This is a genomic window from Arthrobacter sp. NPDC056886 (genome assembly GCF_042788715.1).
Classification (GTDB): Bacteria; Actinomycetota; Actinomycetes; order Actinomycetales; family Micrococcaceae; genus Arthrobacter.
In genome coordinates this window covers 230687-286274 of record NZ_JBHUBT010000005.1, presented here as the reverse complement: position 1 = coordinate 286274, position 55588 = coordinate 230687, and the positions used below count along the sequence as shown (strand labels likewise).

General features: G+C 67.1%; 52 protein-coding genes, 3 tRNA genes and 2 riboswitches (2 of these 57 cut by a window edge). Of the genes, 19 read left to right on the top strand and 36 right to left on the bottom strand.

The window, feature by feature from the left end; genetic code table 11:
* A protein-coding gene (pdhA, locus tag ACFRJ8_RS11095; protein ID WP_377986188.1) for a pyruvate dehydrogenase (acetyl-transferring) E1 component subunit alpha crosses the window boundary here: on the bottom strand, positions 1 to 378 show its start. Its footprint begins 801 nt before the window's first position; only the first 378 of its 1179 coding nucleotides appear in the window; its start codon is at positions 376 to 378; the stop codon falls past the left edge of the window.
* A gap of 195 nt (positions 379 to 573) precedes the next feature.
* On the opposite strand from pdhA, the gene ACFRJ8_RS11090 reads away from it, so the two are divergent.
* A complete protein-coding gene (locus ACFRJ8_RS11090) occupies positions 574 to 1047 on the top strand; it encodes an Lrp/AsnC family transcriptional regulator (RefSeq protein ID WP_277526072.1) in 474 nt (157 codons plus the stop codon).
* A 148-nt stretch (positions 1048 to 1195) separates the two neighbouring features.
* On the top strand, positions 1196 to 1999 hold the full coding sequence (locus ACFRJ8_RS11085) for a hypothetical protein (RefSeq protein ID WP_377986186.1): 804 nt from the start codon (positions 1196 to 1198) through the stop codon (positions 1997 to 1999).
* 104 nt (positions 2000 to 2103) lie between these two features.
* Here ACFRJ8_RS11085 and ACFRJ8_RS11080 read toward each other — a convergent pair whose 3' ends face one another.
* Together ACFRJ8_RS11080 and ACFRJ8_RS11075 are read right to left on the bottom strand one after the other, a co-directional pair.
* On the bottom strand, positions 2104 to 3720 hold the full coding sequence (locus ACFRJ8_RS11080; protein WP_377986184.1) for a cation acetate symporter: 1617 nt from the start codon (positions 3718 to 3720) through the stop codon (positions 2104 to 2106).
* Complete coding sequence (locus ACFRJ8_RS11075) at positions 3717 to 4097, bottom strand: DUF485 domain-containing protein (RefSeq protein ID WP_277526075.1); 381 nt, start codon at positions 4095 to 4097, stop codon at positions 3717 to 3719. Before ACFRJ8_RS11075 ends, ACFRJ8_RS11080 begins: the two co-directional genes overlap by 4 nt.
* A gap of 216 nt (positions 4098 to 4313) precedes the next feature.
* Here ACFRJ8_RS11075 and ACFRJ8_RS11070 point away from each other — a divergent pair, with 216 nt between their 5' ends.
* The 4 genes from ACFRJ8_RS11070 (at position 4314) to ACFRJ8_RS11055 (ending at position 8269) form a co-directional block, all read left to right on the top strand.
* Positions 4314 to 5531: a sensor histidine kinase gene (locus tag ACFRJ8_RS11070; protein WP_377986182.1), complete on the top strand. Its 1218-nt coding sequence runs from the start codon at positions 4314 to 4316 to the stop codon at positions 5529 to 5531.
* Between the two features lie 98 nt (positions 5532 to 5629).
* The gene (locus tag ACFRJ8_RS11065; protein ID WP_377986180.1) at positions 5630 to 6349 is read left to right on the top strand and encodes a LytR/AlgR family response regulator transcription factor; all 720 of its coding nucleotides are present in this window, start codon (positions 5630 to 5632) and stop codon (positions 6347 to 6349) included.
* Positions 6346 to 6753, top strand: coding sequence for a hypothetical protein (locus tag ACFRJ8_RS11060; protein WP_377986178.1), 408 nt, complete (start codon positions 6346 to 6348; stop codon positions 6751 to 6753). Before ACFRJ8_RS11065 ends, ACFRJ8_RS11060 begins: the two co-directional genes overlap by 4 nt.
* Before the next feature lie 40 nt (positions 6754 to 6793).
* Entirely contained in the window at positions 6794 to 8269 is a 1476-nt protein-coding gene (locus tag ACFRJ8_RS11055) for a cation acetate symporter (RefSeq protein WP_377986176.1), read from the top strand.
* Positions 8270 to 8332: 63 nt separating this feature from the next.
* Here ACFRJ8_RS11055 and ACFRJ8_RS11050 read toward each other — a convergent pair whose 3' ends face one another.
* The 6 genes from ACFRJ8_RS11050 to rpsB form a co-directional block, all read right to left on the bottom strand.
* On the bottom strand, positions 8333 to 8959 hold the full coding sequence (locus ACFRJ8_RS11050; RefSeq protein ID WP_377986174.1) for a DivIVA domain-containing protein: 627 nt from the start codon (positions 8957 to 8959) through the stop codon (positions 8333 to 8335).
* A gap of 31 nt (positions 8960 to 8990) precedes the next feature.
* On the bottom strand, positions 8991 to 9911 hold the full coding sequence (locus ACFRJ8_RS11045) for a phosphatidate cytidylyltransferase (protein WP_377986172.1): 921 nt from the start codon (positions 9909 to 9911) through the stop codon (positions 8991 to 8993).
* Complete coding sequence (gene frr / locus ACFRJ8_RS11040) at positions 9911 to 10468, bottom strand: ribosome recycling factor (protein WP_377986170.1); 558 nt, start codon at positions 10466 to 10468, stop codon at positions 9911 to 9913. Before frr ends, ACFRJ8_RS11045 begins: the two co-directional genes overlap by 1 nt.
* 112 nt (positions 10469 to 10580) lie before the next feature.
* Positions 10581 to 11318: a UMP kinase gene (gene pyrH / locus ACFRJ8_RS11035; RefSeq protein ID WP_377986168.1), complete on the bottom strand. Its 738-nt coding sequence runs from the start codon at positions 11316 to 11318 to the stop codon at positions 10581 to 10583.
* A gap of 175 nt (positions 11319 to 11493) precedes the next feature.
* Complete coding sequence (gene tsf, locus ACFRJ8_RS11030; protein ID WP_277526084.1) at positions 11494 to 12330, bottom strand: translation elongation factor Ts; 837 nt, start codon at positions 12328 to 12330, stop codon at positions 11494 to 11496.
* 133 nt (positions 12331 to 12463) lie between these two features.
* On the bottom strand, positions 12464 to 13381 hold the full coding sequence (gene rpsB, locus ACFRJ8_RS11025; protein ID WP_277526085.1) for a 30S ribosomal protein S2: 918 nt from the start codon (positions 13379 to 13381) through the stop codon (positions 12464 to 12466).
* Positions 13382 to 14042: 661 nt separating this feature from the next.
* Between rpsB and ACFRJ8_RS11020 the strand changes: the two genes are divergently transcribed.
* Complete coding sequence (locus tag ACFRJ8_RS11020) at positions 14043 to 14729, top strand: M23 family metallopeptidase (protein ID WP_377986165.1); 687 nt, start codon at positions 14043 to 14045, stop codon at positions 14727 to 14729.
* A 156-nt stretch (positions 14730 to 14885) separates the two neighbouring features.
* On the opposite strand, the gene ACFRJ8_RS11015 is transcribed toward ACFRJ8_RS11020, so the two are convergent.
* The 6 genes from ACFRJ8_RS11015 to ACFRJ8_RS10990 all read right to left on the bottom strand — a co-directional run bounded on the left by ACFRJ8_RS11015 (position 14886) and on the right by ACFRJ8_RS10990 (position 20286).
* A complete protein-coding gene (locus tag ACFRJ8_RS11015) occupies positions 14886 to 16076 on the bottom strand; it encodes an acyl-CoA dehydrogenase family protein (protein WP_377986164.1) in 1191 nt (396 codons plus the stop codon).
* Positions 16077 to 16277: 201 nt separating this feature from the next.
* A tRNA-Ile gene (locus ACFRJ8_RS11010) sits at positions 16278 to 16351 on the bottom strand.
* Positions 16352 to 16525: 174 nt separating this feature from the next.
* Positions 16526 to 17722, bottom strand: coding sequence for a glycosyltransferase (locus ACFRJ8_RS11005; protein ID WP_377986162.1), 1197 nt, complete (start codon positions 17720 to 17722; stop codon positions 16526 to 16528).
* 105 nt (positions 17723 to 17827) lie between these two features.
* On the bottom strand, positions 17828 to 18730 hold the full coding sequence (locus ACFRJ8_RS11000; protein ID WP_377986160.1) for a DMT family transporter: 903 nt from the start codon (positions 18728 to 18730) through the stop codon (positions 17828 to 17830).
* Complete coding sequence (locus tag ACFRJ8_RS10995; RefSeq protein WP_377986158.1) at positions 18730 to 19353, bottom strand: CDP-alcohol phosphatidyltransferase family protein; 624 nt, start codon at positions 19351 to 19353, stop codon at positions 18730 to 18732. Before ACFRJ8_RS10995 ends, ACFRJ8_RS11000 begins: the two co-directional genes overlap by 1 nt.
* A 54-nt stretch (positions 19354 to 19407) precedes the next feature.
* Positions 19408 to 20286 carry a phage holin family protein gene (locus ACFRJ8_RS10990; RefSeq protein WP_377986157.1) on the bottom strand — a complete coding sequence of 293 codons (879 nt, stop codon included), beginning with the start codon at positions 20284 to 20286 and terminating at the stop codon, positions 19408 to 19410.
* A gap of 184 nt (positions 20287 to 20470) precedes the next feature.
* Here ACFRJ8_RS10990 and ACFRJ8_RS10985 point away from each other — a divergent pair, with 184 nt between their 5' ends.
* A complete protein-coding gene (locus ACFRJ8_RS10985; RefSeq protein WP_377986155.1) occupies positions 20471 to 21694 on the top strand; it encodes a multidrug effflux MFS transporter in 1224 nt (407 codons plus the stop codon).
* 779 nt (positions 21695 to 22473) lie between these two features.
* On the top strand, positions 22474 to 22881 hold the full coding sequence (locus tag ACFRJ8_RS10980; RefSeq protein WP_377986153.1) for a hypothetical protein: 408 nt from the start codon (positions 22474 to 22476) through the stop codon (positions 22879 to 22881).
* A gap of 122 nt (positions 22882 to 23003) precedes the next feature.
* On the opposite strand, the gene ACFRJ8_RS10975 is transcribed toward ACFRJ8_RS10980, so the two are convergent.
* The 7 genes from ACFRJ8_RS10975 to ACFRJ8_RS10945 all read right to left on the bottom strand — a co-directional run bounded on the left by ACFRJ8_RS10975 (position 23004) and on the right by ACFRJ8_RS10945 (position 30863).
* A tRNA-Asn gene (locus tag ACFRJ8_RS10975) sits at positions 23004 to 23076 on the bottom strand.
* Positions 23077 to 23211: 135 nt separating this feature from the next.
* Positions 23212 to 23284: transfer RNA gene (locus ACFRJ8_RS10970), tRNA-Asn, on the bottom strand.
* 53 nt (positions 23285 to 23337) lie between these two features.
* Positions 23338 to 25293, bottom strand: a complete 1956-nt coding sequence (dnaG, locus tag ACFRJ8_RS10965; protein WP_377986151.1) for a DNA primase — start codon at positions 25291 to 25293, stop codon at positions 23338 to 23340.
* Positions 25294 to 25345: 52 nt separating this feature from the next.
* Positions 25346 to 26635 (bottom strand): deoxyguanosinetriphosphate triphosphohydrolase, encoded by a 1290-nt coding sequence (locus tag ACFRJ8_RS10960; RefSeq protein WP_377986149.1) that lies wholly within the window; start codon positions 26633 to 26635, stop codon positions 25346 to 25348.
* Positions 26628 to 27806, bottom strand: coding sequence for a tRNA dihydrouridine synthase DusB (gene dusB, locus ACFRJ8_RS10955; protein ID WP_377986147.1), 1179 nt, complete (start codon positions 27804 to 27806; stop codon positions 26628 to 26630). Before dusB ends, ACFRJ8_RS10960 begins: the two co-directional genes overlap by 8 nt.
* A gap of 101 nt (positions 27807 to 27907) precedes the next feature.
* Positions 27908 to 29374: a YibE/F family protein gene (locus ACFRJ8_RS10950; RefSeq protein WP_377986145.1), complete on the bottom strand. Its 1467-nt coding sequence runs from the start codon at positions 29372 to 29374 to the stop codon at positions 27908 to 27910.
* A gap of 115 nt (positions 29375 to 29489) precedes the next feature.
* On the bottom strand, positions 29490 to 30863 hold the full coding sequence (locus ACFRJ8_RS10945; RefSeq protein WP_377986144.1) for an FAD-binding oxidoreductase: 1374 nt from the start codon (positions 30861 to 30863) through the stop codon (positions 29490 to 29492).
* Positions 30864 to 31119: 256 nt separating this feature from the next.
* Here ACFRJ8_RS10945 and ACFRJ8_RS10940 point away from each other — a divergent pair, with 256 nt between their 5' ends.
* The 4 genes from ACFRJ8_RS10940 (at position 31120) to ACFRJ8_RS10925 (ending at position 35083) form a co-directional block, all read left to right on the top strand.
* The gene (locus tag ACFRJ8_RS10940) at positions 31120 to 31872 is read left to right on the top strand and encodes an alpha/beta hydrolase (RefSeq protein ID WP_377986249.1); all 753 of its coding nucleotides are present in this window, start codon (positions 31120 to 31122) and stop codon (positions 31870 to 31872) included.
* Entirely contained in the window at positions 31872 to 32684 is an 813-nt protein-coding gene (locus ACFRJ8_RS10935; protein WP_377986142.1) for a DUF1295 domain-containing protein, read from the top strand. Before ACFRJ8_RS10940 ends, ACFRJ8_RS10935 begins: the two co-directional genes overlap by 1 nt.
* Before the next feature lie 61 nt (positions 32685 to 32745).
* Positions 32746 to 33573: a lysophospholipid acyltransferase family protein gene (locus ACFRJ8_RS10930; protein WP_377986141.1), complete on the top strand. Its 828-nt coding sequence runs from the start codon at positions 32746 to 32748 to the stop codon at positions 33571 to 33573.
* A 70-nt stretch (positions 33574 to 33643) separates the two neighbouring features.
* Positions 33644 to 35083: a short-chain fatty acid transporter gene (locus ACFRJ8_RS10925; RefSeq protein ID WP_377986139.1), complete on the top strand. Its 1440-nt coding sequence runs from the start codon at positions 33644 to 33646 to the stop codon at positions 35081 to 35083.
* Between the two features lie 92 nt (positions 35084 to 35175).
* Here ACFRJ8_RS10925 and ACFRJ8_RS10920 read toward each other — a convergent pair whose 3' ends face one another.
* The 3 genes from ACFRJ8_RS10920 to ACFRJ8_RS10910 all read right to left on the bottom strand — a co-directional run bounded on the left by ACFRJ8_RS10920 (position 35176) and on the right by ACFRJ8_RS10910 (position 38684).
* Positions 35176 to 36180: a GNAT family N-acetyltransferase gene (locus ACFRJ8_RS10920; protein WP_377986138.1), complete on the bottom strand. Its 1005-nt coding sequence runs from the start codon at positions 36178 to 36180 to the stop codon at positions 35176 to 35178.
* Between the two features lie 2 nt (positions 36181 to 36182).
* Positions 36183 to 37568 (bottom strand): glycine--tRNA ligase, encoded by a 1386-nt coding sequence (locus ACFRJ8_RS10915; RefSeq protein ID WP_277526103.1) that lies wholly within the window; start codon positions 37566 to 37568, stop codon positions 36183 to 36185.
* Positions 37569 to 37718: 150 nt separating this feature from the next.
* Complete coding sequence (locus ACFRJ8_RS10910) at positions 37719 to 38684, bottom strand: DMT family transporter (protein WP_377986136.1); 966 nt, start codon at positions 38682 to 38684, stop codon at positions 37719 to 37721.
* Positions 38685 to 38717: 33 nt separating this feature from the next.
* Here ACFRJ8_RS10910 and ACFRJ8_RS10905 point away from each other — a divergent pair, with 33 nt between their 5' ends.
* On the top strand, positions 38718 to 38954 hold the full coding sequence (locus ACFRJ8_RS10905) for an RNA-binding S4 domain-containing protein (protein WP_090576591.1): 237 nt from the start codon (positions 38718 to 38720) through the stop codon (positions 38952 to 38954).
* A gap of 67 nt (positions 38955 to 39021) precedes the next feature.
* On the opposite strand, the gene ACFRJ8_RS10900 is transcribed toward ACFRJ8_RS10905, so the two are convergent.
* Entirely contained in the window at positions 39022 to 39678 is a 657-nt protein-coding gene (locus tag ACFRJ8_RS10900) for an alpha/beta hydrolase (protein WP_377986134.1), read from the bottom strand.
* Between the two features lie 94 nt (positions 39679 to 39772).
* On the opposite strand from ACFRJ8_RS10900, the gene ACFRJ8_RS10895 reads away from it, so the two are divergent.
* Positions 39773 to 40636 carry an SGNH/GDSL hydrolase family protein gene (locus tag ACFRJ8_RS10895; protein ID WP_377986248.1) on the top strand — a complete coding sequence of 288 codons (864 nt, stop codon included), beginning with the start codon at positions 39773 to 39775 and terminating at the stop codon, positions 40634 to 40636.
* Positions 40637 to 40735: 99 nt separating this feature from the next.
* The gene (locus tag ACFRJ8_RS10890; protein ID WP_377986247.1) at positions 40736 to 41329 is read left to right on the top strand and encodes a hypothetical protein; all 594 of its coding nucleotides are present in this window, start codon (positions 40736 to 40738) and stop codon (positions 41327 to 41329) included.
* Here the strand turns inward: ACFRJ8_RS10890 and ACFRJ8_RS10885 are convergent.
* From ACFRJ8_RS10885 to mmsB, 3 genes are all read right to left on the bottom strand, one after another.
* A complete protein-coding gene (locus tag ACFRJ8_RS10885) occupies positions 41326 to 41892 on the bottom strand; it encodes an isochorismatase family protein (protein ID WP_377986133.1) in 567 nt (188 codons plus the stop codon). The genes ACFRJ8_RS10890 and ACFRJ8_RS10885 overlap by 4 nt on opposite strands.
* A 156-nt stretch (positions 41893 to 42048) precedes the next feature.
* A complete protein-coding gene (locus ACFRJ8_RS10880; protein ID WP_377986132.1) occupies positions 42049 to 43533 on the bottom strand; it encodes a CoA-acylating methylmalonate-semialdehyde dehydrogenase in 1485 nt (494 codons plus the stop codon).
* A 110-nt stretch (positions 43534 to 43643) separates the two neighbouring features.
* The gene (gene mmsB, locus ACFRJ8_RS10875) at positions 43644 to 44546 is read right to left on the bottom strand and encodes a 3-hydroxyisobutyrate dehydrogenase (RefSeq protein ID WP_377986130.1); all 903 of its coding nucleotides are present in this window, start codon (positions 44544 to 44546) and stop codon (positions 43644 to 43646) included.
* A gap of 205 nt (positions 44547 to 44751) precedes the next feature.
* On the opposite strand from mmsB, the gene ACFRJ8_RS10870 reads away from it, so the two are divergent.
* Positions 44752 to 45651 carry a LysR family transcriptional regulator gene (locus ACFRJ8_RS10870; RefSeq protein WP_377986246.1) on the top strand — a complete coding sequence of 300 codons (900 nt, stop codon included), beginning with the start codon at positions 44752 to 44754 and terminating at the stop codon, positions 45649 to 45651.
* Between the two features lie 91 nt (positions 45652 to 45742).
* Here ACFRJ8_RS10870 and ACFRJ8_RS10865 read toward each other — a convergent pair whose 3' ends face one another.
* From ACFRJ8_RS10865 to ACFRJ8_RS10855, 3 genes are all read right to left on the bottom strand, one after another.
* A complete protein-coding gene (locus ACFRJ8_RS10865; RefSeq protein ID WP_377986128.1) occupies positions 45743 to 47122 on the bottom strand; it encodes an MFS transporter in 1380 nt (459 codons plus the stop codon).
* Positions 47123 to 47288: 166 nt separating this feature from the next.
* Positions 47289 to 48428 (bottom strand): homoserine O-acetyltransferase, encoded by a 1140-nt coding sequence (locus ACFRJ8_RS10860; RefSeq protein WP_377986126.1) that lies wholly within the window; start codon positions 48426 to 48428, stop codon positions 47289 to 47291.
* A gap of 11 nt (positions 48429 to 48439) precedes the next feature.
* Positions 48440 to 48555, bottom strand: a riboswitch (SAM riboswitch).
* 160 nt (positions 48556 to 48715) lie between these two features.
* The gene (locus ACFRJ8_RS10855; RefSeq protein ID WP_377986124.1) at positions 48716 to 50032 is read right to left on the bottom strand and encodes a bifunctional o-acetylhomoserine/o-acetylserine sulfhydrylase; all 1317 of its coding nucleotides are present in this window, start codon (positions 50030 to 50032) and stop codon (positions 48716 to 48718) included.
* Positions 50033 to 50092: 60 nt separating this feature from the next.
* A riboswitch (SAM riboswitch) is annotated at positions 50093 to 50208 on the bottom strand.
* Positions 50209 to 50378: 170 nt separating this feature from the next.
* On the opposite strand from ACFRJ8_RS10855, the gene ACFRJ8_RS10850 reads away from it, so the two are divergent.
* Entirely contained in the window at positions 50379 to 51017 is a 639-nt protein-coding gene (locus ACFRJ8_RS10850) for a VOC family protein (protein ID WP_377986123.1), read from the top strand.
* 120 nt (positions 51018 to 51137) lie between these two features.
* On the opposite strand, the gene ACFRJ8_RS10845 is transcribed toward ACFRJ8_RS10850, so the two are convergent.
* Positions 51138 to 51905: a CPBP family intramembrane glutamic endopeptidase gene (locus tag ACFRJ8_RS10845; protein WP_377986121.1), complete on the bottom strand. Its 768-nt coding sequence runs from the start codon at positions 51903 to 51905 to the stop codon at positions 51138 to 51140.
* 99 nt (positions 51906 to 52004) lie between these two features.
* On the opposite strand from ACFRJ8_RS10845, the gene ACFRJ8_RS10840 reads away from it, so the two are divergent.
* Complete coding sequence (locus tag ACFRJ8_RS10840) at positions 52005 to 52685, top strand: histidine phosphatase family protein (RefSeq protein ID WP_377986120.1); 681 nt, start codon at positions 52005 to 52007, stop codon at positions 52683 to 52685.
* A gap of 54 nt (positions 52686 to 52739) precedes the next feature.
* On the opposite strand, the gene hutI is transcribed toward ACFRJ8_RS10840, so the two are convergent.
* The 3 genes from hutI to ACFRJ8_RS10825 all read right to left on the bottom strand — a co-directional run.
* Entirely contained in the window at positions 52740 to 53957 is a 1218-nt protein-coding gene (hutI, locus tag ACFRJ8_RS10835) for an imidazolonepropionase (RefSeq protein ID WP_377986119.1), read from the bottom strand.
* An 11-nt stretch (positions 53958 to 53968) separates the two neighbouring features.
* Positions 53969 to 55114, bottom strand: a complete 1146-nt coding sequence (locus tag ACFRJ8_RS10830; RefSeq protein WP_377986117.1) for an NAD(P)/FAD-dependent oxidoreductase — start codon at positions 55112 to 55114, stop codon at positions 53969 to 53971.
* Between the two features lie 67 nt (positions 55115 to 55181).
* Positions 55182 to 55588 carry the 3' portion of a SulP family inorganic anion transporter gene (locus ACFRJ8_RS10825; protein ID WP_377986116.1) on the bottom strand. Its footprint extends 1924 nt past the window's final position, so only the last 407 of its 2331 coding nucleotides appear in the window; the start codon falls outside the window, past its right edge; it ends in the stop codon at positions 55182 to 55184.

Below are 55588 nucleotides of genomic sequence, written 5' to 3'. Positions count from 1 at the left end.
TTTCACGCCCCGGCAGAAGGCCACACCGTTGTCGCGGTAGCTCGGAAAGACAAAGTCGTCCTCGCGCAGTGCGCGGGCCGAGCCGATCTGGGATGCTTCCTGGCCGAGCAGCGGCGGCCAGAGTGCCAGCTCGCCCTGCCGCTGGAGGGCGGTGGCTTCGGCATCGATCCGCCGGATGACCACCATGTCCTCGTAGAGGGAGCAAAGCTGCTCGTCGCTGACGTCCTGGAGCCAGGAATCGAACTCCGGATGGCTGATGCGCTCACCCGCCGGAGTGATGAGCTGGACGAGATCGCCGCCCGTCCGCCTCGTTGAATTTTCACTGTTCCCGGGGCCTCCGGCGGAAATTCCGCCCTTGCCCGCGTCGTCGGTAAACACTGTAGTCCGCACCTTCTGACGTCGTCTGACCGGAACTCGCAGGACTTGTGGTCCCGCGGCGCGCCAGCCGCCCGGGCGCCGTTGCCCCGGATAATTGTGACCCTACTCACAATGCTCATCGGGTACAACCACCCCTAAGAATACTGAGCATTATGCACTGCCGGACCACCCCAGACCGTGCTAATCTTGCGCATTATGCAACCCTTGGATGGCACTGACACCCGCCTGCTTTCGGCCATGTCACGGGACCCCCGGCGGACCGTGGTGGCCCTCGCCCAGAAGCTCGGACTCTCGCGCAATACGGTGCAGGCCAGGATGGCCCAGCTGGAGAAAAAGCATGTGTTCCTCTCCTTCGAGCGGCGCATCAATCCGGTGTCCCTGGGGTATCCGCTGATGGCCTTCATCTCCGTCCACGTCCAGCAACAGAAACTCGGCACCCTGGCTGTCGAGCTCGCCGGGATTCCGGAAATCCTGGAGGGCTACGGCCTGACGGGCTCGGCCGATCTGCTCCTGCGGGTGGTGGCGCTCGACGCCGAGGACCTGTTCCGGATCAATGGCAAGATCCTGGCCTGCGACGGCGTGGACCGGACCGATACGGCCCTGGCGATGGGTGAGCTGATCCCGTTCCGGATCCAGCCCCTGCTAGAACGCGGATCCGCCGACAACTGACCCGCCTCATCTGGCGCAGGGAGATCTGTGCGCAGGGAGGCCGCGGCGCTAGGCTGTGTCCGTTGGGTCCCCCCTGAGTCAGTGGGTCCGCGCAGGCGGCCCTGTTCAACAGGCAGTGGCTGTCTGGACTGCCGGAGAGGCTTGAGCCGTGAGCAGTCCCGAGGAACCGCACCGACCGCCGCTGCCCGGGCATGAGCCTGCGGCGGGCCAGCAAGCCCCCGGTCAGCCGCCCGTTCCGTACTATGCGGCCCCGCCCGGGCCGGCCGCACCTGGGCCGGGCGGCGACGGCGCACCGCCCAACTACGCGCCGCCTGCCTCGAATCCGTCTTCCGCCCCACCCGGGAACGGCTCACCGCCCAACTACGCGCCGCCTGCCTCGAATCCGTCTTCCGCTCCACCCGGGAACGGCGCACCGCCCAACCACCCACCGCCCAACTACCCATCTCCCGGAAACGGCGCGCCGTCGTACTACGGCAGCCAGCCGCCGTCGCACTACGGCAGCCCAGGCCAGCCTCCCCCTAAAAAGAGCCGCAAGGCGCTGTGGATCGTCCTCGGGATCGTCGGCGGGGTGCTGCTGCTGGTAGCGGCCGGCGTCGTCATTCTCCTCAGCGTGGTGGGCGGAGCCACCAACCAGGCGCGGGGCATCGCGGACGATTTCACTAAGCTGATCATCGTAGGCGACGTCAACGGCGCCTACGAGAAGTACCTGGATCCGGCCCTCATGGAGAAGATCTCCCGGGAGGAGTTCGCCGCCGGGGTGCGGAGCCTGGAGCTGGACGCCAGCTGCAAACCAAACTATTCCAGCCTCAACGTCAGCACAGACAACGGCTCCAACTCGGCCGACGTCGCGGGTTCCATCGACTGCGACACCAAGCGGGTGGAGCTGGCCTACCGTTTTGAGGGCCGCGACGAGCTCAAGATGGTCAATATCCGGCTGCGGCCGCAGCGCTGACTCCGGCAAGCTCGCTCGCGCCCGTCGCCCAATTGGCGCCGGCCAGTTAACAGCAGGAGCTCCCGTGCTGCTGCACGGGAGCTCCTGCTGTTGGTAGGCCGGTCCTAGTGGTTGGTGGCCTTCTCGGCACCCACTCCGGTCAGGGAACGGACCTCCATTTCGGCCTGCTTCGTGACATCTTCCTTCCGCTTGTCTAGCACGGTGCCGAGCCAGCCAAGGAAGAACGCGAGCGGGATGGAGACGACGCCCGGGTTGCTCAGCGGGAAAATCGCGAAGTTGGCGCCGGGGATCATCGACGTCTTGGCCCCGGAGACCACCGGGGACAGCGCAATCAGGATGATGGCCGCGGACAATCCGCCGTACATGCTCCAGAGCGCTCCCTGGGTGGTGAACCGGCGCCAGAACAGCGAGTAGAGGATGGTGGGAAGGTTGGCGGACGCCGCCACGGCGAAGGCGAGCGCCACGAGGAACGCGACGTTTTGTCCGTTGGCGAAGATGCCGCCGGCGATGGCCAGCAGGCCGATCACCACGACGGTGCGGCGGGCAACCTTGACCTCAGTGCCGGCGTCGGCCTTCCCCTTGGCCAACACGTTGGCGTAGATGTCGTGCGCGAAGGACGCCGCGGCGGTGATGGTAAGGCCGGCCACCACGGCAAGGATCGTGGCAAAGGCCACCGCGGAGATGAAGCCGAGCAGCAACGGCCCGCCGAGGTGGAACGCGAGCAGCGGTGCGGCCGAGTTGACGCCGCCGGGAGCGGACTTGATGGTGTCCGCGCCGACGAGTGCCGCGGCACCGTAGCCGAGCACCAGCGTGAAGAGGTAGAAGATGCCGATCAGCCAGATGGACCACACCACGGACTTGCGGGCTTCCTTGGCCGTGGGCACGGTGTAGAAGCGCATCAGCACGTGGGGCAGGGCCGCGGTGCCGAGCACCAGCGCCAGGCCCAGGGACATGAAGTCGAGCTTGGAGGTATCGGACTTGCCGTACTGCAGGCCCGGATTCAGGACGGCCGGATTCTTCGCGGTTTCCGCGGCACCGCCGAGCAGGTCAGAGAGGTTGAAGCCGTAGATCGCCAGGACCCAGAAGGTCATGACCGCGGCGCCGGCAATCAACAGCATGGCCTTGATGATCTGGACCCAGGTGGTGCCCTTCATGCCGCCGATCAGCACGTACATGATCATCAGGACGCCGACGACGATGATCACCAAGGCCTGTCCGCCCCAGTCGCTGATGCCCAGCAGCAGGGAGATGAGGCTGCCGGCACCGGCCATCTGCGCCAGCAGGTAGAAGAAGCAGACGGCCAGGGTGGAGATGGCGGCTGCGATGCGCACGGGGCGCTGCTTGAGCCGGAAGGACAGGACATCGGCCATGGTGAACTTGCCCGTGTTGCGCAGCAGTTCGGCCACGAGCAGCAGGGCCACGAGCCAGGCGACGAGGAAGCCGATGGAATACATGAAGCCGTCGTAGCCGTTGATGGCGATCGCACCGGTGATGCCCAGGAAGGAGGCCGCGGAGAGGTAATCGCCCGCGATGGCCGTGCCGTTCTGCGACCCCGTGAAGGAACGTCCGGCGGCGTAGTAATCGGCCGCGGTCTTGTTGTTGCGGCTGGCGCGGAAGACGATCACCATGGTGACCGCCACGAACAGGGCGAAGATGGCCATGTTCAGCAGGGTGGTGTCTTTGAGGGCGGCGACATTGACCGCGGGGACCATGAGTGTCATTTTGCTGCTCCGCCTACCGGGTTGCCGTGCTTGTCGAATTCGTGCCCTTCGATCCCGTGGCGGATTTCGGAGGCAATGGGGTCGAGTTTGCGGTTGGAGTAGCTGACGTACCAGCCGGTGATGGCGAACGTGGAGACGAACTGCAACAGGCCCAGGAGCAGGCCGATGTTGATGTTGCCCCAGACTTTCGTGGACATGAATTCCACCGCATAGTCGGCCAGCAGGACGTATGCGAAGTACCAGAGCAGGAATGCAATGGACATCGGGAAGACAAAGCTGCGGTGACGTTTGCGCAGTTCCTTGAACTGCTCCGTCGACTGGACTTCCTTGAAGTCCACGGCCGCCGCTGCGTCCGTTTCTTGGGCGTCGTGACCCATCGGTTCCTCCTCATTGAGAGTGGTGAGCCCACACCGGCTGCCGTGGTCTCGCGGGACTCCGCGTACAACCCCTCAAGCCAATGTGACTGCAATCACTCTGTACCGTGACGCGCGTGCGTTCTAGAACCCCCGCCGGCTGCGTCGCCCAACGGCCCCCAGCCTGCGCCCAACGGTATCCGCAGACGCCGAAACGGGCCCCGCCGGTAGGCTGGCACCATGCCCGACTCTCCCTTGCTCACCGCCGCCGCAATCGCGGTGATTGCCTTGGCGATCGCGGCCGTCGTCGCCGTGGGACTCAAGGTCCTCCGCTCCTTCCGGGACCTCGGCACCGACGTGGAGCGGGCCACCTACAAGACGCTGCATGCCGCCTCCCGTGCCGGCCAGTACCTGCGGACGGGCCTCAACCCGGCCGGCGCGGCCAAGGCCAGCAAGCAATTGCGCAGCCTCCTGGGCTGCGACGCCCTGGCCATCACCGACACAATGGGCGTGCTCGCGTGGGACGGCGCCGGCGAGGAACTCAAGCCCGCCCTGATGGGGCTCGCGGCCAAAGTGCTCGACGGCGGCCACCTCGCCGTGATTCCGGCGGGCGAACTCCAGCTGCTTGCCGCCGGCAGCGGCGGGCAGACGCTGACCCCGGAGGTGGAGCGCGCCGTCGTGATCGCACCGATCAAAGCCGGTGCCCGCGTGGTCGGCGTGGTCGCCGCCTTCGCGCCGGCCGCCGGCGCCGGGCTGGTCCGTGCCACCGGCGAGGTGGCCGACTGGGTGGCCACCCAGGTGGAACTCGCCGAGCTCGACGCCTCCCGCACCCTCTTGATGGAGGCGGAGGTCCGGGCCCTCCGCGCCCAGATCAGCCCGCACTTCATCTACAACTCGCTCAACGCGATCGCCTCCTTCATCAACACGGATCCGGTACGGGCGCGCGAGCTCGTTGTGGAGTTCGCCGACTTCACCCGCTACTCCTTCCGCCGCCACGGCGATTTCACCACCCTGGCCGAGGAACTGCGCTGCATCGACCGCTACCTGCTCCTGGAACGGGCCCGCTTCGGGGACCGTGTGCAGGTCAGCCTGCGGATCGCTCCGGAAGTCCTGAGCACTGTGATCCCCTTCCTGAGCCTGCAGCCGCTGGTGGAAAACGCGGTCCGGCACGGGCTGGAGGCCAAGGAGGGACCGGGTCACATCTCCATCACCGCGGACGACTCCGGCGCGTTCGCGGAGGTGACGATCGAGGACGACGGCGTGGGCATGGACCCGGACCAGCTGCGCTCCGTCCTTGCCGGGCACAACGACGGCGATCACGTGGGGCTGCGCAATGTGGACGCCCGCCTGCGGCAGGTTTACGGTGACGACAACGGCCTCGTGATTGAGACGGCACCGGGCGAAGGTACCCTGATTACGATGCGCGTCCCCAAGTCCCAGCCCCGGCACGACGCCTGATCCGGGAAGGTCCGCGACTAATCCGCGACGGTCCCCGCCGGCTGCACATGCCTGGCGGCCTGGACCGGCCAAAATGCCTCCGGCAGTAGGCTAGAGCCATGATTAACGTCCTCGTCGCCGACGACGAGCTCCCCGCCGTCGAGGAACTGGCCTTCCTGCTCGGCAAGGATGACCGGATCGGCGCCATCCACCGTGCCTCCTCGGGCGCCGAGGCCCTGCGGGTCCTTGAGGCCGAAGAAGTCGACGCCGTTTTCCTCGACATCCACATGCCAGCCCTGTCAGGCCTCGACATTGCCCGGGTCATTTCCCGCAGCTCCCATCCTCCCGCCGTGGTCTTCGTGACCGCGGACGAGGACTGCGCGCTGGAGGCCTTCGAACTCGCGGCCGTGGACTACCTCCTCAAGCCGCTGCGCGCCGAACGGCTGGCGAAATCGATCGGCCGCATCAGCGACCTGCTCAAGGACGGTGCCCCGGCGCCCGAAATGATCACCGTGGACCTGGGCGGGACCACCAAGATGATCCGGCGCGAAGACGTCACGTACGTCCAGGCGCAGGGCGACTACGCCCGGCTGCACACCGCGGAGGCGAGCTACCTCATCAGGGTTCCGCTGACCGACCTCGAACAGCAGTGGGCCGACGCCGGGTTCCTGCGCATCCACCGCTCCTATCTGACCGCGCTGAACCACATCAGCCACATGAAGCTTGCCGCGGCGCGGCCCAGCGTCACCGTGGCCGGGGCCGAACTGCCCATCAGCCGCCGGCACCTGCCGGCGGTCCGGGAAAAGCTCGAAGCAAGCCGTATCCGGCCGCAGGCATGACGCGGGTCCGGGTCACGGCGCCGCGGACCGTCACGTCGGGCAGCGCCACGTCGGGCGGTGCCACACGGGGCAGTGCCGCCCTGGCCGGCGGGCGCTCCACGGCGGCCCCGCACGAGGCAGCAGAGGAATCCGACGCCGGACAGCTGTTCGTCCGCTCGCTCATCCGGTCCCAGCTCCGGCTGGGCCTCGTGGTGGGCCTGGGTTTCCTGCTGATCCTGCTCGCCTTCCCGCTCATGCTCGGGCTGGTCCCCGGCCTGGCGGGCTCCACCATTGCCGGCCTGCCCTTCGACTGGGTGCTGCTGGGTGCCGGAATCTATCCGGTGATTGGTCTCAGCGCCTGGCTGTACGTGCGGACCGCCGCCAGGAACGAGGCCCGCTACCGGGACCTCGCGGGCGACAAGTGAGGGACATGACCGGAGAGCTGACGTCCCGGGTGGGCGGAACGTGAACCCCGTCGTCGGCGTGGCCGCGTTCGCCGCGGTCTCGCTCGCCACGGCCGTCATCGGTTTCTACGGGCTGCGGATCTCACGCACCACCGGGGACTTCTACGTGGCGTCCCGGACGGTCAAGCCGTGGTGGAATGCCTCGGCGATCGGCGGCGAGTACCTCTCGGCAGCGAGTTTCCTGGGTGTCGCCGGACTGATCCTGCTCTCCGGCACCGATGCGCTGTGGTACCCGGTGGGCTACACGGCCGGGTACCTGATGCTGCTCTTGTTCGTGGCCGCTCCCCTGCGCCGCTCCGGTGCCTACACGATTCCGGATTTCACCGAGGCGCGGCTCGATTCGCGGGCCGTCCGCCGCGTCACCAGCCTGGTGGTGGTCCTGGTCGGCTGGCTCTACATCGTCCCGCAGCTCCACGGCGCGGCCCTGGCTATCCGGATCACTACGGGCCTTCCGGCCTGGGTGGGCCCGGTGGCTGTGGTCGGCGTCGTCTGCATCACCGTGGTGGCCGGCGGGATGCGCTCCATTACGTTCGTCCAAGCGTTCCAGTACTGGCTCAAGCTGACCGCGCTGGCGGTGCCGATCGTGTTCCTGCTGTTTGTGCTGGGCGGCGGCGAATCCGCCGTGGCGGAGTCGCCGTCATCCAGCGCAGCCAATCCGACGGCGCTGGCCCCCGCGGGGCCGTATCAGATCATTTCACTGCTCGTGGCCCTGCTCTTTGGGACACTTGGGCTGCCCCACGTGCTGGTCCGCTTCTACACGAACCCGGACGGGCAGTCCGCCCGGCGGACCACCCTGATTGTCCTGGGCCTGCTGTCGGTCTTCTACCTGTTCCCCACGGCGTATGGCATGTTCGGGCGCATGTTCGCCCCCGACCTTGCCCAGAGCGGCCAGGCCGATGCGCTGGTGCTGCTGCTGCCCGGCCGGATGATCGGCGGGATGGCCGGCGACCTGCTGACGGCGCTCGTAGTGGCCGGGGCGTTCGCGGCGTTCCTGTCGACGACGTCCGGGCTGGTGGTCTCCCTGGCGGGCGTGATCAGCCAGGACGTGTTCGGCGGCAGTGTCCGGGGCTTCCGGCTGGCGGCGCTGATCTCGGCCATCGTCCCGCTAGGGGTCGCATCGATGACCGAATCGCTGGCGCTGGCCGGCAGCGTGGGGCTCGTGTTTGCCTTTACGGCGTCCACCATCTGCCCGGTCCTGCTGCTGGGCATCTGGTGGCGGGGACTGACCGACGCCGGGGCAATCGCCGGCATGGCGACCGGCGGCGTGCTCTGCGGCAGCGCGATGGTGGCCGGCTCGGTGCTGGGCGCTGCCCAGACGCCGTCGTGGCTGGCGCAGCCCGCCGCCTGGACGGTCCCGGCGGCGTTCGCCGTCACAGTCCTGGTGTCCCGGGCCACGCGGGCCCGCGTGCCGCGGACCCTGACGCGGCTCATGACCCGGCTGCACACCCCGGAACGGCCGCTCGCGACGGAACGGTGACGCGCCGTCGACCCGGCAGGGGGCGCGCGGCATCCGGCAGGGGGCACCCGGCGTCGGGCGTGATTAGTCGATGGCCGCCATGAGCTCGACGGCGCGCTCCAGGAACGCGTCGACCTGGCTTTCCTCGTAGCCGTCCCGGCCCACAGCGGGGCGGAACACGGCACGCCGGACGTTGTCCACGCTCAGCGGCTGGTCTTCCTCGAGGTAGCCGATCAGCTCGTGGCACAAATCGTCAACGTCGGTGATGTTGTAGCTGCGGGTCTTGGGCTTGGACGGGCGCCGGAAGCGCTGGCCGTCCGGGCGGTGCAGGCGGCCGCGCAGGACGCCCGCGAGCCGTCCGATTTCGCGCAGCCAGGCGTCCTCGCCGCGCTCGGCAACCAGCTCATCGCGCTCCCGCCGCGCCAGGGCGTCTTCGAGCCGGTCCAGCGCGGCGTCCACGCCGGCCGCAGCGTAGCCGCCCTTCACAGGATCGAAGGACACGGCGCGGACGTCGGAGCTCTTGATGGCGCGGGCGGCCGCTGACGGCGCTTCAAATGACACCCGGGCGCGCTGCAGGAAATCGTCGACCTGCTTGGCGTTGTAGCCATACTGGTTCCGCTGCACGCGGTCAAAAGACGCAGGAATCTGCCGTTGAATGTCCACTGTTTCTTTGTTCCTTTGATGCCGTTCGGCTGGTTTGCTCGGCACCATTCTAGGCGCCGGAAGTGCTGGTGCCGTGCTTCTAGGCGCCGGCGAGGGCCGAGAACAGGATGAACGCCACCGGCGAGGCGAAGACAATCGAGTCCAGACGGTCCATGACGCCTCCGTGACCGGGGAGGATGCTGCTCATGTCCTTGATGCCGAGCTCGCGTTTGACCATCGATTCGGCGAGGTCGCCGGCGGTGGCGGCTGCCACCATGCCCACGGCGACCACCACGCCGAACCACCAAGGCTCGCCCAACACGAAGATCATGGCGAGCACGCCCACAATGACGGCGCCGGCGATCGAGCCGGCGAAGCCTTCCCAAGTCTTCTTGGGGCTGATCTTGGGGGCCATCGGATGCTTGCCCAAGGATGCGCCCACGAGGTAGCCGAAGGTGTCGTTGGCTACTACAAGGAGCAGGAGGGTGGCGATTTGCCAGGCTCCCTGCGGGATCACCCCGTCGGGCCAGAGGCCCACCGGCGTCTCGCCGTCGGCGGTGTGCAACAGCAGCGTCGCGAAGCTGATCAGGAACGGCACCCAGGACAAGGTGAAGACCCCCGCGAAGATGCTCCGCGCGGAGCCGGCGGCACCCTCCAGGGTCCGCCATAACAGCACCGCCACGCTGCTGACGAGCATGGCAAAGAGCAGGCTTTCCAGTCCGCCGAAGTAGGCGGCGATCGGCATGGCGACCGTTCCGACCATCACGGGGACGATCGGCAGCCGTGTGCCTGCGGCCTCCAACGCGCGGTAAATTTCCCAGACGCCGAAGATCGCAAACGTGGCGGTCACCAGGACGAAGCCGAGCGGGAGGAAGAGCAGCCCGCCGAGGACGCACACGAGCATGCCCACACCCGACCCGATGGCGGCGGGCAGGTTCCGGCCCGCCTTGGGCGTCGGGTTTTCGCGTTGCTTCCCCCGCCTCCGGGCGCGCGGCCCGGAGGTCTCCTTTGCCTGATCCATCAGACCTCGAGCAGCTCAGCTTCCTTGCGCTTGAGCAGCTCGTCAATCCCGTCCACGTGCGCCTTGGTGATGGCGTCGAGTTCCTTCTCGCCGCGTGCGCCTTCGTCTTCGCCGGCGTCGCCGTCCTTGACGAGCTTGTCCAGCGTTTCCTTGGCCTTGCGGCGGATGTTGCGGATGGACACCTTCGCGTCCTCACCCTTGGACTTGACGATCTTGACGTATTCCTTGCGTCGTTCGCTGGTCAGCTCGGGAATGGTAATCCGGATGACGTTGCCGTCGTTGGAGGGGTTGGCACCCACCTCGGAGTCGCTCAGGGCGCGTTCGATGTCGCGCAGGGCTGTCTTGTCGTACGGGGTGATGAGGATGGTGCGGGCATCCGGGACCGCGAAGGAGGCCAGCTGCTGCAGCGGTGTCGGGGTGCCGTAGTACTCCACGACGACCTTGTTGTACAGGCCAGGCGTCGCGCGGCCGGTCCGGATCGAGGCGAAGTCGTCCTTGGCTACCTCAACTGCCTTGTCCATCTTGTCCCCGGCTTCGAGCAGGGTTTCTTCGATCACGGTCTCTCCTCAGAAATTGGTGCGTCCCGGGGGCCGGGGCGCGGCACGTCTTCTTGTGCGCCTGTGTCTTCCGCCAGCCGGCGGAAAGGTCCTGAAAACATCCTAGCTGTTGCTAAGGGGTGACGACGGTGCCCAGGTCTTCGCCCCGGATGGCGCGGGTGACATTGCCCTCGCCTTCCATGCCGAAGACCACCATGGTGAGGTTGTTGTCCTTGCACATGGTCATCGCGGTCTGGTCCATCACGCGGATGTCGCGGCGAAGGGCGTCGTCGTAGCTGAGGCGGTGCAGCTTCTCCGCCGACGGGTCCTTCTTCGGGTCAGCGGTGTAGACGCCGTCGACGCCGCTCTTGGCCATCAGGACGACGTCGGCGTGGACCTCCAGGGCGCGCTGGGCGGCAACGGTGTCCGTCGAGAAGTACGGCAGGCCGGCGCCGGCGCCGAAGATGACAACCCGGCCCTTTTCCATGTGGCGGATGGCGCGGCGGGGAATGTAGGCCTCGGCCACCTGGCCCATGGTGATGGCGCTCTGCACGCGCGTTTCCACCCCGGCCTGTTCCAGGAAGTCCTGGAGCGCGAGGCAGTTCATGACAGTTCCGAGCATGCCCATGTAGTCGGCGCGGGAGCGGTCCATGCCGCTCTGGGACAGTTCGGCGCCGCGGAAGAAGTTGCCTCCACCGACGACGATTGCGACCTCGACGTCGGGGACTGCAGCGGCGATCTGCTTGGCCACGCCGCGGACGGTATCCGGGTCAACGCCAAGTTTCCCGCCCCCGAAGACCTCGCCGGAGAGCTTCAAAAGGACGCGGCGCCTGTTCTTCTTTGGCTGGGCTGAAGTGGTGACGGTTTCCATGGTGCCTTCCCGTTGGTGAACTCTGAGTTAGGTTATCGTGCTGTGCGCCCAAGGCGGCATTCCGGCCGTGACCGGAACCATGCCTCGCGCGTGCATGCAAAAGGGGTGGCCACCGTGGTGACCACCCCCTTAGCGTGCCTGGCTATTGCCTGACTGGTGTCTGTCTAGTCTCTGACTAGGAACCGACGCGGAAGCGCGTGAACGCGGTTCCCTTGACGCCGGCCTCTTCGAGAACCTGGGCGACAGACTTCTTGGCATCCTTGGCGAATGCCTGGTCGAGGAGAACCTCGCCCTTGTAGAAGCCGGTGACGCGGCCTTCGACGATTTTGGTCATCGCGGCTTCGGGCTTGCCCTCGGCCTTGGCGGTTTCCTCGGCGATGCGGCGCTCGGACTCGACGAGCTCGGCCGGAACATCCTCGCGGGAGAGGTAGTTCGGGGACATCGCGGCGACGTGAACAGCGACGTCGTGGGCTGCGGTGGCAGCTGCTTCGCCTTCGCCGTCAACAGCAAAGAGCACGCCGACCTGGGCCGGGAGATCCTTGGAGGTCTTGTGCAGGTAAGCGTCGACCGTTGCGCCCTCGATGCGGGAGATGCGGCGGACAACAACCTTCTCGCCCAGAACAGCGCCCTCTTCGATGACAACCTCGGACAGCGGCTTGCCGTCGACGTCGGTGGCCAGCAGGGTCTCAAGGTCGGCAGCGCCGGACTCGACGGCCACGGTGAGGACCTTGTCAGCCAGCTGGATGAACTTGTCAGCCTTGGCGACGAAGTCGGTCTCGCAGTTGACTTCGATCATCACGCCGACGCCGTTGGAGACCTTGGCAGCAACCAGGCCTTCAGCGGTGGAGCGGCCTTCGCGCTTGGTGGCGCCCTTGAGGCCCTTGATGCGGATGATTTCGATGGCCTTCTCGGCGTCACCGTTGGCTTCGTCAAGAGCCTTCTTGACATCCATCATGCCGGCGCCGGTGCGCTCGCGCAGAGCCTTGATATCAGCGGCAGTGTAGTTCGCCATGTGAACCCCTCTGTCTAGAAATTTATGTGGTGTACGGACCGACAGGACGGCTGCTCACCGAGTGAGCGGCCATCCTGTCGGTACCCCCTATGCAGCTGAGCGCATGTGGGGAGATCCAGATTTACTTGTCTGACTACTTAGCTTCGTCGGCAGCCGGTGCTTCTTCAGCAGCCGGTGCAGCTTCAGCGGCGGGTGCCTCTTCGGCAGCCGGAGCAGCCTCAGCGGCGGGTGCCTCTTCGGCAGCCGGAGCAGCCTCAGCGGCGGGCGCTGCAGCAGCTTCAGCCTTGTTGCCTTCGAGGAGCTCGCGCTCCCACTCGGCCAGCGGCTCTTCCGGAGCTTCCGTGGTGCCGGTGGCGCGCTGGTTGCGGGCGATGAGGCCCTCGGCAACGGCGTCGGCGACCACGCGGGTCAGCAGGTTGACGGAGCGGATGGCGTCGTCGTTACCCGGGATCGGGAAGTCGACTTCGTCGGGATCGCAGTTGGTGTCCAGGATGGCAACAACCGGGATGTTCAGCTTCTTGGCTTCGTCGACAGCAAGGTGTTCCTTCTTGGTGTCAACGATCCACAGCGCGGATGGCGCCTTGGTCAGGTTGCGGATACCACCGAGGTTGGTTTCCAGCTTGGTGAGTTCGCGGCGAAGGAGCAGCAGTTCCTTCTTGGTGTAAGCCGAACCGGCGACGTCGTCGAAGTCAATCTCTTCGAGTTCCTTCATGCGCTGGATGCGCTTGGAGACCGTCTGGAAGTTGGTCAGCATACCGCCGAGCCAACGCTGGTTGACGTACGGCTGGCCAACGCGGGTGGCCTGCTCGGCGATGGATTCCTGCGCCTGCTTCTTGGTGCCGACGAAGAGAACGGTGCCGCCGTGTGCAACGGTGGCCTTCACGAACTCGTAGGCACGGTCGATGTAGGACAGCGACTGCTGCAGGTCAATGATGTAGATACCGTTGCGCTCCGTGAAGATGAAGCGCTTCATCTTCGGGTTCCAACGGCGGGTCTGGTGTCCAAAGTGGACGCCGCTGTCAAGCAGCTGGCGCATAGTTACGACGGGCATGCCGACGCTCCTTCCGGCAGGTCATTCATGAGAGAGCCCATGGCTCTCTTACCCTGCCAATAGTTGACGGTTGTTTAGCATTCGCCCGGGGCGGGCGTTGCTCCTGGCATCCACTGCGCTTCCCATCCGTACCCGAAGGAACGGACCGCAGGAGGCACAGTCCTCCGCAGCTGAAGTTTCAGGCTTCTTTTGAGGAGGGCTGGATACGCGTAGTCAGCCACTGCTCCCCCGCACCCCTGAATGAGGCGTGCCGGCCTGGACAACCACGAATTATCGCGACGTACAAGCGTGAGGGCACAGCAAACTGCTCCACCAAGTGTACTACAGCGGCCCCGTACCGAAGGACGGTTTTCGCGGGGTCGCGGGGCCGGGTTCCGGGGCTTTGACGGGCGCCGTTGGGCATGTTTCGTGACGCCCGGGATTGCGGCTGGCCGGCATGCGACTGGGGCCGGTATCCGTCGTTGGGCGGTAGCCGTCCTAGCTGCCTCCGGGCCTTCGCCGAATCCCTCGTGGCGTCGTCGAGCACATTCCGCGGCGCCCGGAACCGAAGACGAACGGGCATCAGACTGGGATGCAGGCGCCTCCCGACCGTACTTGAGGCTTTTCCACATAGCCCTCGTGGGACATTCCGCCCAGCGCGCCGCCGCGGCAGGCTGGGGCCATGAAGATCTCCCCCGGCCTTGCAGCACTGCTCCTGGCACTGTCCCTCATCCCGGCTGATTCAGTCGCCGCGGCCTTCAAAGTTTCGGCGTCCACCCAGGTCTCGGCGTCCACCCAGGATTCGGTTTCCACCCAGGGTTCGGTTTCCACCCAGGGTTCGGTTTCCACCCAGGGTTCGGTTTCCACCCAGGGTTCGGTTTCCACCCAGGGTTCGGTTTCCACCGTTCGCGGCTCCCCGGGGGCAGCGCCTGTCCCGGCACCCGCCTGGCGCTGGCCGCTCAGCCCGCGGCCGGCGGTTCTGCGCGCCTTCGATCCCCCGGCCAGGCCGTGGCTCAGCGGTCACCGCGGTGTCGACCTTGCCGCGGCACAGGTTGGTGCCCCGCTCATCTCGCCGGCCGCCGGAACGGTGAGCTTTGTCGGGACGGTGGTGAACCGGCCGGTCATCACGATCGATCACGGCAACGGGCTGCGCAGCAGTTTCGAGCCGGTGGCGAGTTCACTGAGGGCCGGGGCCGCCATCGCGGAGGGCGATGTCCTGGGGCAGGTACAGGCCGGCCACTGCGGCCCGGCACCGCCCTGCCTCCATTGGGGCGTCCGGCGCGGCGAAGAATACGTCAATCCGCTGGCGTTCGTGATGGATCTGCGACCTTCCGTCCTGCTCCAGCCCATTGACGCTGGCCCATCATGAACGGCTCCCTCATGAACGGTTCCCTCATGAACGGCTCCCTCATGAACGGCTCCCTCATGAACAGCCCCCCATGAACGGCTCCCGTGTGAACTGCTCACCCGTGACCGCTCCCTCGTGCAGGCACGGCAGGCAGTCTCGGCGGCTGTTCGGCGCGGATTAGACGATTGCGGATATTCCCGTGATCGCCCGGCCGGTGACCAGGGTGTTGATCTCGTGCGTGCCCTCGTAGGAATAGATGGCTTCGGCGTCCGCGAAGACTTTGGCCATCTCGAAGTCCGTCACGATTCCGTTGCCGCCGAGGATGCTCCGACCCAGGGCCACACTCTCGCGCATGCGCGCGGTGGTGAACGCCTTAGCCAGGGCGGACTGCTCGTCCTTCGCCTCGCCCGCGTCCTCCAGCTGGGAAAGCCTCACCATCATGCCCATGGAGCTGACCGCGTTGCCGAGGATCTGCACGAGCTGGTGCTGGATCAGCTGGAAGGAGGCAATCGGGCGGCCGAATTGACTGCGTTCCACGGCGTAGCGCCGGGCGACGTCGAAGGCCGCGAGCTGCTGGCCCACCGCTTGCCAGGCCACGGCGAGGCGGGTGACTTTCAGGACCTTGTTAGTATCGCGGAAGCTGTTGGCGTTGGCGAGCTTGAAGAACTCCGGCACCACCACGTTGTCGAGCGTGATGTCGGCGTTCTGGACCGTGCGCAGCGAGATCTTGTTCTCGATCTTCACGGCGCTGTATCCCTCGGTCTTGGTGTCGACGAGGAAGCCCTTGACCTGGTTGTCCTCGATGTCGCGGGCGTAAATGACCACCCAGTCGGAGAAGGTGGCGTTACCGATCCAGCGCTTGGCGCCGTTGAGGATCCATTTGCCGCCGTCGCGCCGCGCCGTGGTGCGGGTGCCGCCAGCGACGTCGGAGCCGCCAAGAGGCTCGGTGAGGCCGAAGGCGCCGATCTTCTTGAGCGAATAGATTTCCGGAAGCCACGCGTCCTGCTGCTCCTGGGAGGCAAGGGCTTCGATGGAGCCGGTGAAGAGCCCGTCATGGACGCCCATGAACGTCGCGATCGACGTGTCCGCCCGGGTGGCCTCGGCGTGCAGGATTCCGGCGAAGAGGTTCGAGTACCCCTGCCTTCGGACCGGGCTGACCAGGTCGATTTCGGCAAGCTTCGGGATCAGCTCCATGGGGAACTCCGCGCGATTCCAGCAACCAACGGCGATCGGCCTGACCTCGCGGGTGAGGAACTCGCGGACCTCGGCCAGCCTGTCCTGCTCCTTGGCGCTGAGCAGCTGCTCGAACGCGAAGAAGTCGCCGTCGGCGTAGGGCAGGTTGTTAATGTCGATTGCAGCTTTGGGCATGATGTTCCTTCACTCGTGATCAGCGGCGACCAAAAGGACGCAGACTTAGCGCCGGCGATATGTTACTGACCAGTAACATATCGCAGTCTGCTGACGGCTGCAAGCACCGGGCCCGACAAAAAGGGAGCCGCGGCCGACGTCGGACGTCAGCCACGGCTCCCGTGGTGCGGCCCCCAGGATGAGGAGGATCCCGCAGAAATGTAGGGCTACTCGGACTTGAACCGAGGACCTTAGGATTATGAGTCCCGCGCTCTAACCAGCTGAGCTATAGCCCCCTGCGCCCGGAGGCAGTCCTGGCCCGTGGGGGCCGGATTGATTCCGGGCAAAAATACTCTAGCAATAGTAGACGCATCGCAGGTGCATGCGGCCACCGGTCGGCACGGTGCGCCTCCAGCCGGCCCGCCCGCAACGGGCCACAACGGGCCACAGCCGGCCCAGCAGCAGCCTGCCTAGACGACGAAGTCGTCGTAGCTGGCGCCCCGGTAGATGTCCTCAAACGTCTGCAGCGTGCGCGCGATGCCGTGGTTCTCCACCATTTCCCGGCTGGTCTTGCCCATAGCCGCGAGTTCGTGTGAGGGCAGCGAGAAGACACTGGCCAGCTTGTCGGCGAGGTCATCGCTGTCGTTGGGCGTGAAGAGGTAGCCGTTCTCCCCGTCACGCACCAGGTGCGGCAGCGCCATCGCGTTGGCCAGCAGGACTGGCGTCGAAGCCGACATCGCCTCCAGGGTCACCAGGGACTGAAGTTCCGCCGTGCCGGGCATGCAGAACACGTCGGCCATGATGTAGGCCCTGCGAAGGTCGGCGTCGCTGGCCATGCCGAGGAATCTGACCCTGTCCGTCAGTCCCAGCCGGGCGACCTGGGCCTCGAGGGCCGGACGGACTTCTCCGCCGCCGACGATTTCCAGGTGGATATCCAGGTTCTTGGGCGTCTTGGCGACGGCGTCAATCAGCACGTCCACGTGCTTCTCCTCGGCCAGCCGGCCGACGAAGAGTGCGGTGGGGCTGGCGTGGCGTTCCACCGTCTCGTCGGGACGCAGCTCGTAATTGGCGGCGTCGATGCCGTTGGACAGCGGCAGGACCTTGCGGAGGAATGCGTGCTGGTGCATGGCTTTGGCGGCCAGCGGCGTGGGTGTGGTCACGACGTCGGCCTGGCCCATGACCTTGCCCATATCCCTCCAGGAGATCCGGCCAATGATGTCCTTGAACCACTGCGGGAACGGCAGGAAGGGGTTCAGGTTTTCCGGCATGAAGTGGTTCGTCGCCACCACCCGGATGCCGCGCTTCACAGCTTCGTAGAGGACGTGCTCGCCGATCATGTAATGGCTCTGGATGTGCACCACGTCCGGCTGGACGCGGTCAAACAAAAGACCGATTTCCTTCTTGATCTCCCAGGGGAAGGTGATCCGGAAGTACTCGTGCGTGGGCACGGAATGGGAGCGAAGGCGGTGCACGGTGGCCTCTTCGCTGAACTCGCTGTAGCTCGCGCCCTTGCCCGGGCGGCATGCCAGGACGTGCACGTTGTGCCCGCGGGCAGTCATGCCCTTGGCGAGGCGGTAGCCGAACTGGGCGGCGCCGTTGACGTGGGGCGGGTACGTGTCAGCGGCAATCAGGATGGTCAGCGGGGACTGGTTGTCGGACTTGGTCACGGGAAGAGCTCCTGGTGGTCGCTGTGCGGACAGCTGGATCAATGGCGGCCGGCTGGCGGTCGGCACAGGCGCGCCGGGCCTGCAGCCGAAGCTTGGACTGATGCCCTAGGACCTGCCCGCCGCCTTCCGCGCTTCCTTCTTGCGCTTGGTGACTTCCGGGTGGTGCCTGGAGAGGGCTATAACTCCCACGATAGCAAGCAATGCGGCCGTGCCCATGGCAATAGCCGTCACGGCTTGGACGTCTGGGCGCAGTTCTCCCAGAATCACGATGCCGATCGCGATGCCCACAATGGGGTCAATCACGGTCAATCCGGCGATCACGAGGTCCGGCGGGCCGCTGGAGTAGGCGTTTTGAACAAACCACGATCCCAGAGCGCCGGCAGCAATAAGCGCCAAGACGCTGTACCACGGCACATTCAACAGGAACTGTCCGTTGGGATCGAGCAGATGCCTGCCAATGATGCGGGTCAGGACAGCTACGAAGCCAAACAGGACGCCGGCGCCAAGGATGTAGACGAATGCGCTCAGGCGGTGCTTGAACAGGACGGCGAGCGTGCCGAAAAGCCCCACGGCCAAGGCCAGGAGCAGCACGATGGTCAGCTCGTCCGAGGCACTGACGTTGTGGTTCTCCTGGGTCGCGTTGACAGCCAGCAACACGAACAGCGCTGAGCCCGTCACACAGCAAGAGATCGCCACGACGGTTGCCCGGTTCATGCTCAGGCCCTGGTCCTTGGTGTTGACCACGGTGGTGATGACCAGCGCGATCGCGCCGATCGGCTGCACCACCGTCAGGGGGGCCATGACGAGGGCGACGGCGTTCATCGCCATGCCGACGCACAGCAGCAGGAGGCCGAGCACCCAGCGCGGATTGCGCGCAAGCCGCAGCAGGCCGTGGCTGCTCAGCGCGAGGCCACCGGTATCGGCCTTGACCGCGCTGCCCTGGCGCTGGGCACCAAAGGCCAGGCAGAAGGCGCCGAGTACCGCAAGCAAAACCGCAAGCCACACCATCAGTGGGAGCCGCCGTCGTGCGCCCGAAGCTGCCTGCCCTTGGCAATGATGGCCCCGACGTAGTTGTACGCCGCGATCCAGTGGCCCACGAGGCCCAGGCCCAGGAAGATCCACGCGACCGTGGCGTAGACGTTCGCGGCGGGCACCGGAAGTTTGGACAGCACCAGCAGCGGTGTGCCCACCAGCAGCAGGCCCGTCCGGATCTTTCCGATGCGGCTCACCGGCAGATCCGGGTGGCCGTGGAAATAAAACAGTGACAGGGCCAGCAGGACCGCGTCCGGCACCAGCAGGGCGACGAGGTACCACCACTCGACGACGCCGGCGATCACCAGGGTCACGGCCACGGCGATCAGTGAGAGCCTGTCGGCAATAGGGTCCATGACCCGTCCGAGGTTGGACATCTGGTTGAAGCGGCGGGCGATGTAGCCGTCCACCCAGTCGGTGCTGGCCATGACGGCGAGCACGAGGGCACCGTAGCCGTACTCGTGTTCCGAGAGGACCAACCAGATGAACAGGGGAACACCAAGGAAGCGCACCACGGTCAGGACATTTGGAACCGTGAAGACCGCGTCGCGGTGGACGAGGGGTTGCCCGGGGCGGGCACCAGCGCCGATGAACTTCATCGATTCCCCCTTTCCGTGGACGGCAACGGTTTGGCGTGTCGGTTCAGGGTCTGCCTAACCCTTCATGAGCCTGCGCACCAGAACTGCCAAGGCGGCGGCCGACGCGGCCAGCACAGCAAGGGGCTTCCAACGGTTCTTGATTTGGCCGGTCAGGTTCTGCCCGTCAGTGGATGTGGGCGTCCCCGCCGAGGTGCGTGCTGAGGAGCGGAATTCTGCGATCTTGTCGCTGAGCTGCGCCTTCCCGACCTGCAGCCGGGCCTGGGTGGCGGCCAGCAGCGTCTGGGCTTGGGTCTTGACATCGAGTTCCCGGCCGAGGTCGTCGCGGACGCCGGTGAGATGCGTCCGCCGCTGGTCCAGCCGGCTTCGGAGTTCGGCCTCTGTGGGGGCAGGCCCCAAGTCGGGCTGCGCGGCGGCTTTGGCTTCCTTTTCCGCCTTCGCCTTGGCGGCTGCGGCTTCCTTGGCGGCCTTCGCGGCTTTGTACTGTTCGGAGTTCGGATCCAGGACGGCTGCGTCGAACGCGGAGCCTTCCCTGGCAATGCCAAGATCGTGCCTGAGTCCCCGGATTGTGTCCTCGGGAACCAGAGGCATGACCGCCTTGAACTTCCTCTGCCCGATGAGCGCCCCGATCGCGGCAATGATCAGGCACACAGCCGAGACCAGCAAGGCGGCGAGCCACGCCGGCATGATCGTGGCAAGGCCCATGATCGCGGCGACCATCAGCCCGATCACCAGCAGGCCGATGAAGACCAGGGCGACGGCGAAGAAGGCGCCGGCAACACCGAGCTGCATCCCCTTGCGCTTGATTTCCGCCTTGGCCAGAGCAATCTCGTCACTGAGCTGGCGGGGCGCCAGCTTGAAGATCATCTTCAAGGTTTTCGGCAGCGCGGAAATGCGCAATCCGCTGCCTGTCCCGCCGCTGTGACGTCCGCTCATCGGTCCCGCCTAACTGGTGCCATCCGTCGATCCGCTCACGCGGGCTTGCCGGGTCTGGACAGCTTCGCACAGACCCCGGTGTCAAAACTATCATTTAGGCTCTTGGCAGGCCCTTTCAGGCAAGGTGTGGCGCGCCCGCCCAGCCACCGGCCGGCCGCCCTCGCGGGCCCTAGGATGGACCTCTGTGAGTACAGCCCCCAATCCCGGTGATTCCCTCAGCCGGCGTCGCAAGTTCCTCTATATCCTGACGCTCGGTGCCTTGACGGCTCTGGGGCCGTTCACCGTGGATCTTTACCTGCCCGCATTCCCTGCCCTGGAAGACAGCCTTGGCGTCTCCGAGGCCGCGGTGCAGCTGACGCTCACGGGGACGACCATTGGGTTCGCGCTGGGACAGCTGGTGGTGGGGCCGCTGAGCGACAAGTTCGGCCGGCGGCTGCCCCTGATCCTGGCGACGGCGGTCCACATCACCGCTTCCCTGGGCGCAGCCCAGTCCACGGATATCGCCACGCTGGGTTTCTTCCGTGTCCTCATGGGCATCGGGGCCGCCGGCGGCGGTGTGGTGGCCATGGCCATGGTCCGCGACCTCTTCAGCGGCTACGCCATGGTGCGGATGTTCTCGCGGATGGCCCTGGTCAACGGCCTGGCCCCGATCCTCGCCCCGGTCATCGGCTCCCAGCTGCTGCTGCTGATGCCCTGGCCGGGCATCTTCCTGTTCCTGGCCGCCTACGGGACCTGCGTCATCATCGCGGCCCTGTTCGTGATCCGGGAGACCCTGCCGCCGGAGCTGCGGGGCAAGACCGGGATGACCGTGCGCCAGCGCTACAAGGTGCTGTTCTCCGACCGGATCTTCGTTGGCCTGCTGCTGGTGGGCGGTATGAACTTCGCGGGCCTCTTCGCCTATCTTTCCGCCTCGCCGTTCCTGTTCCAGAACGTCTACGGTTTCACCCCCCAGCAGTATGGCCTGCTCTTCGGCATTAACTCCCTCGGCATCGTGGCAGGCGTGCAGACCAGCGCAAGGCTCATCAGGCGCGTCCCGCCACAGTGGATCCTGGCCTGTTCCACGGCTTGGATGTTCGTCATGGCCGTCCTGATTGTCGTCTTCGACCAGCTGGGATTCGGGCTGTGGGGCGTCCTGGTGCCGCTGTGGTTCTACATCCTCGGCGCCGGATTCACCTTCCCCACCGTGCAGGTGCTGGCCCTGGCCAAACACGGCGCCCAGGCCGGAACTGCGGCGTCCCTCCTTGGCGCGGCGACCTTCATGATGGCGGGCCTGGTTTCCCCGGTGGTCGGCTGGCTCGGCGTCGGGTCCGCGACCCCCATGGGCGCTGTCCAGGCCGCCTGCATCCTGTTGGCAGCCGCTGCCCTGTGGCTGGTCGTGCGGCCCAGCACGGTGCCTCCGATCCAGTAGGGCCGGCTCCCCCGCGAGGGACATGCCCATTCTTCGCGCCCAAGACTGGGCATAGCGGCATTATGTCCATGCTCCGGGCCTGGCACCGAGCATGTCCCCACGGGCAAGTCGCCAGAACTGGACATGTCCCCCTCGCGCACCTCGGTGAACGGACCCCGCGAGGGACATTCCCATTCTTCGTGCCCACCCCGTCGGGACATGCTCATTCTTCGCGCCCACCCCGTCGGGACGTGCCCATTCTTCGTGCCCAAGACTGGGCATAGCGGCATTATGTCCATGCTCCGGGCCTGGCACCGAGCATGTCCCCACGGGCAGGTCGCCAGAACTGGACATGTCCCCCTCGCGCACCTCGGTGAACGGACCCCCCGAGGGATATGCCCATTCTTCGTGCCCACCCCGTCGGGACATGCCCATTCTTCGCGCCCAAGACTGGGCGTAGCGGCATTATTTCCATGCTCCGGGCCTGGCACCGAGCATGTCCCCACGGGCAGGTCGCCAGAACTGGACATGTCCCCGCGCGCACCTCACTGAACGGACCACAGTCGGGACATGCCCCTTCTGAGTACCCACCCCGGAGGGACATGCCCCTTCTTTGCGGTACCCCCGGCGGGACATGCCCATTCTTCGCGCCCAAGACTGGGCATAGCGGCATTATGTCCATGCTCCGGGACCAGCACTGGGCATGTCCCCCGGGCAGGGGAACACGGCCAGCCCTCACGGCCGTCCCTTGGCCCACTCGCACCCTGTTCGACGTCCGCGGCGGGCGATACAGTTATTTCATGCCCCACAGGCAGGACCCTCCGCCCCTTCCGGCCACATGGCAGCGGTGCGACGCCGGAATCCTGCCCCTGTGGTGGGATCGCCTGTGCAGCCAGACCAGTCCGCAGTCGGCGGCCCTGTTTGCCTCCGGCCTGTTCACCGAAGACCGCCGCCGCCCGATAGCCCAGTGGTACAACCCGGCTTACGACTCCGCCCTCCTCGTGGCCCCGGAATCCTCCCCCGAGTGGCCGGTGCAACGGTTCGGCATCTTCTACGCGCCTCCGGGGGGCGGATTCACTCAGGTGCACTCGGCGCCGCATGAATGGCATCCGCGGGAGCCGCGGAAGTCCCCCACGGAGCTGGAGGCCTTCCAGGCCGCGGTGGCCGAGGCCCAGCGCTTCCTCCAGGTGGAAATGTACTTCGTCTGAACCGGGCAGCTGAAAGCCCGGCGACAAACGCTCGGCCCAGCCGAGTGAACGGTACGGGTCAACAAAACGGAGCAATAAAAAAGGTCCCGCGGCTGGTTTTCACCGACCGCGGGACCTGTCCGCTCCTCCTGCTGGACTTGAACCAGCAACCCTTCGATTAACAGTCGAATGCTCTGCCAATTGAGCTAAGGAGGAATGAAGCAGGTACGACATTAGCAAAGGTTTTGCCGGTAGGGAAATCGGCCAAAAGGACCAGCGCCTGCCGGCTGCGAAATACCCCTCCGGGTATAAAAAAGTCCCCGTTCCGGAACCCGGAACGGGGACTGCGCGCTCCTCCTGCTGGACTTGAACCAGCAACCCTTCGATTAACAGTCGAATGCTCTGCCAATTGAGCTAAGGAGGAATGAAGCGGGTATAAGCCTAGCAAACACCGGCCCGGGAAACGAAATCGGCGGCTCAGGCGTCCGAGCGCAGGGACCGCCGCTGCATCTCAAGTTGCATGAGTTCGCGATTCAGCCGCTGGAATTCCTCGGGATCGGCCGAGGCGTCCAGACGCTGCAACTGGCCCATCTTCTCGGCTTTCACCCGGGTGATCTGGAGCTCGAACAGGCGGGCCAGGATGTCCTTGCAGTAGCGCAGGACACCTTCGGGCGTGTTGGCCGGCAGGGGAACCACTGCGAGTTCGGACACGAGCGGCCGCAGCGGCTCAGGGACCTCCTGCAGCAACTGCTCCACCCAGCGCACCGGATCCCCGGCAAACCCGAGTCCGGAGGCCCGGATGGCCTCGTGGATGGCGAGATAGGCGGGCGTGGAGAACCGCGCCTCCGAGAAGCGTTGCCACGTCTCTCCCTCGAGCATCCCCGGTTCCTGCAGCGCGACCTCGAGCGCCTGGCGCTCCATCGCCGCCACGGGGTCCCGCGGATCAGGCCTGTTGAACGACGGGAGCACCGCCGACGGCGGCAACGGGGCAACGCCCGGCGCAGTCCCGGCAAAGCCGCGGCCGGACCCTGCATTTCCCTGTCCCCCGCCCTGCCCATTGCCTTGGCCCTGGCCGCCCCCCGGCGGGGCCGAGGCCGCCTGCGCTGCACGCTTGGTGGCCGCGCCGACGGCCCGGCTGACTTCCTCGACCGGCATTCCCAGCCAGCCGGCGAGCTCCCGGGCGTAGGCCGGCCGGATGCCGGCGTCGCGGATCTGCGCCACCACGGGCGCGGATTCACGCAGGGCAGCGATCCGGCCCTCGACGGTGTCCAGGTTGTGCCGCTTCAGGGTGGCCCGGATGGCGAACTCGAACAGCGGCCGGCGGCTTCCGATCAAATCCCGGACGGCGGAGTCGCCCTTGGACTGGCGGAGTTCGCAGGGGTCAGCGCCGCTGGGTTCCACCGCGACAAACGTCTGCGCCACAAACCGCTGGTCCTCTTCGAAGGCGCGCAGTGCCGCCTTCTGGCCGGCGGCGTCGCCGTCGAAGGTGAAGATGACCTCTCCGCCGCTGCCGTCGTCGGAAAGCAGCCGGCGGGCGATCTTGATGTGCTCGGTGCCGAAGGCGGTGCCGCACGTGGCCACGGCCGTCGGAATGCCGGCCAGGTGGCAGGCCATGACGTCGGTGTAGCCTTCCACCACCACGAGCTGGCGGTCCTTGGCGATGTTGCGCTTGGCGAGGTCGATTCCGTAGAGGACCTGGGACTTCTTGTAGAGCGCGGTTTCGGGAGTGTTCAGGTATTTGGGGCCCTGGTCGTCCTCGTATAGCTTGCGGGCGCCGAAGCCGATGGTGTCGCCGGCGATGTCCCGGATGGGCCAGATCAGCCGGCCGCGGAAACGGTCGTAGATCCCCCGGCCGCCTTCGGAGAACATGCCGGTCAGCTTGAGTTCCGCCTCGGTGTAGCCGCGGCCGCGGAGGTGCTTGAGCAGCGAGTCCCAGCCCTGCGGCGCGTAGCCCACACCGAACTGTTCCGCCGCCGCACGGTCGAAGCCCCGTTCGTAGAGGAAGTTGCGGCCCTCGGCCGCGCCCGGGGTAATCAGCTGGGCACGGAAAAACTCGTCGGCCACCTTGTGCGCGTCCAACAGCCGCTGCCGCCGGCCGATGTCCTCCCGGTTGGGCCCGGAGCCGCCGTCCTCGTAGCGGAGTTCGAAGCCGATCCGGTGGGCAAGCTTCTCCACGGCCTCGTGGAAGGTGGTGTGGTCCAGCTTTTGGACGAAGGAGATGACGTCGCCGTCCTCGCCGCAGCCAAAGCAGTGGTACCGGCCAACCTGGGGGCGGACCGTGAAGGAGGGCGAGCGCTCGTCGTGGAAGGGGCACAGGCCCTTGTAGGACCCCAGCCCGGCTCCCTTGAGCGTCACGTAGCCATCGATGACTTCCTTGATGTCCGTGCGCTGGCGTACTTCGTCGATGTCTTCGCGTTTGATCAGGCCGGCCACTGTGCCATCCTAGTCCCCGGATACGACGCCGGCGGGCCGGCCATGGCGGCGGTCACCACAGCGACGGCAGGCTGCCCACGAGGCGCTCGTACATGGCCAGCGCCGAACCGTCTGTCAGCGAGGCGACCTGATCGATGACGACGCGCAGCCGCGCGGCGTCGTCCGCGGCGTCGAGCCAGTCGGCGGCGAACATCGGCTCCAGGTGACGGTCCCCGGTGGCGCTGAGCGCGGTGACGAGGGCATGCAGGACCTCGCGCTGGCGCTCATAGATGGGCTGCCGGTGTTCGGTGGTCATCACGAAGGTGGTGGCCAGGCCCTTCATCACCGCGATTTCCATGACGGTCTCATCCGGAACGATCAGCTCCGCGTTGTAGCGGGTCAGATTCTCCGGGCCGTAGACCGTGCGGGTGGCCTCCAGCGCACTCTGGCAGAAGCGGCCGATGAGCTGGCTGGTCATGTCCTTGAGCGCCGCCATGGCCTTGCGGCTGCCGTCGGCCTCGCGCACCCAGACGTCCGTGGCCTCCAGCCGGGCCAATGCGGCGTCGATCGCGGCGGGGTCGTTGTGCGGCAGGTACCACTGCTTGGCGTAGCCGACGACGCGGGCGCGGTGGTCCGGGTTGTCCATCCAGCGCAGCTGGAAGTGGCCTGCGACGATCGCGTCCTCGACGTCGTGCACCGAGTAGGAGATGTCGTCCGCCAGGTCCATGACCTGCGCTTCGAGGCAGGACCGGCGTTCCGGGGCGCCGTCGCGGATCCAGTCGAAGATGGGGAGGTCGTCCTCGTAGGCGCCGAACTTGCTGGTCCGCTCCCCGTGGATGACCGGCGCGTTCACGGCGGACCAGGGGTACTTGGCGGCGGCATCGAGGCTTGCCCGGGTCAGGTTCAGGCCAGCTGGCCGGCCGTCGGTGGCCAGGACCTTTGGCTCCAGCCGGGTCAGCAGCCGCAGCGTCTGGGCGTTGCCTTCGAAGCCGCCGATCCCATGGGCCACCTCGTTGAGGGCGGCTTCGCCGTTGTGGCCGAAGGGCGGGTGGCCGAGGTCGTGGCTGAGGCACGCGGTGTCCACGACGTCGGGGTCGCAGCCGAGCGCGCGGCCCAGTTCCCGGCCCACCTGGGCAACTTCGAGGCTGTGGGTGAGCCGGGTCCGGACGAAGTCGTCGGTATCCGGCGCCACCACCTGGGTTTTCGCGCCGAGTCGGCGCAGCGCCGAGGAGTGCAGGACCCTCGCACGGTCGCGCTCGAAGTCCGACCGGTAGGTGCTCTTGGGCGGCTCTTCGACCCACCGGGCGCAGTCGCGGGAAACGTAGCCGTCCAGGACGGGGGCGGTGGTCCGGGTCTCAGCCACCGGAGACGTCCAGTTCGGCGAAGGAGATGTCGCGGGTCTGCGCATCGTCCAGCGTCCGGTTCAGCAGCCAGTCCTTCGGCAGCGCAGGCTTTTTCGGAGAGCCGGCGCGGCCGCGCGGGCCCTCGGCGTCGGCCCCGGGATAGGGCGAGTCCAGGTCCAACTGATCCAAGGTTCCACGCAACACCTCGAGGCTGGTCACGAGTGCCAGCTTGGTGCGCAGTTCGCTGCCGACCACGTAGCCCTTGAAGTACCAGGCAATGTGCTTGCGGATCTCGCGTAGGGCCTTGCCCTCGTCCCCGAACGTCTCGACCATGAGCTCGGCATGCCGGTACACGCTTTCGGCCACCTGGCGCAGATCTGGCCGGAACCGCTGATCGCTGCCTTCGAACGCGGCCATGAGATCGCCGAACAGCCAGGGCCTGCCCTGGCAGCCGCGGCCGACGACGACGCCGTCCACGCCAGTTTCGCGGACCATTCGGACAGCGTCTTCCGCTGACCAGATGTCCCCGTTGCCCAGCACGGGAATGTCCGGCAGGGCCTCGCGCAGCCGGGCAATCGCGGACCAGTCGGCCTGGCCGGAATAGAACTGTGCGGCGGTGCGGCCGTGAAGAGCGACGGCGGCGACGCCGGAATCGCGGGCAATCCGGCCGGCGTCGAGGTACGTCAGGTGGTCCTCGTCAATGCCCCTGCGCATCTTGATGGTCAGCGGGACGTTGCCCTTGGAGGCTTCCTTCACCGCGGTCTGGACGATCGAGGTGAACAGGTCGATCTTCCACGGCAGGGCGGAGCCGCCGCCGCGACGCGTCACCTTGGGCACGGGGCAGCCGAAGTTGAGGTCGATGTGGTCGGCCCGGTCCTCCTCGACGAGCATCCGGACGGCCTGGCCGACGGTCACGGGGTCAACACCGTAGAGCTGGACGGAGCGGACTTTCTCGTCGTCGTCGTGCGAAATAATGCGCAGCGATTCCGGCGTGCGCTCCACAAGGGCACGGGAGGTGACCATCTCCGCCACATACAGGCCGCCGCCGTATTCACGGCACAGCCTGCGGAAGGCGGAGTTGGTGATGCCCGCCATGGGAGCCAGGATCACGGGGGTGTCCACGGTGATCGGGCCCAGCTTCAGGGGCGGGAGTTCCAGCTTGGGGGCGGGAGGCGTCGCTACAACAGTCACCCGACCATTGTCTCAAAGACGGGCAAATCGGCCCGGTCCCGCTCCGGCCATGTGGAAATGCCCGGTTATGTGGATGCTTTCGGATCCTGTCCGGGTCCGCGTCAGCCCCGCAGGGCGGCCCGCCGCCCGCGGCGCGTGGCAGGACCGGAACCGGCATCATCTGGCTCGACCCCGCCCGGCAATATCCCGTCCGGCGCAGCCCGGCCGGACTCGATCCTTGCAGCGCTGCCGGCGTCGGACCCGACCCGGTGGGGCTCCCCCATGGCAACTCCGCCCTTAACCGAGCCGCCCTTGATTCCGGTGGCCTTGACCACGAGCACGGCGATGAGGGTGGTGACCGGCACGGCGAGCACGAGCCCCACGGAACCGACCAGGGTGCGGATGACTTCCTCTGAGAGTTCGGCGCTGGTGAGGGCGTCACCGAGCGGCCGCTCGTAGAGCATGACCAGGATCAGTACCGGCAGGGCCGCGCCGGCGTAGGCGAACGCAATGGTGTAGACCGTGGAGGCGATGTGGTCCCGACCGATCCGCATCGCGGACGTAAAGAGCTTCCGTGCGCTGGTCTCGGGGGCGAGCTCCCACAGTTCCCAGACGGCCGAAGACTGCGTGATGGTGACATCGTTCAGCACGCCAAGACCGGAGATGATCAGACCGCAAAGGATGATGCCGGAGATTGAGATGTTGTCCGACATGTTGGTGAGGGTGGCGGCGTCGTGGCTGCCCACACCGGCGAGGTTTGCGGCGTCGGTGGCCCAGGCCGCCAGCAGCGCCGTGATGGCGAGGCCGAACATTGTCCCGAGCAGCGCCGTCGACGTGCGGGCGGAGAAGCCGTGGGCGAAGTAGAGCACCCCGATCATGATCACCGTGGACCCCACGAGCGCCAGCAGCAGGGGCGGCTTTCCCTCGACCAGCCCGGGCAGCATGAACGAGACGAGCACGACGTAGGCGCCGACCAGTCCGATCAGGGCGCGTAGGCCGCGCCACCGGGCCACCGCGATCACGACGACGGCGTAGAGCACGGCCAGGAAGATGATGGGCAGGGTCCGGACAAAGTCGACGAAGACATAGGCCGGCGCGCCCTGGCCGTCGGCTCCCTGCACCTTGGAGAGGTTCAGGTAGCGGATGTCGTCCCCGGGTTTCACGCCGTGGGATTTCGCGATGTCAGGGTTGATGACCACCTTGACGGGGTTGCCGCCCTTATCCGGCTCGGTGTAGGCGAACGTGCATTGCGAGCCCTCGTTCGGGGGCTGCGGAGTGGTGCCGGAACCGGAGGTGCCCTGCTGCGCCGCGGCGTCACCGCCCGCCGGGGCATCCGAACAGCTGCCGACGACGACCCGCTGGATCTTGCCGGTGTCAAACGTCACGCCCGGGGCCGCCGCATAGGGGCTGGCCAGGGTGATGCCCTCCTTGCTTCCCGACGGCCACATGAAGGCCATGGCCGCAAGGGTCAGCAGCGTCAGCGGGATCAGGATGGCAGCCAGGATCCAGTTGGCCTTTTTCCGCGCCGCGAGCGTCCGGGGCGTGGGTTCGACGTCGTCAGTGTGGGAATGCGAGTGTCCAGCACCCATCAGCAGTTCAACCTCATGCCGAAGACTTTACGGCGTGGGCGGGGGCTGTCCGGGACGGATGACGGGGCACGCCGCGCATACGCGGCGTGCCCCGGCGTGTCGGCGAGACGTCGATTTACGCCGGCGTGATGTTCTGGTTGACGTGGAAGAGGTTCTGCGGATCGTACTTGGCTTTGATCTCCCGCAATCGGCTGTAGTTCGGTCCGTAGTTTTCCGCGACCCGGGACTGGTCATCGCGGTCCATGAAGTTGATGTAGCCACCCGGCGCCGAATAGGGACGCAGTGCCGCCGCATATTCCTTGACCCAGGCGATGTTTGCCTCGTTCTCCGCCGGGTCCTGCCAGAGGCCGGCAATCACGGGTGCGAACTTCACGTTCCGGTTGGCGAACGCAGTTTCGTTTGCGCCCACGCGACGAACTGCCCCGTCAATGGGGTAGAGGTGGACGGCGCTTTGTACGCTGGGGACCTTGCTGCCGTGTTCGATGTGGGCGGCGATGGCGCCGTCATTGAGCTCGGCGAGGAAATCCGCTTTCCAATAGCCCTGCAGTCCCTTGGCAACCAGCGGGTCGAAGGCCTGGTTCAGGGCCGGGTAGGGCATCGGCCCCACCATGGAACCCGCCACAGGAGCGGCGTCGAGGAAGGGTTTCCAGCGGCTGGGACCTTCCGCCTGATCGCCCGTCCACATGCCGACGACGACGACCACCGGTTTGCCATGCCATTCCTCCGGCAGGAATGGCACAGGCGGCCCTTGGGCGAATGCCAGGAACGCTCCAAACTCCTCCGGCGCTGAATCCATATAATCCCGATAGAACTTCGCCACTGTGTCCGCATGCTCCATCGGGTAGATGATGATGCCGGCGTGGACCATATCCACCGGATGCAGCCGGTATTCCAGCGACGTCACGACACCGAAGTTTCCTCCGCCGCCGCGCAGGGCCCAGAAGAGGTCCTCGTTCTCCCTTTCACTGGCGGTCAGGAAATTTCCGTCCGCCGTGACGACGTCGGCGGAGAGCAGATTGTCACAGCTGAGTCCGTACTTCCGCGCCAGATAGCCGATGCCACCGCCGAGAGTGAGTCCAGCGACGCCCGTCGTCCCCACGATTCCGCCCGTAGTCGCCAGCCCGAAGGCATGCGTGGCGTGGTTGAAATCGGCCCACGTTGCACCGGCCTCCGAGCGCGCCGTCTGGGCTGCTGGATCGACCCTGACGCCGGAGGTGTTCACGAAGTCGATGACCAGCGCGTCATCCCAGGTGCCGAACCCTGGAACGCTATGGCCTCCGCCGCGGATGGCAAGATCCAAGGAGTTGTCCCGGGCGAAGTTGACGCAGGCGATAACGTCCGCCACTTGGGATACGCGGACCACCGCTGCCGGCCTCTTGTCGATCATGCCGTTATGCACGGCCCGCGCCGCGTCGTAGCCGGCGTCACCGGGTGTGATGATCTGCCCGCGGACTTGCTCGCGCAAGCTATCGAACTTTGTTCCGTTCATTTTCTGTACCGTCGATTTCGTCGTGAGAGTCGACCCGGACGGTTCTCTGCGCTCCCAGCCGGCGTGGCGCCCGGAGGTTTACTTGCACATGCCTACTCTCCCCGTAATCCCCCGTCAAGGGTCCAACGCCAGCCGCACCCATCGCCCGGGGCACCGGCTCCGAATCCACACTAGGCACCACCTGCCTTGACGGGCGGGGGCTGCAACCTAGGGTTGGTAATTGACGGACGAGGGACGGAAGGACACACGCATGGCCATGCGTAAACGACACGACCGCGAGCCGGGGGCGGGACGGTCCGCGCCTGCCGCCAAGGCCGTGCTGAGCATCGCCGAAGCCGCCGGTGAGACCCGCGCAGTCGCCGTGGTCCTGCACGGCGGCCGGGCCGACAGCTATGACGCCGTCCGCGGCCGGCACCTGAGCCCGGCCCGGATGCTGCCCTTCGCCTGGGCACTGCACCGAAAAGGCGGCCCGCACGGGCTGGCCGTGTGGACCCTGCGCAATCGGTACCGCGGCTGGAACGGGGAGGACATGTCCCCCGTTCACGATGCCCGTTGGGCGCTCGCGCAGATCAGCCAGGAACATCCCGGCGTGCCCGTGTACCTGCTGGGCCACTCGATGGGCGGCCTCACAGCACTGTGCGTGGCCGACGACCCGCAGGTCGAGGCCGTCGTCGCGCTCGCCCCCTGGATTGATCACAAGACCCCGGTCCAACCCGTCGCTGGCCGCCGGGTCCTGATCGTCCACGGCACCGATGACCGCTGGACCAGCCCGGCGAAGTCACTGAACTATGCCCGGCGCGCCGAAGGCGTCGCCGCGTCCGTCGAGTACGTCTCCCTCACCGGTGCTGGCCATTTCATGGTCCGCCGGGTGGCGCTGTGGAATGCGCTGGCGAACGGCTTCGTCCTGGATGCCTTCGGCGAGGCCACGGGAGCTGACGTCTCTGGATCTACGGACGCATTGCGCAGCGCCCTGCGGACGGCCGGAACACGCCTGCCGGTGGTGTTGTGATGCCGCCGTTCCCGCTTGATGCCTTCCTTGCCAGCCTGGCGTGGGTCATCACGGGACTCGTGATCCTGCTGGCAGTCACCTTCGCGGTTGCCGTTAGGCGGAACCGGCACTCCGTTATCGACACCGTCTGGGGCCTCGGCTTCGTTGTGGTGGCCGGCGTCTCTTGGCTGCTCTCCGCCGGATACGGCGACGACGGACGGCGGCTGCTGCTGCTTGCCCTCGTCGCGGTCTGGGGCATCCGCCTCGCCGTCCACATCGGACTCCGTGCACGCGGCGGCCACGAGGACCCGCGCTACGTGGCCATGCTTTCCACAGCACCCGGGTCACGCAACGTCTACGCCCTGCGGCGGGTCTACCTGCCCCAGGGGGTGGTGATGTTCTTCGTCTCGCTCACCGTCCAGGTCGGCATGTTCGCCACCGGGAGCCTGGGCTGGCTCGCGTTCGCCGGCGTCCTGCTCTGGATCCTTGGCTTCGTGTTCGAGTCCGTGGGCGACCGGCAGCTGATGCAGTTCAAGGCTGATCCCGCCAAGCGCGGCACCGTCCTCAACACTGGGCTGTGGCGCTACACCCGCCACCCCAACTACTTCGGCGATGCCGCCGTCTGGGCAGGGCTCTTCCTCGTGGCCGCCGATTCCTGGCCGGGCGTGCTGACCATTCTCTCCCCCGCCCTCATGATCTGGACCCTTGCCGGTAAGACGGGCAAGCCGCTGACGGAAAAGGCAATGTCTGCGCGGCCCGGTTACAAGGAATACATCGAATCCACCTCCGGATTCCTGCCCCTGCCGCCCCGGCGGCGGGTGGGCCGGCACTGACATGCGCGGCTCTGGACGGCTCCGGCCTCCCCTTACCTGGCGGACGGTGAGGTGGAGGTTGATGAGCTGGCGGCCGGAACCCAGCGAGCGCTTCTACCGTTTCACGCTCCGCACCGGTCTGGTGCTCCGCTGGCTGTTCCGGATCCGTGTCCTCGTCACAGGCCGGGAACACCTGCCCCAGCCCGGGCCACTCAGTGCGTCACGCCCGGTGGTCCCCGGCCAGGGTGTCGTGGTCGCGATCACTCACTTCGGCTACCTCGACTTTGCCTTTGCCGAGATGCTGCTGTGGTGGCACAACCGGGCCGAACTGCGCTTCCTCGTCACGCAGGGAGCCGCCGACCACTGGTTGGCCGGGCCCGCGGTCAGCGCAGCCGGGCATGTCGTGGTGGGGTACGGATCGGGAGCCCACGCCTATGACGCCGCGGTCGCCCAGCTGTTGGAGGGCGAGTACATCGGAGTCCTGCCCGAGGCCGGCGTGAGCCGCAGCTTCACGGTGCGCGAATGCAAGACCGGTGCGGTGCGGATGGCCGCCGAGGCCGGCGTCCCGATCATCCCGGTCTCCATCTGGGGCGCCCACCGGCTGATGAGCCGCCACCATGCCTTCTCGCCGCGGCGTGCCTGGCGTGCCCCGGTCCGCATCCACGTAGGCGCCCCGATCCTTCCGGGCTCCCTCCCGGGCCCGGCCGAGGACGCCCGGCCGGGCACCGCGCGCCTGGCCAAGACGCTCCAGGACGGGATCGACACCGGCATCGCCGATTTTCCCCTGCAGCCCGCACCCGGTGCCTGGTGGATGCCGGCCGGTCTCGGCGGCGGCGCCCCGACCGAGGAGGAACGACGCCGGCTGGACGAGGCCGACGGTCCACGGCGCGCAGGTGCCCGGCGCCGATAAGCCCGGCTTCCGCCATCGTCTTGACTAAGCTCCATGGGGTATAAAAAGCACTCAATGGAGAGGGACACCTGTGGCAAGCACAGTCGTGACCAAGAGCGGAATCGAAGAACGCGGTCTCGCACGGATAGCCCAACGGATGGCGTCATGGACGGAGAAGTGGTTTCCGGACGCCTACATCTTCGCCCTCGCCGGCGTCGTCATCATCGCTGTGGCCGCGCTGGCCATCGGCGCCTCGCCCCAGGCCATCGCTGACTCGTTCGGCAACGGCTTCTGGGACCTGACGGCCTTCACCCTGCAGATGGCCATGGTGGTCCTGACCGGCTACGTCGTGGCCACCTCCCCGCCCGTGGCGAAGCTGATCAACCGGCTTGCACTCATGCCGTCAACCGCGCGGACCGCGGTGAGCTTCGTGGCGCTGATGTCGATGTCCGTGTCCTTCCTCAACTGGGGGCTCAGCCTGATCTTCGGCGGTCTGCTGGCGCGGGCGATTGCCCGCCGCAAGGACCTGACCGTGGATTACCGTGCACTCGGCGCGGCCGCGTTCATGGGTCTTGGCGCCGTCTGGGCGCTCGGGCTGTCCTCCTCGGCCGCGCAGCTGCAGGCCACCGCCGCGTCGCTGCCGCCGGCGCTGTTGAAAATCACCGGCATCCTGGACTTCGGCACCACAATCTTTACCTGGCAGTCGCTGCTGACCCTGGCCATCCTGATGGCCCTCACCACCGTGATCGCGCACTTTTCCGCGCCCCAGGGCGGCTCGATCCGCACCGCCGAGGACCTCGGCGTGGACCTGGATGATGAACCGAGCGAGCCCGCGCCGCGTTCGCGGCCGGGCGAATGGCTCGAATACAGCAAGCTCCTGCCGATCCTGGCCGGAATCCTCACGCTCGGCTGGCTCATCTCGCAGTTCTCCACCAAGCCGTTCCTCAGTGTGGTCAGCAGCCTCAACGGCTATCTGCTGGTGTTCCTCATCCTGGGCCTGGTCCTGCACGGGACGCCGCGGAACTTCCTGCAGGCGGTCACCAAGGCGGTCCCAGCCACCGCCGGCATCCTGGTGCAGTTCCCGCTCTACGCCGCGATGGCCGCGATCCTGACCAAGGCCACCGGCCACGGCGGGATGACCATCTCCGCGCACTTGGCCGAGTTCTTCTCGGACATCGGCGGCAATGGCGCGTTCGCCGTCGTCATTGCGCTCTACACCGCCCTGCTGGGCCTCCTGGTGCCGTCCGGCGGCGGCAAGTGGCTCGTGGAAGCGCCGTACGTGATGCAGTCCGCGACCGACGTCAACATGAACCTCGGCTGGACCGTGCAGATCTACAACATCGCCGAGGCGCTGCCGAACCTGGTCAACCCGTTCTTCATGCTGCCGCTGCTCGCGGTGCTGAGGCTGCGCGCCCGGGACCTGGTGGGCTTCACTTTCCTGCAGTTCGTCTTCCACCTGCCGGTGGTCCTGCTGCTCGTCTGGCTGCTGGGCATGACCTTCGACTTCGTGCCGCCGGTGATCCCCAAGTAACTGTCCCGGACAGTAACCGGCCTTAACGCAAACTGACCCGCAGCCGCAGCCGTTTGATGACGGCCGCCGCTGCGGGTCAGCTGGGTTAAGGCTTACGCCGGGTCGGAGACGACCAGCGTTTCCGAGCCCTGGACATGGGCTTTGCCGCTCTCGAGCAGCGGTTCGACGACGGTGCGCAGGGCGGTCATCGCGTCGTCCAGTTCCAGCATCACCGGGTGCTGGTAGGCGATCAGGGCCAGCAGGTCCCGGACGGCGGCCCGGGCCTGGTCCGCGTCGAGCTTCGGTTCGTGTCCGAGGAAAACCTCAGTAGGTTCAGAAGACCCGGCCGCACCGGCCCCGTCGGCGTCGGCGCCCGGAATTCCCTGGGCGTAACTGATGGCGAAACCCTCCAGCCGGCCCTTCCGGCTCGCCGCGATGCCGTGCCCGAAGGCACTGGCCTTGGGCGCCCGCAGCACAATCGCTCCGTGGGCGCCGCTGAGATCATCCAGGAACAGGCGCTGCACCGCGCCGACGCTCAGCTCCCCCGGGCTGTCCCAGCCGTGCACGGCGGTGTAGTAGCGCCCCACGACGTCGCTGAGCTCCACGGAGCCTGTGGCCAGGTCTTCGACCTGATCGGTGGCTGCGGACTCCGAACCGTCGCCGAACACCGGCAGCTTGAGCGGCGCCGGGTCAACGACCACCAGGCGGGTGCGCTGGATCGGGGCCAGGCCAGCGGCCTCGGCAAACGCCGCCCCGGGGGTGCCCGGCTCCACTTTGCAGCGCAGTTTGGACACGCCCGACGGCGCCTGGGCGGCCTCGTGCCGGAGCATGGTCAGCAGCGTGGACCCGAGGCCGGCGCGGCGGTGGTCCCGGGCGACCTCGACATACGCCCAGAGCCGTTCCGGATGCAGCGAGGCCTCGTGAACCACGGCAGCCGCCACGGGAATTCCGACACCGTCCACGACGTCCTCCGCCACGATGCAGCGGCGCCACGGGGAATTGCCCGAGGGCGCCAGCGTGCCGCGGAACTGCCCGGCCTGGACCGTCTCAGGGCCGCCCCAGATTTCCAGCAGCGCGAGGTCGTCGCCCTCCCGCCATTCCCGGTATGCAATGGCCATGATCAGGCGCCGATCAGCCGTGCGGCCAGGTAGCCCTCCACCTTGTCCAGGGAAACGCGTTCCTGGCTCATGGTGTCGCGTTCGCGGATGGTGACGGCCTGGTCGTCCAGGGTCTCGAAGTCCACGGTGATGCAGAACGGGGTGCCGATCTCGTCCTGGCGGCGGTAGCGGCGGCCGATGGCGCCGGCGTCGTCGAACTCGATGTTCCAGCTCTTGCGCAGCTGGGCGGCGAGGTCCTTGGCCTTCGGGGACAGGTCCTCGTTGCGGCTCAGCGGCAGCACCGCTGCCTTCACCGGGGCCAGGCGGGGATCGAGCTTGAGCACGGTGCGGATGTCCACGCCGCCCTTGGCGTTGGGGGCCTCGTCCTCGGTGTAGGCATCGATCATGAAGGCCATGAAGGAGCGGGTGAGGCCGGCCGCGGGCTCGATCACGTACGGGGTGTAGCGTTCGTTGGTGGCCTGGTTGAAGTAGCTCAGGTCCGCCCCGGAGGCCTTGGCGTGGGTGGAGAGGTCAAAATCGGTGCGGTTGGCGATGCCCTCAAGTTCGCCCCACTCCGAGCCCTGGAAGCCGAACCGGTACTCGATGTCGGTGGTGCCCTTCGAGTAGTGGCTGAGCTTGTCCAGTGGGTGCTCGAAGAAGCGCAGGTTCTCTTCGCGGATGCCCAGGCCGGTGTACCAGGACATGCGTTCCTTCATCCAGTACTCGTGCCACTGCTCGTCCGTGCCGGGCTCGACGAAGAATTCCATCTCCATCTGCTCGAACTCGCGGGTGCGGAAGATGAAGTTGCCCGGCGTGATCTCGTTGCGGAACGACTTGCCGATCTGGCCGATGCCGAACGGCGGCTTCTTCCGCGAGGTGGTCAGGACGTTGCCGAAGTTCACGAAGATGCCCTGGGCGGTTTCGGGCCGCAGGTAGTGCAGGCCTTCCTCGCTGGCGACGGGGCCGAGGTAGGTTTTGAGCAGCCCGGAGAATTCGTGGGGTTCCGTCCACTGGCCGCGGGTGCCGCAGTTGGCGCAGGCGATGTCCTTGAGGCCGTTCTCGGCAGGACGGCCCTTCTTCTCCTCGTACTCTTCCTCGAGGTGGTCCGCGCGGTAGCGCTTGTGGCAGGACAGGCACTCCACCAGCGGGTCGGAGAAGACATCGACATGGCCGGACGCTTCCCAGACCTGGCGGGGCAGGATGACGGAGGAATCCAGGCCTACGACGTCTTCGCGGCCGCGGACCACGGACTGCCACCACTGGCGCTTGATGTTTTCCTTGAGCTCGGCGCCGAGGGGCCCGTAGTCCCAGGCAGAGCGGGAGCCACCATAGATTTCACCGGCCTGGAAAACGAATCCCCGGCGCTTGGCGAGGGAAATGATCTGGTCAAGGACGGATTTTGCTGCCATGGGAACTCCAATTTTGTACAGGGCCGCTGGGTGCGGTCCGCGGTGTCAGCCCCGGGTCACCGGCTGGTTGCCGGACGGGGGGAAACGAACAGTGCGATGCGAAGTGTGCGATACGAACAGTGCGATGCAGTCTCCAAGCCTACCGGCACGCTACCGCTTCAGCGCGCCGCGGGGCCAGGGCAGAGTGGCCAGGATGATGGCGCCGAGCGTCAGCACGGTGCCGAGGACTGTTGGGAGCGCGATCACCGTTCCGGGCACCGGCACTATCAGGTCCAGTCCGAGGGACCCGAGCAGCTGTCCGGCGATCATCCCGAGGCCGGTGACCAGCACGCCCAGGCTGCGGACCAGGAGGGCGCCGATGCCGATGAAGATGCAGCCCAGCGGACCGCCAAGGTAGTACCACCACTGCGCCGGCAGGGGGTTGCCGGCCCCGGCCACGGCGAGTTTGATCAGCCAGGCAACCCACAGCAGGGCGCCTCCGGCCATGAAGTTCACGAGTGTCGCGGCGATGGGGGTGCCGTAGTGCACGGTGGCCGTGCCGTTCATGGCCTGCTGGAAACTCATCAGGAACCCGGCCAGAAGCGGCAGCATGACGGGCACTAGCAGCTGCAGCCCGGATTCCCCGGCGCTGAACCTGGGCGACACCGCCCAGGCGACGGCTGCGACGGTGAGCACACTGCCGAGCACCCGGATCCCGGTGATGGGCCTCTTCCCCGCCGGCCCGATCCCCATCCGGTCCACCAGCAGGCCGCTCAGGGTCTGGCCCGTCACGGCGGCCACCGTGAAGAGGGCAACCCCGAGCAGGCCCACGGTGAAGGACTGGGCGAAGACGAAGAAGGCCCCGATGCAGCCGGCCATCACGTAAAAGGGCGGAAACTGCCGTTCGCGCACGGCCGGCAGAATCCGGGCCAGGCCGGCCCGGCCTTTGGGCAGTGCCAGCGAAATGACCGCCATGACCACCAGTCCGGTGCTGAAGCTGACGACGGCGGCGCCGATCCCGTCGCCCAGCACCACCCCGAGTGCGCCGTTGATCCGTCCCTGGACCGGGATGAACAGTCCGGTCGCGACGGCCATGGGCAGGCCCACGATCAGCGGGAGCCGGGGGGTGTGGGTCATGGGTGCCACCTTAGGTCAGGCATTATTGCTTGTATGAGCAATCCGGAATTCGAAGACATCACCATCCGCGACAGCATGATCCGGCTGGGCCAGCTGCTAAAGCTTGCGAATCTGGTGGAGGACGGCGTGGAGGCCGCAGAACTGATCAAGAACGGGCTGGTCAAGGTCAACGGGGAGATCGACGAGCGCCGCGGCCGCCAGCTTCACGACGGTGACACCGTCACCGTGAACGCCCGGACCGTGCGGATCAGCGCGCCCGCAGCCTCCTAGCCGCTAGGCGCGCCCCAATTCATCTGGCGCGCCAACGTCTTTGTCGCGGCCACCTCTACGCGCGCGGCTACTTCTTGGAGTTGAGCACCACGTGCGTGAGGAACTCCGAGACGTGCCCGATTTCCTGCTGGTTGATGCCGTGCCACATGCCCGTGTAGAGGACCTTGGTGAGCTTCACGTGCTTGCGGACCCAGCCGATGGTGTAGTCAATCTTGTCCTCGGTGATCACCGGGTCCTGCTGGTCCCGGCCCCAGAACAGCGGCACCTTGCCGTCCAGTTCGCCGTCGCGGAAGCTGGGATCGTCGCCCGCGTCGATGACAAACCCCGAGAGGCCGACGACGGCGGCGAAGTCCGCCGGGCGCTGTCGCAGCAACGTGGTGGCCATGGCCATGCCCATCGAGAACCCCAGCAGCGTCACCGACGGGTGGTTGGCCTTGACGCCGTCGAGCCAGTCCTGGACATACGCTGCGGCGACCTTGACGGCGTCGAGCGAATAGTCAATGGACGCTGTCAGCGGGAACCAGGTGAAGCCCGGACCTTCGGGGAGCGGGGCGCGCAACGAGGCCACCGCGAAATCCTGCGGGAGCATCTCCGCCAGGCTGAGCAGGTCCTGTTCGTTGGCGCCGTAGCCATGCAGCAGGACCAGCAGGGGTTTGCCGGCCCGCTCCTGCTCCGGCTTGGACCAAAGGACGACGGGGGCCGGAAGGGCATCAGCGTGAGTCATGGAACCATTCTTACAGTTACCCGCCGGTAACAACTTACGGTGGCGTAGCTTAACGTGAACAGTGCAGGATAAGGGGGTGAGCGAAACCGAAGCCATGGAAAATTCACCGGACCCCTCAGCGGAGACTGTCGTCACCCACCCGTGGACCCGCTATGTGGCCATGGGCGACTCCTTCACGGAAGGCATCGGCGACCCGGAACCGGCCAGCCCGGGCGGCCACCGGGGCTGGGCAGACCGCGTCGCCGAGGAACTCAGCCGCGGCCACAACGACTTCGCGTACGCCAACCTGGCCGTCCGCGGCCGTCTGCTGCAGCAGATCGTGGACCAGCAGATGGCGCACTGCCTGTCCCTCAAGCCGGATCTCATCACGCTCTCCGCGGGTGGCAACGACCTCATCCGCCCGGGCGGCGATCCGGACGTGCTGGCCGAAAAGCTGGACTCGGTGGTGCAGATCCTGAGCCTGGGTGGCGCCACCGTGGTCCTGTTCAACGGCCCGGACACCGGTTCCACGGTGTTGGGCCGGATCCGCAGCAAGGTGGCCATCTACAACGAGAACCTGCGCACCATCGCCGCGCGCCACGACGCCGTAATCGCGGATATGTGGTCCCTGCGCCAGCTCAATGACCCGCAGATGTGGAATGCTGACCGGCTGCATTTCTCACCGCTGGGCCACCACACGATCGCGGCCATGGTGCTGGACTCGCTGAACGTTCAGCACACCCTGCAGCCCCTTTCCCCCAAGCCGCTGCCGCAGCGGAGTTGGCGCGAGGCGCGCAGCGGGGACCTGGTGTGGGCCAGGGAGTATTTTGTCCCCTGGGTGGTGCGGCGGCTGCGGCACAGGTCCTCGGGCGACGGCGTGACGGCCAAGCGGCCCCTGGCCGGGCCGGTGTTCGGTCCCGGCGTTCCGCTTGGCTCCGGCGAAGGACCGCCCGGCGCCGAGGATGCGGTGCGGTCCTGAGCCTGCGGGGCATAAGCTGGAAGAACACTTCTCCGGCCCGATGTTTGAGCCCGCAGATGAGAAGGCCCAGCAGCTGAAAGGCCCCATACCGTGAGCAGTATGTTCTTCTGGATCATCGTGTTGTCGTTCCTGATTCCCGTGGCCATGCGCCTCTACCGCAGGTCCGCCCGCGGCCGGAACCAGGGCACGCCGGGACAGTTCGGCCGGTTCCCCGGCAACCAGAACAACCCCGGCAACCAAAGCAACCAGCCGCGGGATGGCTACACACAGCAGGACTACTTCGGCGGCTTCGGCCAGCTGGGCGCCCCGCGGCAGCCGGGACCGGTGAATGAGCCGTACCCCGGCCAGCAGTTCCCGAACCAGCCGTACCCCGGTCAGCAGTACCCGGACCAGCAGTACCCCAACCCGCCATATTCCGGTCCGTCCGGCTACCAGTCGCCGGTTCCCTACGAGGACAGCCCCGAGTACCTGAACAACCCGCCGCAGCCGCAGCGGCAGGCACCCGCAACTCCCCCGGCGCCGGCAGCAGGGCAGCCGCAGGCCCCGCAAACGCCCCATCCAACTCCGCAGCCGCCGTCGGGCGCGCAGGGCTACCGGGCCCGCAAGCTGGCCGAACTCGACCAGCAGTACAGCGACGGCAAGCTGTCCATGGAGGACTACATGGCCCAGCGCGCGGAAATCATGAAGGGCTAGGACCCTGGAGGGCTAGCAAAATCGACGTCGGCCGCGTTGACCGTTCCTGCCGTGCGCCCCGGCGCCTTGTGGTACTGCCAGTACAAATTGGTGTGGGCCACCACCAGTTCCGGCGGCGGCGCGCCAAAGTCGGTCAGGTCCTCGGTGGTGTGGGCGTCGGCAACCAGCGTGACGTCGTAGCCGCGCGTAATCGCGCCGTGGAGGGTGGAGCGAATGCACTCGTCGGTCTGCGCGCCGGCCAGGAAGAACCGCCCGATGCCGCGATCGGCCAGCACGGACTCCAACTCGGTCGCTTCGAAGGCGTCGCTGTACTCCTTGGCCACCAGCGGCTCCGAATCGCGGCGCGCGAGCTCCGGCACATACTGCCAGCCGTCGCTGCCGCGCGGGAGTTCCTCGCCGTTGTGCTGCACCCAGACGACGTCCACCCCGGCGCCGCGCGCCTTCTCCACGAGGTCGGCAATGGTGGCGACGACGTCGTCACGGCGGTAGGCCTCCGCGACGACACCCACCTGCATATCGACGACGAGCAATGCCGTGTTGGGGCGGTTGATGAGCGTGGTCATGGTGCCTCCCGGATCGTGGCCGTCCCTGCCTGCCTACTCTAGTCCCGGACCCCGATACCGGCGAGAGACCAGGCAACGCGGGGCCACCTGCAGCCCATGATCCGGTGCCGGATGGGCGTGCAGGTGACCCCGCGTTGGAGTGGAACCCGAGAGGTGTCAGTCGACCTGCGGGAAGCCGAGGTCGATCACGGAGGTGGACGGGTCCGGCCAGCGGGTGGTGACCACCTTGCCGCGGGTGTAGAAGCGGATGCTTTCCGGTCCGTACATGTGCGTGTCGCCGAAGAGCGAATTCTTCCAGCCGCCGAAGGAGAAAGTGCCCACCGGCACCGGGATGGGCACGTTGACGCCCACCATGCCGGCCTCCACGTCGAACTCGAACTGCCGGGCGGCGCCGCCGTCGCGGGTGAAGATGGCCACGCCGTTGCCGAACTCGTTGTCGTTGACCAGCTTCACGGCGTCGGCGTAGGTCTCGACGCGGACCACGGACAGGACGGGGCCGAAGATCTCGTCGTCGTAGACCTTCATGCCGGGCTTGACGTGGTCGATCAGGCTGACGCCGATGAAGAAGCCGTTGGAGTCGAATTCGTGTTCGCGGCCGTCCACCACCACGGTGGCGCCTTCGTTGGCCGCGCCGGCAACGTAGGAGGCCACCTTGTCACGGTGCTCGGCCGTGATGAGCGGGCCCATCTGGGAGGCCGGGTCCGTGCCCGGGCCGATGGTGAGCGTGGCCATGCGGGTGCTGATCGCGTCCACGAGCTCATCGGCGATGCTGCCGACGGCGACGAGGACGCTGACTGCCATGCAGCGCTCCCCTGCGGAGCCGTAGGCGGCCGAGACGGCGGCGTCCGCGGCCATGTTGAGGTCCGCATCCGGCAGGGCCACCATGTGGTTCTTCGCCCCGCCCAGGGCCTGGACGCGCTTGCCGTGATCGGCGGCGCGCTTGTAGATGGACTGCGCGATCGGCGTCGAGCCGACAAAGCTGACGGCCTTGACGTCCGGGTGTTCCAGCAGGACGTCCACGGCCTCCTTGTCGCCATGGACCACGTTGAGCACGCCGGCAGGCAGTCCGGCCTCGGCGAAGACCTGGGCGATGAAGATGGCGGAGGACGGATCCTTTTCGCTGGGCTTGAGCAGCACGGTGTTGCCGCAGGCCAGAGCGCTGCCGATCATCCACAGCGGCACCATGGCGGGGAAGTTGAACGGCGTGATGCAGGCGACGACGCCGACCGGCTGGCGGACCGAATGGACATCGACGCCGCCGGAGACCTGCTCGGAACGCTCGCCCTTGAGCATGTGGGCCAGCCCGGTGGCGAATTCGATGTTCTCCAGGCCGCGGGTGATTTCGCCTTCCGCGTCCGAAAGGACTTTGCCGTGCTCACTGGTCAGCAGGGCCGCCAGCTCGGGCCGGCGCTGCATGAGCAGTTCACGGACCTTGAAGAAGATGCCGGTGCGCTTGGCCAGGCTCGTGGCGCGCCAGCCGGGCAGGGCGGCGCGGGCGGCCGCGACGGCCTCCTCAACGCGGGCGGCGGTGGCCAGGGCCACCTCTTTCTCCTGCTCGCCGGTGGCGGGGTTGAAGACCGGGCCAAAGCGCTCGGCGTCCGAAATCAGGGCGCCGTTGATGAAGTGCGGAATGCGTTCCATGGGTGGATCTCTCTCGTGAAGGGCGGGGCCGCGACGTTGCGGGGCCTCAAGGGTTGGGCCCTGACGGGCAGGTCGCCTAGTTGGCGGGGTCGGCTAGTTGGCGGGGTTGCCTAGTTGGCGGGGTCGAGCGTGCCGTCGACGAGCTTGACGATCATCGAGCAGTCCTGGCCGGACTGGCCGGAGTCGATGAGCCGCTGGAAGAGCTGCTGGACGTGCTCGCCGATTTCCAGCGGGGTGCCGGTGTCGCGCGCGGCACTGATGGCCAGGCCGATGTCCTTGTTGGCCAGCTCCGTGGTGAAGGTCGGAGCAAAGTCGTTGTTGGATGCCGCGGTGGGCACGACGCCGGCCACCGGGTACCAGGTGCGCAGCGCCCAGCTGTCGCCGGAGGAGACCGACGCGATGTCCCAGAAAACCTGCTTGTCCAGGCCGAGCCGATCGGCGAGGACTGCGCCCTCGGCCGTGGAGGCGAGGTTGATGAAGAGCATGAGGTTGTTGCAGATCTTCGCGGCCTGGCCGGTGGTGGCGCCGCCGGTGGGGATGATGTTCGCGGCCATGGGTCGGATGTATTCGGTGGCCTCGGCAACGGCGCCGGCCTCACCGCCGATCATGAACGTCAAGGTGGCGGCCTTGGCGCCGCTCATGCCGCCCGAGACGGGCGCGTCGACGAAGCGGAAGCCGGCGGCAGCGGCGGCGTCGTGCAGGGCCTGCGCGGAAGCGATATCGATCGTGGAGGAATCCACCAGCAGGGTCCGGGTGTCTGCGTGGGCCAGGACGCCGTCCTCGCCGAGGTACACGGCACGGGCGTGCTCGCCCTTGGGAAGCATGGTGAAGACGACGTCGGCGCCTGCGACGGCCTCGGCAATGCTGCCGGCGGCCTTGACTCCCCCGGCCTCGGCGGCCGCAACGGCTGCGGTGTTGAGGTCGAAGCCGCGGACCTCATGTCCGGCGTTTGAGAGGTTGACGGACATGGATCCGCCCATGTTTCCGAGTCCGATCCAGGCGATGATTGCCATGGTTTAAGCTCCTTTGCTTGATGTGCTGCCGGGCGCTCTGGCCTCAAGGCCGAAACCCTGGCGTCCCGGTGTCCAGCATCACACCGCTGATAGAGTGCAATCAAGGGAAAAAATCACAGATGCCATGTGCACAGATGCACACCGGCGGTGCCGGCTCCCCGTATCCGTTTGACGACACACTCGCTGAAGAGGGACAACCGTGGACTTGCGTCGGCTTCCGAGCCCCGATGACCTGCTGATCCTGCTGACCGTGGCAAGGCTGGGCCGGTTCAACGCGGTGGCGGAGACGCTTGGCACCACGCACACCACCATTTCCCGCCGCGTCCTGGCCCTGGACAAGCAGCTCGGCGGGCGGACGCTGGAACGCAGCCCGCACGGCTGGGAGCTGACCGAGCTCGGCAGCCAGGCCGTCGCGGCCGCGGAGGCCATCGAGGGCACTCTCGGTGCCCTGTCCAGCAGCATTGCCCGCTCCGGCGACGTTGTTTCCGGCCTTGTCCGGATCAGCACTCCGGACGGCTTCGGTGCCGAATTCCTGGCCCCGGCGCTCGTGCGGCTGCAGCGGGCCAATCCGCTGCTCAACGTCGAGTTACTCAGCGCCACGCGCAAGGCGAGCCAAAACCGCTCCGGCGTGGACCTGGAAGTGGTGGTGGGCAACATGGACACCGCAAACGCCCAGGCCATCTTCCTGAGCAACTATTTCCTCAGGCTGTACGCCAGTCCCGGATATGCGCAGGAACACGGGCTGCCGGCAACACTCGACGATGTCCGGCAGCACGGCTTCGTCTCCTACGTGGAGTCGGCGCTCCAGGTGGCCGAACTGGGGCACCGCTCCACGCAGCTGCCGGTACCGCGCTCCAGCTTCCAAGCCACCAGCGTCTTCGCCCAGCTGGAGGCCGTCCGGCGGGGCGCCGGGATAGGCCTGCTCCCCAACTTCCTTGTCGCGGGCAGGTCCGGCTTCCTGCCCGTCCTGCCGGACGACTTCCAGCGCCAGCTGCCCGTCTGGGCCGTGGCCCGGCCCGAGGCGCTGCGTTCAGCCCCCGTCCGTGCCGTGCTCGAGGCGATCCGCGGCGAGATCCGGGAGCGCCAGAACGTCCTGGCTGGCTGAGCAGTCCTGGCAGGATGAGCCGGCTGGCACAAACGGCAACAGCCCGGGCCCCGCAGTGCGGGACCCGGGCTGTTGCCGCGTTGATTCGCTGTTACTTCTTGGAGGCGGCGAGGAGGTCGGCCGTGCCCCGGGCATCGGCGGCGTCGACGTCGTGCAGGGAGATGCCGCGGGTTTCCTTCAGGAAGAACACGGCCACCATCGTGACCACGCAGGCGCCGAGGAGGTAAATCGCCACCGGCGTGGAGGACTTGTACTGGCTCAGCAAGGCCACGGCGATGATCGGAGCCAGCGAACCGGCCACGATCGAGGTGACCTGGTAGCCCAGCGAGACACCGGAGTAGCGCATCCGGGTCGGGAACATCTCGGCCATGATGGCCGGCTGGCCGGCATACATAAGAGAGTGGAACAGCAGACCGATGGTGATGGCAGCGAGGATGACGAGGTCGTTTTTGGTGTCCATCATCGGGAAGGCGAAGAAGCCCCAGGTGCCGCCGAGGACAGCACCGGCCATGTAGACCGGTTTGCGGCCGAAGTTGTCGGAGAGCTTGCCGACCATGGGGATCACGGCGAAGTGGACCAGGTGCGCGACGAGCAGCAGCAGCAGGATCCGCGAGGTGTCCGTCTGGACCACGACCTTCAGGTAGGTAATGGAGAACGTGACCACAAGGTAGTAGAGGATGTTCTCCGCGAAGCGCAGACCCATCGCGGTGAAGACGCCACGCGGATAGCGGCGGAAGACTTCGGCGACGCCGTAGCCCTTGTTCTCCACGGTGACCTCTTTGCGGGCCTCCAAGAAGATCGGGGCGTCCTGGACCTTGGTGCGGATGTAGTAGCCGACGATCACGATCACAGCAGAGAGCCAGAAGGCCACACGCCAGCCCCAGCTGAGGAACTCGGCGGAGGACAGCGTGGCGGACAGGGTGAACAGCACACCAGTGGCCAGCAGGTTGCCCATCGGAACCGCCGACTGAGGCCAGCTCGCCCAGAATCCGCGGGACTTGCTCGGGCTGTGCTCGGCAACGAGGAGGACTGCGCCGCCCCACTCACCGCCGACTGCGAAGCCCTGGACGAAGCGCAGGAAGACCAAGAGGGCGGGGGCCCAGTAGCCGATCTGCTGGAATGTCGGCAGGCAGCCCATTGCGAAGGTGGCAACACCGACAAGGATGATGCTCAGCTGGAGCAGCTGCTTGCGGCCGAATTTGTCGCCGAAGTGGCCGAAGACGATGCCACCGATGGGGCGGGCAACAAAGCCGACCGCGTAGGTGACAAACGCGGCTATGATGCCATCCAACTCCGTACCGGAATTGGGAAAGAACAGCTTGCCGAAGACCAGGGTGGCCGCGGAGGCATAGAGGAAGAATTCATACCACTCAACCACCGTGCCGGCCATGGAGGCCGTTACAACCTTCTTCAGGCCGGACGATTTGACGTCCGTTTCTTCAGCGCGCCTTGCGGCGTTTTCCGTACTCATCGTGACTCCTTCGGTGTCTCCGTCGACACCCTGTGGACCATTGGGCTGAGGACGCCAGTGATGTAGGGCACATGGCGTCATTCCCCATGAGTATGGACGCTCCCGCCCTGAGCCTCAACGGCCATTAGTGCAGAGCGCATCTGCAAAAATGCACAAGAGGTCGCGCCTAGTGGCCGAAGAAGGCCTCCCGCAGCTGGCCGCTGAGCTGGCCGATTTCTGTCAGGAAGCCGTCGTGGCCGATCGGCGCTTCAATGATGTGCACTTCCGGCCCGCCCGGCAGGGCTTCGGCCAGTTGACGGGACTGGGCCGGGAAATACAGCCGGTCCGAGTCCACCGCGGCCACCAGGAACTCGGCGGTGGCCGGGGCCAGGGCCTCCCCGAGGCTTCCGCGCCCCCGGCAGATATCGTGGCTCATGAGGGCTTCGGTAATGGCGATGTAGCTGTTCGCGTCGAAGCGCCGGACCAGCTTGCTGCCTTGGTGGTCCAGGTAGCTCTCCACCTGGTAGCGCCCGCGGCCGGCCAGCGACCCGGCTTCCAGGGGCGCCTCGGGCTCCTGCGGGTTCCGGCCAAACCGGCCGTCCAGTTCGGCCGCGGAGCGGTAGGTGATGTGCGCGATGCGGCGGGCGAGGGCGAGCCCTGCTTCGGGTTCGGGGCCGCCGTAGTAGTTTCCGCCGTTGAAGTGGGGGTCCTGGCGGATGGCCAGGGTCTGGGCCTGCGCGAAAGCAATCTGTTCGGCCGTGCTGCTGGCGCCGACAGAAATCACGGCGCAGCGCCGGACCCGGCCGGGGAAGGTGACGGCCCATTCAAGGGCGCGCGCGCCGCCGAGGGAGCCGCCCAGCACGGCGTACCAGCTGCCGATGCCCAGGGCGTCGGCCAGCCGCGCCTCCGCGGCGGCGGTATCCCGCAGGGTGACGAGCGGGAACCGCGATCCCCAGGGGCGCCCGTCCGGCGCCGGCGTGGAGGGTCCCGTGGATCCGTGGCAGCCGCCCAGGATGTTGATTGAAACGACGAAGTACTTGTCCGTGTCCACGGGGGCCCCGGGTCCGGCGAGCTGCTCCCACCAGCCGGGCTCCTCGCTGTCGCCGCGGGTCACGTGCGTGTCGCCGGTCAGGGCATGTTCAATAAGGACGGCGTTGGAGGCTTCAGCATTCAGGGTCCCCCACGTCTCGTAGGCGAGGACCACATCCGGCAGCGGAATCCCTGATTCGAGCTGCAGGTCACCGATCCTGACGTACTGGACGGTTCCGTCCGGGTTGCGGGATGGCTTGGTTTCGGGAACACCCGTGCGGGTGACGGCAATCGTCATGTGAGGACCTATCTTCGCGCTTGCCTGCCGTCAGCTGACCGGCAGGCCAGGTCTTCACCCGGGGCACCCCGCCGCAAAAGGAGGGTTGCCGGCCAGCAAGCCGGGGCTGTCGCTGGCACTCATGACCTGGTACGAGTCTACGAAAGAGGGTGCGGAAATCACGAAGATTGTGACTTCCATGTGACAGCCCGGGCATCTGAGAGCTCCGCCGTCTGACGGCCGGGGGCCGGCGGTCCCGTTCACGGGAAACCGGCCGACCGGCCGCCAGGTTTACGTGGCCGTTTTCCTTAGGCGGACTTGGCAGCGCGGAATCCGGCGTCGAGATCCGCGAGGATGTCGTCGATGTACTCCAGGCCCACCGAAAGCCGCACCAGCCCGGGATTCACGCCGGCGATGGTCTGCTGTTCGGGCGAGAGCTGGCTGTGGGTGGTTGACGCCGGGTGGATCACCAGGGAGCGGACATCGCCGATGTTCGCTACGTGCGAGTGCAGTTCGAGGGCATCGACGAACCGCTTGCCGGCCTCGGCTCCCCCGGCGATGTTGAACGCCACGACGGCGCCGGTTCCCTTGGGCCCGTACTTGCGGCCGCGCTCGTACCAGGGGCTGGACGGCAGCCCGGCGTAGGCGACCGAGTCGACGTCGTCCCTCGCCTCGAGCCACTGCGCCACCTTGGTGGCGTTGGCGACATGGCGTTCGACGCGCAGGCTCAGGGTTTCGATGCCCTGGGCGATGAGGAACGCGTTGAACGGGGACACGGCGGAGCCGAGGTCGCGCAGGAGCTGGACGCGGGCCTTGAGGATGTACGAAAGGTTGGCGCCCAGCGCGCCGTCCGCGCCGAGGTCGCGGGCGTAGACCAGGCCGTTGTAGGTGGGGTCCGGGGTGTTGAAGCCGGGGAACCGCTCCGGGTCCTTGCCGAAGTCGAAGTTGCCGGAGTCCACGATCACGCCGGCGATCGCGGCGCCGTGCCCGCCGAGGTACTTGGTGGCGGAATGGACCACGATGTCCGCGCCCCACTCGATTGGCCGGATCAGGTACGGGGTGGAGAGCGTGTTGTCGACGACCAGCGGCACCCCGGCCTCGTGCGCCACACGGGAGACGCCCTCCATGTCCAGGACGTCCTGGCGGGGGTTGGAGACCACTTCGCCGAAGAACAGCTTGGTGTTGGGCCGGACGGCGTCGCGCCACTGTTCCAGGTTGTCCGGGTCCTCCACGAAAGTTACGGAGATGCCGAACTTCTTCAGCGTGTGGGCGAGCAGGTTGTAGGTTCCCCCGTACAGGCTGGGGCTGGCCACCACGTGGTCGCCGGCCTCGGCGATGTTGAGGATCGCGAAGGTCTCCGCCGCCTGGCCGGAGCTGAGCAGCAGCGCCGCGAGGCCGCCTTCCAGGCTGGCCACGCGCTGTTCCACGGCGTCCTGGGTGGGGTTGCCGATCCGGGTGTAGATGGGGGCGAGTTCGGCGAGCGCGAAGCGGTTCGCGGCGCTTTCGGCGCTCGGGAACACGAACGACGTCGTCTGGTAGATCGGCAGGGAACGCGCGCCGGTGGCGCTATCCGGCTCCTGGCCGGCGTGGATCTGGCGGGTTTCGAAGGACCAGGCGTTGGACATTGATGCTCCTCAAAGAACTGGGCACAGCACCGGCGGGACTTGGGGCCCAGACCGGCGCAGGCGCCGCGCTTGCCCTCCAGCGGGCGCCGGACGGCCAGGTCCTCACCCGGGGCACCCCACCGCGATACGAGGGTTGCCGGCCAGCAAGCCGGGGCTGTGCGCTGGCACTCATGACCTTGCCTCAGTGTAGGAATCGCGGCGGAGCCCTGGATAGCTTTGTGACGAAGATGAAGACGGTTGCCATGTCGGCGCCTCCCGTGACACCGCATCGGCCACCCCGGGACATCCCACGACGGTTAGGGGAACCTAAGCTGAGAGGTCCATCACAAAGTGCCAAGATGATGGCATGCGCATGGATCACGTCTCTTACGCCTGTGAACACGATGGCTTGGCAGCCACCACTGAACGTATTGCGTCTGCCCTCGGCGTCGAAGCCGTGAAGGGTGGAGTGCACCCCCGTTTCGGGACACGCAACATGATTATCCCGCTCGCGGGACACAAGTACCTGGAAGTCGTGGAGGTCCTGAACCACCCGGCATCCGACAAGGCCCCGTTTGGCCAGGCAGTCCGGGCACGCTCCGAAGCGGGCGGCGGCTGGATGGGCTGGTGCGTCGAGGTTGACGACCTCGCCCCGTTCGAGGAGCGGCTCGGCCGCGCGGCCGTGAACGGCAACCGGAAGTTTCCGGACGGCCGCGAACTGGTCTGGAAGCAGATCGGTATCCTGGGGCTCATCGCCGACCCCCAGGTGCCCTACATGCTCAAGTGGGAGGGCGACCCGGAACTGCACCCGTCCAACGCCTACGCGAGCGAAGTCAAGATGTCCGCACTGACCATTGCCGGTTCGGCAGCGCGCGTGACGGAGTGGCTGGGCGAGCCGGTGGAAAAGCCGCTGGAAGACGTCGCCGTGAACTGGATCGCGCCGCACGGTACTCCCGGCATCCTCTCCGTCACCTTCGAGACCTCCTCCGGAGCGGTCACGATCTAACGCTCCACCTGCCCCACGCTTCGGCCGCCATCTCTTAGGTGCCAACGATGTCACCTAGGAGACGGCGGCCGAGATCATTTAAGGGCCGGCCCGGGCAGTCAGACCGCGCAGTCCGCCCAGTCAGCCCAGGCCCACGGCCTTGCCGAACAGGCTGAACCCCACAAACGCCACAGTGTCCAGGATGGCGTGGGCGATCACCAGCGGCATCACCCGTTTGGTCCGGACGTAGAACAGGGCGAAGATGACGCCCATTAGCGCGTTGCCGATGAACGGCCCGAACCCCTGGTAGAGGTGGTAGCTTCCGCGGAGCAGGGCGCTGGCGGCGATGGCTGCCGGCACGCTCCAGCCCAGTTTCCCGAGCCGGTCCAGCAGGTAGCCCACCACAATCACTTCCTCCACGATCCCGTGCCTGATCGCGGACAGCACCAGCACCGGCACGGTCCACCAGTATGGGTCCAGGGCGCTCGGGATGATGGCCGTCGTGATTCCCAGCGCCCGGCCGGCGGCGTAGAGCCCCAGGGACGGAATGCCGATCAGCGCGGCGAGCCCCAGACCCTGCAGGAGGTCTTTACCGGGCCGGGCGAAGTCGAAGCCGATCTTTCGGAACGCCGAGGTTCCGCGCTCTCCGGCTGGCCAGTGTTCGGTAAGGAAGTAGATCACCAGTGCCACCGGGACCAGGGCGAAGATGATGTCCAGCATCTGGTAGGTGAGGTCGAAGTATTCGCGCGGGCTCTGCGAACGGTTGAGCGTGGATGTTCCCTGGGCCAGCGGCGCCGTGGTCATCTTGTCCAGCAGCTGCACCAGGGCGTAGATCGCGGACTGCCCCAGCGACAAACCCAGGACGATCAACATTTCGAACCGCAGCCGACGGCGGGAGGGAACCAACATGCTTCTATCTTGCCTGCAGTTGCCGATAGTTTGCTGGTGCCCGCGTGGCGCCGGCCGCGCCGGCACCCCGGCTTTTTGGGAGCCCTATGCTTGGGGATTATGAGTGCGCCCCGGAAAATCATCATGATCCGGCACGGCCAGTCTGCCGCCAATGCCGACACCTCGATCTACAACCGGGTTCCGGACTACCGGATCCCGTTGACGGCGCTGGGCCTGGAGCAGGCCACCGCGGCCGGGGAGGAGGTCCGGCGCCAGCTGAACGGCCGCCCGGTGTGCGTCTATGTCTCCCCGTACCTGCGCGCCTACCAGACCCTCGAGGCGCTCAACCTTGGCCCGCTCGTGGAGCGGGTGATTGAGGAACCGCGCCTCCGAGAACAGGACTGGGCCAACTTTCAGATCGCCGGCGACATCGAGGACCAGAAGGAGCTCCGCAACGCCTACGGGCACTTCTTCTACCGCTTCCGGGAGGGCGAGTCCGGGTCCGATGTGTACGACAGGATTTCCTCCTTCATGGAAACCCTGCACCGGCACTGGTCCAAGCCCAGCTACGCCCCGAACGCGCTGTTCGTGACGCACGGGCTGACCATGCGGCTGTTCTGCATGCGCTGGTTCCACTGGTCGGTGGAATATTTCGAGTCCCTGAACAACCCGGAGAACGCCGAGGTCCGCACCCTGCTGCGGACGGCGCGCGGCAAGTACGAGCTCGACAAGCCCTTCACGCAGTGGGAGAAGCGGCGCGTGGACGAGACTGTCCTCGACGCTCCGCCCATGATCTTCTAGCCAGGACCAGCGGACGGGCTGGCTAGCGGACCGTCTGGCTAACGCACAAGCTGGCTAACGCACGGGCTGCGCCAGGCCGGCCCGCCACACTGCGTGCGTCAGGGGAATGCCGGGCCGGTAGGCCAGGTGCGTGGCCGAAGGCGCGTTCAGCAGGTGCAGGTCCGCGCGGTGTCCGACGGCGATCGAGCCCACCGCGCGTTCGCCGTCGACGTCGTTCCCGGATTCCCGCCCCAGGGCCAGCGCGCCGCCGTAGGTCGCGGCACGCACCGCCTCGTGGACGCTGAGCCGCATCTGCAGCACTGCGGTGGTGACGCAGAACGCCATGGAGCTGGTGTACGACGTGCCGGGGTTGCAGTTGGATGCCAGCGCCAGCTGCACGCCGGCGTCGAGCAGTTCCCGGCCCGGGGCCAGCGGCTGCCGCGTGGATAGATCGCAGGCCGGAAGGCAGGTGGCAACCGTGCCCCGCGGGCCGTTGCCGCCGGCGGCGTCCCAGCCGGACCAGCTGGCGGCCAGGGCGTCGACGTCGGCCGCCGAAAGGTAGTTCACGTGGTCCACGCTCGCGGCGCCGACTTCCACCGCAAGCCGGACACCGGGGCCCTCGCCCAGCTGGTTGCCGTGGACGCGAAGCCCCAGCCCGGCGGCCTTGCAGGCCAGGAGCACCCGGCGGGACTGGTCCTCGTTGAAGGCGCCCTGCTCGCAAAAGACGTCGGCCCAGCGGACGTAGGGCCGGACCGCGGTCAGCATCGGCCCGCAGACCAGCTCCGTGTATTCCTCCGCGTCCATCCCGGCGGGCACGAGGTGCGCGCCCAGGTAGGTCACCTCGTCCGCCACAGTTGAGGCGATGCGGGCGCTGCGGGCCTCGTTCTCCAGATCCAGCCCGTAGCCTGTTTTGGTCTCGAGGTAGGTGGTGCCCTGCGACACGGCCTCCGCCACGCGGCCCATCGCCAGCCGGGTGAGATCGAAGTCGCTCGTGCTCCGGGTGGCGCCGGTGGTGACGGCGATCCCGCCGGCGCTGTAGCTCTGCCCGGCCATCCGGGCCTCGAACTCGGCCGTGCGGTCCCCCGCGAAGATCAGGTGCGTGTGCGAATCGACCCAGCCTGGCAAAAGCGCCCGGCCGCCGGCGTCCACGGCCTCGTCGGCCGCCGGAGCTTCGGCTGCGGGGCCGAGCCAGGAAATCCGCTCCCCCTCGATCACCACCGCCGCGTCGCGGAGGACGCGGTGTTCCGTGTCCTGGGTCATCAGTTCGGCGATGTTGGTGATCAGGGTGCTCATGGATCCATTCTTTAGCGCCGGATGGACCAGCGGGTGGCGGCCAGCGCCTCCGCTGTCCGGGATGCCGGACTGGCCTCGGTGGACGGGGACACAGCCGGGGACAGGGCCGCGGCCGGGTCCCCGGGTCCCTGATCGGCCAGAATCAGGCCGGCGGCCAGTTCCGCAATGGCGGACGAGGTCTGGAAGCCGTACCCGCCCTGACCGGCGAGCCAGAAGAATCCGGTGGCCTCGGCGTCGAACCCCGCCACCGGGACGCCGTCGGCCGCCTCCGTCCGCAGCCCCGTCCAAGCCGTGCGAACGTTCCGGATCCCGAGCGTGGTGATCGCGTTGAGCCGGGCCACGAGCCGTTCGATGTCGCCGGGATAGGGCCGGGCGTCCTCGGGGCCGCTGGGCACGTGCTCAGCGGGCGAGATCAGGACCTGGCCGTTTTTGGGCCGGAAGTAGAAGCTGTCATCGGCCGCCGCCACGAACGGGGAGGCCTCCGGGAGCGGATGGTCGACGTCGACGATCGCCGCGGTGCGCCGGTACGGCTGGAGGCCGAGCTTCTCGACGCCGCTGAGGACTGCGAGCTCGTCCGCCCAGGCGCCGGCGGCATTGACCACGACGGCGGACTGGAAGCCTTCCTGCCCCGCGCCCAGTTCCCAGCCGGTGCCGAGGCGCTGGGCCGAATGGACCCTGGCGCCGGTGATGATGTCCACCCCGCCGGCCTCGGCGCGGCGCCGGTGGTCCTCGAGCAGCACGGGGGCGTTGCAGGCGAAGGATCCGGTGTCCAGGCCGGCGGCGCTGAACGCGTCCGGGACAAGGGCCGGGCACAACTCCAGCGCTTGCGCATGGGTGATCCGGTGCATGTGGCCGCTGGCCTCCGCCCGGACGCTGGCGTCGTCCCCGATCAGCATGAAGCTGCGCGGCGTGAGCACCGGTTCCGGACGTTCGGCATCCTGCGCGGCGATGAGGTCCAGCGTCCGGAGGGTGAGTTCCTGGACCACGGGCGGGCCGTAGCTGGGAATCAGCTGCCCGGCCGAGCGGGCCGAGGTGTGGTAGGCCAGGTTCTGCTCGGCCTCGATCAGGGCGACGCTGCATTGCCCGGCCAGGGTGGAGGCAAGGGACAGGCCGGCGATACCGCCGCCGACAATCACGACATCGTAATGAGCTGACATGGTCCCATCCTTGCAGATTGTCGCGTCAGGCCGCGCCGATACCCGCGCCGGGCCGAGCGGCGGCGTTTCACGGGACAGGGTCCAGGTGGCTGATGCCGGCGGTGGTCACCTGCAGGACCTGGGCCGTGGCTATGTCATAGAACAGCCCTGTCAGGTGCAGCTCGCCGGACCGCAATCCTTGCTGCAGGCTGTGATGCCGCTGCAACTGCTCCAGCTGGACGGCGACGTTGACCATGGCCAGTTGATCCACCTCGCCGTATCCGGCGTTTGCCGCCTCTGCCTGCACCGGATGGCCTGCGCGGAAGGCAGCCAGGCTCGGCCGGGCGTGGTCGAGCCAGGCGTCGACGGCGCCGCGCGCAGTGTCCGGCGCGGTTTTCGGCGCTATTTGCGGCGAGCGCTCCGGCGCGGTTTGAGCTTCGGCGAGCAGGGCGGACATGGCCCCGCAACCAGAGTGTCCGCAGATGACCACGGACT

Coding starts and splice junctions, on each gene's coding strand:
- ACFRJ8_RS11090 (WP_277526072.1), top strand. CDS start 574: ATGCAACCCTTGGATGGCACTGACACCCGCCTGCTTTCGGCCATGTCA.
- ACFRJ8_RS10915 (WP_277526103.1), bottom strand. CDS start 37,568: ATGGCAGCAAAATCCGTCCTTGACCAGATCATTTCCCTCGCCAAGCGC.
- ACFRJ8_RS10845 (WP_377986121.1), bottom strand. CDS start 51,905: ATGTTGGTTCCCTCCCGCCGTCGGCTGCGGTTCGAAATGTTGATCGTC.
- ACFRJ8_RS11060 (WP_377986178.1), top strand. CDS start 6,346: ATGACGCGGGTCCGGGTCACGGCGCCGCGGACCGTCACGTCGGGCAGC.
- ACFRJ8_RS11050 (WP_377986174.1), bottom strand. CDS start 8,959: ATGGTGCCGAGCAAACCAGCCGAACGGCATCAAAGGAACAAAGAAACA.
- ACFRJ8_RS10855 (WP_377986124.1), bottom strand. CDS start 50,032: ATGTCCAACGCCTGGTCCTTCGAAACCCGCCAGATCCACGCCGGCCAG.
- ACFRJ8_RS10910 (WP_377986136.1), bottom strand. CDS start 38,684: ATGACCCACACCCCCCGGCTCCCGCTGATCGTGGGCCTGCCCATGGCC.
- ACFRJ8_RS10920 (WP_377986138.1), bottom strand. CDS start 36,180: ATGGCCATTGCATACCGGGAATGGCGGGAGGGCGACGACCTCGCGCTG.
- ACFRJ8_RS11015 (WP_377986164.1), bottom strand. CDS start 16,076: ATGCCCAAAGCTGCAATCGACATTAACAACCTGCCCTACGCCGACGGC.
- tsf (WP_277526084.1), bottom strand. CDS start 12,330: ATGGCGAACTACACTGCCGCTGATATCAAGGCTCTGCGCGAGCGCACC.
- ACFRJ8_RS10885 (WP_377986133.1), bottom strand. CDS start 41,892: ATGACCACGCTCATCAACCGCCCCAACACGGCATTGCTCGTCGTCGAT.
- ACFRJ8_RS10880 (WP_377986132.1), bottom strand. CDS start 43,533: ATGGAACGCATTCCGCACTTCATCAACGGCGCCCTGATTTCGGACGCC.
- pyrH (WP_377986168.1), bottom strand. CDS start 11,318: ATGGAAACCGTCACCACTTCAGCCCAGCCAAAGAAGAACAGGCGCCGC.
- ACFRJ8_RS10830 (WP_377986117.1), bottom strand. CDS start 55,114: ATGTCAGCTCATTACGATGTCGTGATTGTCGGCGGCGGTATCGCCGGC.
- hutI (WP_377986119.1), bottom strand. CDS start 53,957: ATGAGCACCCTGATCACCAACATCGCCGAACTGATGACCCAGGACACG.
- ACFRJ8_RS11000 (WP_377986160.1), bottom strand. CDS start 18,730: ATGGTGTGGCTTGCGGTTTTGCTTGCGGTACTCGGCGCCTTCTGCCTG.
- ACFRJ8_RS10930 (WP_377986141.1), top strand. CDS start 32,746: ATGAGCTGGCGGCCGGAACCCAGCGAGCGCTTCTACCGTTTCACGCTC.
- rpsB (WP_277526085.1), bottom strand. CDS start 13,381: ATGCCCGTCGTAACTATGCGCCAGCTGCTTGACAGCGGCGTCCACTTT.
- ACFRJ8_RS10945 (WP_377986144.1), bottom strand. CDS start 30,863: ATGAACGGAACAAAGTTCGATAGCTTGCGCGAGCAAGTCCGCGGGCAG.
- ACFRJ8_RS11070 (WP_377986182.1), top strand. CDS start 4,314: ATGCCCGACTCTCCCTTGCTCACCGCCGCCGCAATCGCGGTGATTGCC.
- ACFRJ8_RS11020 (WP_377986165.1), top strand. CDS start 14,043: ATGAAGATCTCCCCCGGCCTTGCAGCACTGCTCCTGGCACTGTCCCTC.
- ACFRJ8_RS10860 (WP_377986126.1), bottom strand. CDS start 48,428: ATGACGATTGCCGTCACCCGCACGGGTGTTCCCGAAACCAAGCCATCC.
- ACFRJ8_RS10995 (WP_377986158.1), bottom strand. CDS start 19,353: ATGAAGTTCATCGGCGCTGGTGCCCGCCCCGGGCAACCCCTCGTCCAC.
- ACFRJ8_RS10940 (WP_377986249.1), top strand. CDS start 31,120: ATGCGTAAACGACACGACCGCGAGCCGGGGGCGGGACGGTCCGCGCCT.
- ACFRJ8_RS10865 (WP_377986128.1), bottom strand. CDS start 47,122: ATGAGTACGGAAAACGCCGCAAGGCGCGCTGAAGAAACGGACGTCAAA.
- ACFRJ8_RS10895 (WP_377986248.1), top strand. CDS start 39,773: ATGGAAAATTCACCGGACCCCTCAGCGGAGACTGTCGTCACCCACCCG.
- ACFRJ8_RS11075 (WP_277526075.1), bottom strand. CDS start 4,097: ATGGGTCACGACGCCCAAGAAACGGACGCAGCGGCGGCCGTGGACTTC.
- ACFRJ8_RS10840 (WP_377986120.1), top strand. CDS start 52,005: ATGAGTGCGCCCCGGAAAATCATCATGATCCGGCACGGCCAGTCTGCC.
- ACFRJ8_RS10990 (WP_377986157.1), bottom strand. CDS start 20,286: ATGAGCGGACGTCACAGCGGCGGGACAGGCAGCGGATTGCGCATTTCC.
- ACFRJ8_RS10890 (WP_377986247.1), top strand. CDS start 40,736: ATGTTCTTCTGGATCATCGTGTTGTCGTTCCTGATTCCCGTGGCCATG.
- ACFRJ8_RS10950 (WP_377986145.1), bottom strand. CDS start 29,374: ATGGGTGCTGGACACTCGCATTCCCACACTGACGACGTCGAACCCACG.
- ACFRJ8_RS10850 (WP_377986123.1), top strand. CDS start 50,379: ATGCGCATGGATCACGTCTCTTACGCCTGTGAACACGATGGCTTGGCA.
- ACFRJ8_RS10935 (WP_377986142.1), top strand. CDS start 31,872: ATGCCGCCGTTCCCGCTTGATGCCTTCCTTGCCAGCCTGGCGTGGGTC.
- ACFRJ8_RS10905 (WP_090576591.1), top strand. CDS start 38,718: ATGAGCAATCCGGAATTCGAAGACATCACCATCCGCGACAGCATGATC.
- ACFRJ8_RS11080 (WP_377986184.1), bottom strand. CDS start 3,720: ATGACACTCATGGTCCCCGCGGTCAATGTCGCCGCCCTCAAAGACACC.
- ACFRJ8_RS11045 (WP_377986172.1), bottom strand. CDS start 9,911: ATGGATCAGGCAAAGGAGACCTCCGGGCCGCGCGCCCGGAGGCGGGGG.
- mmsB (WP_377986130.1), bottom strand. CDS start 44,546: ATGGCAATCATCGCCTGGATCGGACTCGGAAACATGGGCGGATCCATG.
- ACFRJ8_RS10900 (WP_377986134.1), bottom strand. CDS start 39,678: ATGACTCACGCTGATGCCCTTCCGGCCCCCGTCGTCCTTTGGTCCAAG.
- ACFRJ8_RS11065 (WP_377986180.1), top strand. CDS start 5,630: ATGATTAACGTCCTCGTCGCCGACGACGAGCTCCCCGCCGTCGAGGAA.
- ACFRJ8_RS10980 (WP_377986153.1), top strand. CDS start 22,474: ATGCCCCACAGGCAGGACCCTCCGCCCCTTCCGGCCACATGGCAGCGG.